A 54744-nucleotide genomic window follows, 5' to 3' on the forward strand; every position below is an offset into this window, starting at 1 on the left:
AGGAGAAACCGGTGAACGCCCCGGGACGTGGCCGCCCCACAGGCGCCACCCGCAAGGGGCTGGAAACCCGTGTCCGCATCATCAAGGGTGCCCGCGAAGCGCTGGAGGAAGGCGGCATGGAGGCGCTGACGACGCGCCGCATCGCCGCCTCCGCTGGCGTCAAGCTCGCGACACTGCACTATTATTTCGACAGCAAGGAAAGCCTCCTGCTTGCCGTGCTCGAAGACCTTATTGCAGAAATGGATGAGGCCTACCGGCAGGATGTCGCCTTGCCGAAAGACCCGGAGGACCGGGTGGAAGCCCTGATCCGGGCCAGCTGGCGCTACATCCAACGCACAAGGGGCAAGCAGATCGCCCAGACGGAGCTGACGCTCTACGCCCTTCGGACCAAGGGCTCTGAATGGCTCGCGGCCCGTCAGTACAACGCCTATATCGACTTTTACGGACACCTCGTCTTCGAGGACGACAGCGACGAGGAGCTCCGCCGCATTGGACGAGCCGTCGCCCGCCAGATGCTGATCGGCATCGACGGCATCATCCTGCAGAGCTACGCCCTCGAAGATCTCTCCGCCTCGAATGAGGACATCGAAGCCCTCATCATTGCCATGCGCGGCTATCTCCGCCGTCTCCTGGCAGAGCATGGCAAGGCGCGTTAGCCGAGCTGCCAGATCCCTCGGGCATTGCCAGAGAAGAGCTTTTCCTTCTCTTCAATCGTGCATCCATGCAGCAGCGCCTGCGTCGTCGCGACCCAGGTCGAGAGCCCGCCGCCCAGCGTGCAGACCGGCCAGTCCGAGCCCCAGATCGCGCGATCGAAACCAAAGGATGCGATCGTGTGCTCAAAATAGGGCTTGAGGTCTTCGAGCGTCCAGTTCTCCAGATCGCCATAGGCCGGGATGCCGGAGATCTTCACCCGCACGTTTTCGCGGCTGGCAATGTCGGTGATCCCGGTCTTCCACGTGTCATAGCCATGCCCCTTGATGTCGGGCACACCGCAATGATCGAGGATGAAGGTGACGTCGGGCGCAAGATCAAGCAGTGCCTTCGCCTTGTCGATCTGATGCGGCAGCATGCAGAGATCGAAGGTGAGACCCGTGCCTGAGAGCCGTTTCACATTTTCGCGAAACAGAGCGCCTTCCGACACATCATCCGGCACGACATGCAGCACGCGGCGAAAGCCTTTGACGAAGGGGGTGGCGCGCTGGGTCTCCAGATAGGAGGCAAAGCCAGGCTCTTCCGGCCGGCACGAGGCAATCACGCCTCGGATCAGGCTATCAGGCCTCCGCGACAGGTCCTGAACTATCGCGGTTTCCCGGGGAATATCCTCGGGCGCGACGTCTACCTCCATATGCAGCACCGAGGAGATCCCGAGCCGACGCGCCTCCCGCGAATAGGTCTCCCACGTGAAGTCGGCATCCAGCGCCGGCACATCCTTCAGCCAAGGATAGCTCAGCCGGTCGCGATAAATAAGATGGAGATGGGTATCTATAATCATGGCAGGCCCCTCCCAAGGCCGTTGAAACTCAATTCGTGTCGGCCATCTCAGCGCCGAGACCGGCACCCGCAAGCTCCGAGATCCGCCGCGCCGTCTCCGTCAGCGCCTCGATCGTGCGAGTGATATCGGGCGCCTCGGGCGCGTTGATGATGGTGATGTAAGGCACAGTGAGCGCGCCCAAGGCCTCGCCATCGGCACTGACGATCGGCGCCGAGAGGTTGACGACCCCAGCCGTCTGGGCGCTCGGCATCATCTCGTAGCCGCGAGCCCGAATCTGGTCGAGCCTGCTGATGAAGGCCTCCGTCATCCGCCCTTCGGGACCACCGCTCGCCACATGCTCGGCGACCATCATCGCCCGCACCTCCGGACTGCGGAAGGCGAGAAGGATATGGCCGGAACCGGTGTCGAACAGCCCCATGCGCGAGCCGACGCGGATCGAGATCCCCCAATAGCCCGGCGCCTCCAGCTGCGCGATGACGACGGGATGGCCACGGTCATAGACGACGATGTGGTTTTCCTGCCGGGTGATCTCAGCCAGTTCCCGCATCAACGGCATGGCAAGCGAGGCCAGCCGCCGCGTCGGCGCGTGCAGTTGTGCGAGACCAAAGAGCTTCAGCGTCAGCACGTACCGGTCACCGTCGAGCCGCGCGACATAGCCGCGCTTCACCAGTCGATCGAGCATACGGTAGAATTCATTCGGGCTGCGGTCGAGTTTCTTGGCGATCTCCGCCTGGCTCAAGCCCCCATCGACGCCCGCCAGAAGCTCCAGAATGTCGAGCCCCTTGTCGAGCGCCGGCGCCCGGTAGCGGTCCTGATCGAGGTCATTCACGTTTTTCTCTCCCTGAAGTCCAATGACTGACCTTGACGTTCATGAATAAATGTTTTGCATATGAATGATGCTCGCATCGACCGTGGGAATATGCAAGGGTCGACTGACGAGGGATCGGCTGGAGGAGCCAAGAAGATGAACCTTGAAAAGAAGCATGCGCTGGTAACCGCAGCCGGCCAGGGCATCGGCCGCGCCAGCGCCATCGCCTTCGCCCGCGCAGGCGCCACCGTTGTCGCGACCGACATCAACACCGAAGCGCTGGCAAGCCTGGAGGGCGAGACAGGCATCACCACGCGCCAGCTCGACGTCTTGAACGACGATGCAGTCAAGGCCGTGGTCGCCGAGACCGGACCCTTCGATGTTCTGTTCAATTGCGCCGGTGTCGTGCATGGCGGAACGGTCCTGGACATGAACGACAAGGATCTGGACTTTGCCCTCGACCTCAATGTCCGCGCCATGATCCGCACCATCCGCGCAGTTCTGCCGGCCATGCTGGAACGCGGCGACGGCTCGATCATCAACATGGCCTCGGTCGCGAGCGCCATCAAAGGCGTACCGAACCGCTTCGCCTACACGGTCACCAAGGCAGCCGTGATCGGCCTCACCAAGTCGGTCGCCGCCGACTATGTCACGCAGGGCATCCGCTGCAATGCCATCTGCCCGGGCACTGTCGAAAGCCCCTCGCTGCAGGACCGCATGCGCGCTCAAGGGGACTACGACGCCGCCCGCGCCGCCTTCATCGCCCGCCAGCCCATGGGGCGCCTGGGTACCCCGGAAGAAATCGCCGACCTTGCCGTCTATCTCGCCGGCGCCACCTACACTTCGGGCCAAGCCTATGCCATCGACGGCGGCTGGACGATCTAATATTCAGGAAGGAACAAGACCATGAAACTCATGCGCGTCGGCCCGCTCGGCCAGGAAAAGCCTGCGATCCTCGACAAGGATGGCAAGGTTCGTGACCTTTCCGCCCACGTGACCGATATCGGCGGCGCCGCCATCTCGCCGGAGGGCCTGGCGAAGATCACGGCTCTCGACCTCTCCTCGCTGCCGGAAATTGCTGCCGACCGCATCGGCGCCTGCGTCTCCGGCACCGGCAAGTTCATCTGCATCGGCCTCAACTATTCCGACCACGCCGCCGAAACCGGCGCGGCCGTCCCGCCGGAGCCGGTCATCTTCATGAAAGCGACCTCGGCCATCTGCGGCCCCAACGACGACGTCCTGATCCCGCGCACTTCGGAAAAGACCGACTGGGAAGTCGAACTCGGCGTCGTCATCGGCAAGACAGCGAAATATGTCTCGGAAGCCGACGCCATGGATTACGTCGCCGGCTACTGCGTCTCCCACGACGTCTCCGAACGCGCCTTCCAGACGGAGCGCGCTGGCCAGTGGACCAAGGGCAAGTCCTGCGACACCTTCGGCCCGATCGGCCCCTGGCTCGTCACCAAGGACGAGATTTCCGATCCGCAGAACCTCAAGATGTGGCTTTCGGTCAACGGCAAGATGATGCAGGACGGCTCGTCCAAGACCATGGTCTACGGCGTCGCCCACCTCGTCTCCTACCTCTCGCAGTTCATGAGCCTGCATCCCGGCGACGTCATCTCCACCGGTACGCCTCCAGGCGTCGGCCTCGGCATGAAGCCGCCGCAGTTCCTCAAGGCCGGCGATGTGGTCGAGCTCGGCATCGAGGGCCTCGGCACGCAGAAGCAGACGTTCAAGGCGGATGTCTGAGTTGAACTTTTAGTACCGCATTGGACCCCGCCCTCGTGGCGGGGTTTTCAATTGCGCCCAGAAGCGGTCAAGAATTCAGCCAGTCTCGATGAACGCGCTAAGCTACGTCCTTCACACGGATCTCGATCTCGAGCCGCTGATGCGATGTTAAACAGTGCATCAAGTGAAAATTTCGAGAGCTTCCCGCGCAAGAGATCATTGGTACGCGGACGGGTCAGCCCGAGTCGCCTGGCTGCCTCATCCTGCGAGAGACCCCATCCGAAAACAGCATTGCGGATTTCGAAAAGCAGAGCTGAACGCGCCTTGAGATTGGCCGCTTCCTGCTCGGTGTCAGAGAGGGCGTCCCAGACGCTAATATCAATCTCTTCGCTCATATTTCCTGCTTCCATCGCTTCAGCCTCTGAATGGCAAGATCGATATCTTTCTTAGGTGTAGCCTGTGTCTTCTTCTGGAAGGCATGCAACACCAGAACCCTGTCCTCCAATGTCGCCAGGTAGACGATCCGGAAAGCCCCGAAAGCTTCACGGATTCTGATTTCCCGGACCACCGGCTCCGATTGTCGGCATCGGTTTCCAGTCATCTGGATCCAATCCTCGCTGAACGAGTTCCAGTTGCCAGCCGGCATCGATCCGGGCGTCCTCGGGAAACGCACGAACATCCGCTTTGCTACTTCCAAGCCACTGGATCAGCTTCATGCAGCTAATGTATCAAAACGGGTACAGTGCTACCAACAAAAAACCGGGCGTCGCCACCCGGCTTCTACTTTAGATCGCTGCCTGACAACCCTGGTCGTTCAGATCAGAAACTGTAATTCACGCCAACCCGGAACAGGTGGCTTGAAGGGTCGGACTTGTAGCTGTCAGTCGGGCTGACCGTCCCGACCGGCGAGGTGCGCGACTTGTAATCGGTGTAGAGATACTCAGCCTTGAAGCTCAGCGCTTCGGTCATGGCATATTCTGCACCGACACCAGCGACGTAGCCGAAATATGTCTGCTGGTCTTCGCCCACAATCGCACCAAGGACCGGGTCAACACCACCCTTGCCACCGGCGACCGCCAGACCACCGGTCACGTAGAGCAGCGTCCGGTCGAAAGCGACGCCGACGCGAGCGCGCGCCGTGCCCTGCCAGCCGAGTTCGAAACTGCAGTTCTGCGAGGGAAAGCCCGCGCAGGCCTTGTCGCCCTTGATCTTCGCCCAGGAAACGTCGGCTTCGACGCCATAGACCATGTTGCCGTTCTGGATGTTATAGCCCGCCGTCACACCGGCGAGGCCACCGCGCAAGGGCGTTTCGGAAAACAGCGTGCCCGAGCCGGTCTGCGTTTCCACTTCGCCGACGGCACCACCGCCGACAACACCGACATAGCCGCCGCCCCAGTCGTGAATGATATCAGCGACAGCGCCCTGCGGCGGCAGCGGTAGTGGTGCATCGGATGAATTAAGGTCGGCTGCCGTCGCTGCCGTTGCGATAAGCCCGGCGGAAATGCCGGCAAGAAACACCCTGATGCTCACGAAAACTCCTGCGGTCACACTGGCCACCATCTAAGTGGCTTATGGTTAACGTCCGGTTTTCATGGCAACCCATGGAAGAAAAAAGCCGGGCGTCACCACCCGGCTTTAAAGATTTGGTCTGATCCGAAGCTTACTTGATCAACGGCAAAATACTGTCGATCGACTTCTTCGCATCACCGTAGAACATCCGCGTATTCTCCTTGTAGAACAGCGGGTTCTCGATGCCGGAATAACCTGTGCCTTGGCCGCGCTTGGAGACGAAGACCTGCTTCGCCTTCCACACTTCCAGAACAGGCATGCCGGCGATCGGCGAGTTCGGGTCTTCCTGGGCGGCCGGGTTGACGATGTCGTTCGAGCCGATCACGATGACGACATCCGTCTCGGGGAAGTCCTCGTTGATCTCGTCCATTTCCAGAACGATATCGTAGGGCACCTTGGCTTCGGCAAGCAGCACGTTCATGTGGCCTGGCAGACGACCGGCGACCGGATGGATCGCGAAGCGCACCGTCTTGCCGGCAGCACGCAGCTTGCGGGTCAGCTCCGACACCGACTGCTGCGCCTGGGCAACCGCCATGCCGTAGCCTGGAACGATGATGACGCTGTCTGCATCGTTCAGCGCATTGGCAACACCGTCGCCGTCGATCGCGATCTGCTCGCCCACGACTTCCATCTGCGGTCCGGTCGTGCCGCCGAAGCCGCCAAGGATGACCGAGACGAAGCTACGGTTCATCGCCTTGCACATGATGTAGGAGAGGATCGCACCGGACGAACCGACCAGCGCGCCGACGACGATCAGCAGATCGTTCGACAGCGAGAAGCCGATGGCCGCAGCTGCCCAACCGGAATAGCTGTTGAGCATTGAGACGACGACCGGCATGTCGGCACCGCCGATGCCCATGATCAGATGGTAACCGATGAAGAGCGCCAGAAGCGTCATCAGGATCAGCGTCCAGCTACCGGCGCCGTTGAAATAGAGCACCAGCAGGATCAGCGAGCCGAGGGCAGCACCGGCATTCAGCATATGGCCGCCCGGCAGTTTCTTCGCCTTGCCATCAACCTTGCCCGCCAGCTTGCCATAGGCGACAACCGAGCCGGTGAAGGTCACCGCGCCGATGAAGACGCCGAGGAAGACCTCGATCTTCAACACGGCGATTTCGGCTCCAGTCTTTTGAGCGATCTTGAGCGCGAAGCCGGCAAAGTCGGCAAACAGGTTCGCCTGACCGGCCTGAGCCGCGCACGCCACGGCGCTTAGCGGATCGCAAGTGTTGAGGCCGGCGTCGGCAAGCGTGCTGGCGATGCGCCACATCTCGATTTCGGCATTGAAGCCGATGAAGACGGCAGCCAGACCAACCAGCGAATGCATGGCGGCCACAAGCTGTGGCATTTCCGTCATCTGCACGCGCTGGGCAACGACCCAGCCGATACCGCCACCGATGGCGATCATGACGACCGAGACGAACCAGTTACCGGCACCAGGGCCGTAAAGCGTCGCGACCACCGCGAGCCCCATGCCGACGATGCCATACCAGACGGCGCGCTTGGCGCTTTCCTGGCCGGAGAGCCCGCCGAGCGACAGGATGAAGAGAACGGCGGCGACAACATAGGCCGCTGTGGTGAATCCGTATTCCATGAGTGTGTCCCCTCCCCTAACTCAAGACTTCTGGAACATGGCGAGCATGCGCCGTGTCACCATGAAGCCACCGAAGATGTTGATGCCGGCCATCAGGACCGACAGCGCACCGAGGATGATCACCAGGAAGTTGCCTGATCCGATCTGCATCAGGGCACCCAGAATGATGATCGAGGAGATGGCATTGGTGATCGCCATCAGCGGCGTGTGCAGCGAATGGCTGACATTCCAGATGACCTGGAAGCCGACGAAGCAGGCGAGCACGAAGACGATGAAATGGCTCATAAAGCTGGCCGGCGCGTAAAGACCGGCGAGCAGGATGAGCGCGCCGCCACCGGCAAGCATGCCCACCTGGTTGCGGGTCTGGGTCTTGAAGGCGGCGATTTCCTGGGCCCGCTTTTCTTCGGGCGTCAGCTCCTTCACCTTTTCCTTCGGCTTGGCAGCAGCGATCGCCTGGATCTTCGGCGGCGGTGGGGGATAAGTAATCTCGCCGTCCTTGGTGACGGTGGCACCCCGGATGACATCGTCTTCCATATTGTGCACGACCACGCCATCCTTGGCCGGCGTCAGGTCCGTCATCATGTGGCGGATGTTGGTCGAATAGAGCGTCGACGACTGCGCGGCCATGCGGCTCGGGAAGTCGGTATAGCCGACGATGGTGACGCCGTTCTCGGAGACGATCTTCTGGTCCGCGACGGTCAGGTCGCAGTTGCCGCCACGCTCGGCAGCGAGGTCGACGACAACGGAACCGGGCTTCATCGCGGCCACCATGTCGGCAAGCCATAGCTTCGGCGCATCCCGGCCCGGGATCAGCGCCGTGGTGATGACGATGTCGATCTCCGGTGCCAGTTCGCGGAACTTGGCGAGCTGCTTTTCGCGGAATTCCGGCGACGACGGGGCAGCATAGCCGCCGGTTGCCGCACCATCCTGCGTCGCTTCAAATTCGAGATAGACGAACTGCGCGCCCATGCTCTCGATCTGCTCGGCCACCTCAGGACGAACGTCGAAGGCGTAGGTGATTGCGCCGAGCGAGGTAGCCGTCCCGATAGCGGCGAGACCGGCAACGCCAGCACCGATGACCAGTACCTTGGCCGGCGGCACCTTGCCGGCAGCCGTCACCTGACCGGTGAAGAATCGACCGAAATTGTTGCCGGCCTCGATCACGGCGCGATAGCCGGCGATGTTGGCCATCGACGACAGCGCATCCATCTTCTGGGCGCGCGAAATGCGCGGCACCATATCCATGGCAACGACGGTCGCGCCCTTGGCCTTGGCCTGCTCCAATAGGGCCGAGTTCTGGGCCGGATAGAAGAAGGAGATCAGCGTCTTGCCGGGGCCGAGACGATCGACTTCGGATGTCTCCGGCGGCCGCACCTTGGCAATGATGTCGGCCGTCTCGAAGAGCGCGGCAGCCGTCTCGACGACGGTCACGCCAGCGGCGCGATAGGCGTCGTCCGACAAGCCTGCGGCCTTGCCCGCGCCGCTTTCGATGACACACTCATAGCCGAGTTTCTGCAGTTGCGCGGCGCTGTCCGGCGTCATCGCAACGCGGGCCTCGCCGGCGTAAATCTCCCTTGGCGATCCGATCTTCAATCCCATCTCCCTAACTCCGTTCGAACGGGGCAAACCTCAGTCCCTCGCCTAAAGTCGAAGGACACTCCAATGGCGGACACGAGCAGAAGCGAGGTCGCCTGTCTAGTCCAGCTTTCAGGACAAGTGACGGTTTTAGGCAATGGCGCGTCGGCTTAAACCGATTTTTGTTGCACCGCACAAAACAAGACCTTTGTCCCCGGGAGGGAACAATTGCGGCAAGTCACTGTTTCCCCATGGAACATTGCAAGGGAGACACGCATGCTACAATGGATCCTCATCCTTCTTCTCATCGCCGCCGTGGCGAGCCTTCTCGGTTTTCGCGGCGTGGCCGGCGCCTCTGCCGGCATCGCCAAGATCCTGATCTTCATCGTCCTGATCGTCATGATCATTGCGCTCTTCACAGGCGTCCTGATCGTCGCCTGACATCCGCGAGACCAGACGAAAAAGCCCGCCGCGAAGTGTTCACGGCGGGCTATTCTTTTGTCTGGCAGCCCCTAGCCGGGCGGCAAATGCTAGATAAATGGCCGGATCCGCGGCTCTCCGGGAGTCCAGCCGGCGATGTCCTCAAGCCCGCGCGCATCGAGGATCTCGCACCCGCGGTCACGCCACAGGATCAGGCCTCGATCGGAGAGCTTCTTCAGGGTCTTGTTCGTGTGCACGATCGAGAGGCCCAGCGTATCGGCAAGGTGCGTCTGCGTGATCGGCACATGCCGCTGCCTCTCGTCCACAACGCCGGCCACGCGCCCACGCTCGAAGAGGAAAGCCAATAGATAGGAAGCACGCTCCAGCGCCGAACGTCGGCCGACACTCAGCAGGTGTTCATCAAGGATCGTCTCTTCCCGCGCGGCGAGCCAGGTCAGATCGAAGCCGAGGCCGGGATGGCGCTCGAAGAGAGAAAACAGCCGGCTACGTTCGAAGACGCAAAGCGTCATCGGCGTCAGGGCTTCGACCGAATGCTGCATTTCCGCCATCACGGCGCCCTGCAGCCCGATCATGTCTCCTGGCACCACATAGTTGAGGATCTGCCTGCGACCGTCTTCGAGGATCTTGTAGCGGAAGCCCCAGCCACCAAGAACGGTGTAGAGATGAGCGCTCTGCGCACCCTCCACCAACACTGTCGTGCCGGGATCGGCCTGCAACTCGCCCCGCTTGAAGTTGGAGACGAACTCCAACTCTGCTTCCGTGAAGGGCCGAAACTGCTTCATCCGCCGAAGCGGACATTCGTAGCAACTGACGCGAACTGGATTGTGGCGCGGCTCCGGTGCCATGCGATCACCTCGTTTGGCTGCCATCATGTTCCCGCGTGGAACAACCATGGCATCGACATGTCTTATTTAAATGACGGCCATCTGGGGTGGACCCATAAAGCGCGCCTGACAGAAGGAAGTCCCATGAACACATCGCCGCCGCGCGTCCTCATCGCTGAAAACCAATATTTGATCGCGATGGAGGTGGAGCGGATCCTGCAGGAGAGCCTGGTTTGCGATGTAAAAATCACGCCAGTTTCCGGGCTTGCGAACGAACTCTCTGCCGGAGAGTTCGATATCGTCATCATCGACGCTGCGTCTTCCGAACCACTCAATGTGGAGCGGGCGACACTTGTGCTGTCGGCCGGTGCCCTGCCGGTCTTCCTGTCGTCCTATGATCATTTCCCCGATGCCGGCACGATCGTTTCGTCCTACCCCATCCTATCGAAACCGCCGCAGGCAGACGAGCTGGCCGCGGCGGTCATCGACGCAATGCGTCGCAAGTGGTTAAACAGCGAAGGCCTTCTTGATGACCGCTGAGCTGTGCGCGTCCGGGCCGTAGTCACCTTCGCCACTTACACCGAGGATTTCCTGCAGCTTGTTGCGCGCGCGGTTGATGCGGCTCTTAATCGTGCCCACAGCGCAGCCGCAGATCTCGGCAGCCTCTTCATAGGCAAAGCCCGACGCGCCAACGAGAATGATCGCTTCGCGCTGGTCACTCGGCAACTGGTCGAGTGCGCGCTTGAAATCCTGCAGGTCAAGTGAACCATATTGCTGCGGATGCGTTGACAACTGCGACGTGAAGATGCCGTCCGTATCGGACACTTCACGGCCGCGTTTGCGCATCTGCGAATAGAACTCGTTACGCAGGATGGTGAAAAGCCAGGCCTTCATATTGGTGCCGGGTTCGAAATGATCCTGCTTGGCCCAAGCCTTCATGATCGTGTCCTGAACCAGATCGTCCGCTACATGGTGGCGACCTGTGAGCGACACGGCAAAGGCGCGCAGGTTTGGGAGCGCGGCCAGAAGATCGCGCTTGAATGCTCCGTCGATCGACTTGTCGGCAACGGTCATCGAGCAGTGTCCTTCATGCGAGTGTCATCGCCGGCCTGGCGCTCTGCCATATCCAGCCGTTCGAGAAGCTGGAGAAACCGTTCCGGTATCCCCTCTTCCTGCACCGACTGATAATATTCCCGCAGTTGCGCCGAGACGCCAGGATGAAAGGCGCCCGTTCCAGGCAGCCCGTTCGAAACCGGCGCTTTCTTTGAATGTTCTGTCATTGGGTCCAACGGGTTTGAAAGAGTGTCGCCTGACAACGCCGCAATCCCGATAAGGTTCCACGCGCCAGAGCATTTTTTAGCTTGCTTTTCGACGGCTGTCGAAGGTGCTCTCGAAGCCGTGATCGGCATGGAACAAAGTCACGAAATCGACGTTTTCCAGCCATCGAAACTCGGAGAACCAACATGCTTTATTACGCTCTCGTCTTCCTCGTCGTCGCCCTGATCGCTGGCGTTCTCGGCTTCGGCGGCATCGCTGGCGCCTCTGCCGGCATTGCCAAGATCCTGTTCGCAATCTTCATCATTCTCTTCATCATCTCCCTCGCGATGCGTCTGTTCCGTCGGGCGTAACGGGAGACCGGAAGCGGATACAAAAAAGGCTGCGCTGAGAGGCGCAGCCTTTTTTCGTTTGGAATAGTCGGACAAAGAAATGTCAGAGAATGATCCAGACCATGACCGCGATCAGCAGGCCCAGCATGATCAAGAGAGTGGTGACCGTGAAGGAACCATAGCGTGGAGGGACCTGCGATTCGAGATCCTGATCGAGGCCAGCTTCTTGTGCCACATGCCGGTTCTGCGCATCGATTTCGGAAGACGGTTGGCGGTCGTGAGTGGACGGGCTCATTCGACTGCTCCGTAGCGATCAGCAGGGACCGGTGCGATCAGCGCCTGCGCCTCAGCCGGACCGGCAGTGACGACCGGGGCGTCGAGAGCAGCAAGCTTGCCGGGGTCGATCGTCTGGCGAATATCACGACCTGCAACCAAATCCGCACTGACGGGGAAGCAATCACCATAAATGATGTCCGCCATCGCCCGGGCGCGACGCAGTTCTTCCGGCAAAGCCTGATAGCAAGCCTGATCCGTTTCGTAAGAAATCACGGCGACCGGATCCTGAAGACAGGTGGTGTCTTGGGGATGGCAGGCCACGATGACCAATAAGGCAGCCATACTGTTCATGATCAGTCTCCGTGTTACTGGAAGGTTAACGCGGAGACTTGATCGATGTTCCGGGAATTCGGCGCCTGCTAGGCGGAGCGCAAGATCAGGAGCGTATCAGCTCATGAATATAGTGAAGTTTGGCAATGACGGGCTCTGACAGGACGAAGGGGTAAAGGTCCTGCTGCCCCATGCTGCGGTTAATGCTGTTGATGGCAAGCGTCAGCGGAACCCAGGCACGGATAAGCGCCCCTGCGCTGCCGGCAGTGTAACTGTCGAAGGTCCGCTTCAACTCGATCGCAGGCACATCGGCCTCGACATCAGGGCTCGTTCTGAGGCCGAAGGCATCGGCAGTATCAAGCGCATCCACCATATGGAAGTAATGCGCAAACGTTTCTGCGAAGTCTTCCCAAGGGTGACTGGCGGCATAGGCGGAAATGAAAGTATTCTCCCAGCCGGGAACAGGACCTTCGGCGTAATGCCGCTTGAGAGCTTCGGAATAGTCAATCCGCTCGTCACCGAAGACGGCACGGAATTCCTCGAAAGCACCTCGGTCACGTACCAGGACGTTCCAGTAATAATGGGCAACCTCGTGGCGGAAATGGCCAAGCAAAGTGCGGAAGGGCTCGCCCAGCGCCACACGACGGGCCTCCCGCTCTGCGTCGGAGCCCTCGGCGATGTTGAGCGTGATCAGGCCCTCGGCATGGCCGGTCAGCACCGGTGCCTCCCCATCGGGAGCAGCTGGGTCGTCAGCCAGAAATTCAAAACCAAGCCCCCGTTCCGGATCTGCAGTGCGGCTGACGAGCGGCAGACGGAACCTCAGCAGCGAATAGAAAAGGCCGCGCTTGGCAAGCTCGATCCGCTGCCAGTTGTGCAGGTTTTCCGGCACGGAGAGATCGGGGATAGTTACATTATGCCGGCACGCAACACAGAAGCCGCTGTCGTCGCCATCATCGGCAAGCCAGTTGCAGCCGCCCATTGCCGCGTTGGCACACGGGTTGACCGGGACCGGTTCCGTCTGGCCATGATCGAGAATATGGGTGCCCGAAGCATCGAGCGCGACCATGTCGAGGCTGGTTGCCCGGAACGCCAGCCGCGCGCCGCAAGTGACGCAGCCGTCGTTTTCGAAATGCACGACATTCGTACAGTTGCTGCAACTGAACAGGCGCATGATCTCGTCTTTCTATGGGGGCGACACCGGAGTGTCGGAGGGGTCAGTCGAAGATCTCGAGCGGGAACCGAAGCATGTAGCGCACTTGCCCATTCTCGAGTTTGTGGGTGGCCTCGCCGTTGACCGAAGAGGGAACGACACGCTCAAGCACGGTGCTGCCGAAACGGGCCGCTTTCGTTTCCTCGCCAACCTGCGCAGTGAATGGCTCGTTCCAGCCAATCTCGACAACGGGACCATCCGGTGTATCGATCTTGCGGCATGAGACCTCGATCGGCAGACGCCGCTGCAAGAAATCGCCGTGGCTGACGGCATTCACGACCAGTTCGTGCAATGCCAGGCCAATATGCAGCGAAGCGTTCGGTGTCAAAAGCACATCGTCGCCGGAGACGTGAACCAGATCGGCATTCTCCTGCACATAGCGATCGACCTGCTGTTTCAAGAGGTCGCGGAAATAAGCGCCGCGCCAGCTCGAGTCGGTGATCAGGTCTTGCGACTGCGACAGCGCATGAAGCCGGCCTCGGAATTTTCCGAGGAACATGTCCAGCGTGCCGGAGTAACGCGCAGTCTGGGAAGCAATGCTTTGGATGATCGCAAGCAGGTTCTTCGAGCGGTGGCTCACTTCGCGCAGCAGCGCCCTCAACAGACGCTCACGCCGGCGATCCTCGGTCCGGTCGATCACCACGGTGATCATGTGCAGATCATTATCTGCCATTTCCACCATGCGGCATCGGAATTCGAAGAAGGTATCGTCGCCCGCCTCGATCTCCAGCTCTACCCGATCACCGGCATCTACGAGACCCGACTTCAGCTCCGCCAGCTTCTGTCCGATCTCTGGCCCGAAAATCGTATCGTCGGACGGCTTGCTACCTGCCGGCAGACGCCACCGCGCCGGAAGCGAGGTGATGCAGACATAGGTACCATCCTTGTCCTGAAGAATCAGGCTGGCGCCCATGTCAATGAGCGCGGTTATGAAGAACTCCCGCAGCTGCTCATCGCCGCGCTGAGGTTCAAACCATGTCAACCGATGTACCAATTGTCCTGCTCCGCCGTTGATCGGCACCCCGGACCGGCACTCGCGGCCGGCCCCATTTCTCACTTTAACCTATGCCCATCTGAGCGGGATTAGACTTGCTCTGCCACGCGCTCGTTGAAGAAGAGCGCCTGGCTGATCAGAGCCTTGACCATGTCGGGGTTGAACGGCTTGGTCACCAGGAAGGCCGGCTCCGGACGTTCGCCGGTCAGCAGACGTTCCGGGAAGGCAGTGATGAAGATAACCGGGATGGTATCCACCTTCAGAATGTCGTTCACCGCGTCGATGCCCGAGCTGCCATCCGCAAGCTGGATGTCGGCCAGAACCATCTTCGGGCTCGTGCGCTTGTAGAGATCAACGGCTTCGGCATGCGTGCGCGCAATACCGGTAACGCGGTGCCCCAGATCTTCGACCATCTGTTCGATGTCGAGCGCGATCAGCGGCTCGTCCTCGATGATCATGATGTCCGTTGCCACCTGGCGGGAGATCTCCATCGAGGCTTCATTGAAGAGCGCGTTGAATTCTGCCTCGCTGACGCTGAGCACGTTGGCGGCCTCTGCCGTGGTGAAGCCTTCAACGGTGATCAGGAGGAAAGCATGGCGGGCGCGTGTCGGAACGGCTGCGAGATTGGCGGCAGCACGCTTTTCCCAGGCGAAGGGCGAGGTGATCTGCGGCAGCTCCACCTTGGTGGAATCATAAATGACGACAAACAGCTTGTAGAGCGCGACGCGATCATCGCCGGTGGCCGGAAAAATCGAGATATCGGCGATCAGAGCCTCAAGGACCGCAGCGACATAGGCATCTCCTGATGTCTGCGAACCAGTGACGGCGCGTGCATATCGCCTCAGATAAGGAAGATGGACGGCAACGCGGGCAGTAAGGGACATGCAGTTCTCCAATCAGTATGGAATTCGGTGCGGACTCGGCTGAGAACGCGGGGCTTACAAAAAAGTTCCATCTCCCCAGGAACTTTTTTGCATCCGAAATCTTATAGGAGTAATTCTCATTTCGCCTAGGGAAACGATGGAACTGGAACAAAATGGCTGAAGGCCCCGCGGACAAACCGGCTAAACCGAAAAAGCTCCCCGCAGCGCGACGCCAGAACGACAATGCGCTGATCGCCACCAAACTCCGTGGCTACTACGACAGCATTATCGAAGAAGGCACCCCTCCTCATTTTCTGGACCTCCTCGAGCGGCTGCAAGACGCAGAAACCAAAGCGAAGAAATAGGCGCGCTTTCGCTGAAGGCCAGAGCACGAGGCACTGGATTTCGACATTCGCGTGATATCAATCGTCCCGTCCATCCCGCCCGACGCCCTGCATCTTCGCAACACCGAAGACGAGCGCGGCGATTGCGGCAGTGGCAAGCAAGGATCGCCCCTTCATCAGCGCGGGAACACCGGCCAGCAATTGCAGGGTCATGGGATCCGGCAACTGCGACCTCGCCGCACGACGTCGTGCCTCCATGCGCCGCTCGGTCGCCTTGTTCATCGACTGGACGACGAGAATGACGATGAGTCCGCAGAGGGCGGTGACGCCCGCGACGATGAGGGCGGCATAGATCGCGCCGAACTCGCTGGACAGATAGAAGCCCAATGCCAGAAGCAATGCCACATAGGCCGTAACCGCCAGAACACCGACAATCGCGCCCCCGATGAGGGAGCGCGTGATGCGAGTGGCGGTCGGCTGCACTCGACCGAAGGCGAGAATGCCAAGTTGTCTAAAGAGCGGCAGCATGATCAACGCCGCGTAAGCAGTGCGAGCACGTAACCGACGCCAGCTGCGATGGCGAGCGACTGGAACGGCCGCTGATGAACATAGGCCTCCAGCTCGTCTTCGACATTCGCAATGCTTTCACGCGCGCTGTCGACGTACTGTTGCGAAGTCTCGCCTGCTTGGCGGATCTTGCTACTGCCGAACGACGCAACCGTCTGCGTCAGTGCCGCGATATCCCTGCGAAGCGCTTCGAGATCGGCCTGCACGTCGCTTCCGGTGGCACCACCGACAGAATCGGTCTTCGCCTCGATCCGGTCGGCAAGCTCGTTCGCCTTGTCCTCGATGTCATTCTTGGAGGCGCTCGGTACCTGGGCCATGGGGATCTCCTTCACTCGTTCTTCGATTGCGTTTCGCCTAGAGAACGTCGGGCAAGACCGAGTGTTCCACCGGTCCCGATATATTCTCAACCGCCGCCGCTACGGCCCTACCAGGCCATTGCCGTCAAACAACGAGGACGGAACTTCTGCGACAAAACGGCGTTTTCGGATCCGAGGACACGGAGCCTCGACCAACACCAGACACGGGAGAACACCGATGAATTGGAATCAGATCGAAGGCAACTGGGAACAGTTCAAGGGCAAGGCCCAGACCCAGTGGGGCAAGCTGACCGGTGACGATCTCGACGTCATCGCCGGCAAGCGCAAGGAACTCTCCGGCAAGATCCAGGCAGCCTATGGCAAGACCCAGGAAGAAGCCGATCGCGAGATCGACGACTGGATGACCCGAGGCTAAGACCGTCAGGTCTAGAAGCTACCCAAACCCGGAAGCACCCGCTTCCGGGTTTTCTTTTGCCTGAAGTCAGGCAGCCGTCGTCGTCGCGCCGTAGATCACGCCCTTTTCCTTGAGCCACCGACGATAAGCTATCGACGAGGCATCCGCCCGCGTCGGGACTTCCTTGCGGGGCTCAAGCGGCAGGAGCACTGGCCGCTGGTTTTCGAGGATGATCCGGTCCTGCAGGAAAATCATCTGCTGGAAATGAATGAGCTCCGTCGTCGTCGAGACATCGTCGATCAGATACATGATCGGATGCGCCCGGCAGCGGCCCGGATCGAGCGGCTGGACGAAGAGGCCGATGACATCCCAGCGATTGGTGGCGTTGGGACATGTCTTATAGAGGATCGTCGTGAACGGCGTCATCACCCGGTACATGTATTGCGTGGTGATACCGTCAGACGCAGACAGAGCGGCCTGCGGCTGGAAGAATGTGCAGTTCGTCGCCCAGACCTCGTCTTCCTCGCGCCTGATCTCGACATCGTAACTCTGCACTTCCGTATGCGGCTCGGCACCCAGAACATCGGTATGGACAAAGGGAAAATGTGCCATGTCGAGGAAATTCTCGACGATGCGAAGCCCTGACGCCTTCACGGTGACGACACCGCAGGGCACATAGCGCCGGTCCCGCTCATCGGCTTCCGGCAGCGGAAAGATCTCGCGCTGGGGCTCACCCGGCGTCGCCCAAAGAAACCCGAAGCGATGGCGCAGCGGCAGCGGCTCGACGCGTCCTTCGGCAAAGACCTCGATCGCCCCATCCGTCTGCTTGACGACGGTGAGATCCGTCCCGAGCAGCCGGTTCTGCGATCTTCCGACGGGGATCACAGCCTCGGTATCGAGCACATACCACTGATCAAGCGACGCCTTGTCGATACCGTTCTGCATAATCCGTCTTTCCTCTGGAGCACGGGAGAAACCACTTGAACCCCCATCTCGTCGCCCGCTAGATTGCCCAAAAATTAGAGCGCGCACAATTGCAAGGCAACACTGATCCCCATCCGATGACGGCAAAGGCCGACCATAGGACCGTCGGCTTCACCTTTTCCGGAAGGCTGGAGCCGCAGGGCTTCATTGCGTTTGCCGAACATCGTGCAGCGCGCCTGTCGCTCGGCCTGAACATTGCTTCCTGTGACAGCGACCGCTGTCGCTTGACGCTGTCGGGCCCGGAGGCCCTGATCGACGCCTTCGAGATGGCGGTCAGCCTCGGCCCCTATGACAGCATCGTGCTCGACGTGACGAGATTTCAAACCGACGAAGACCTGCCCTTAAAGGCCGCATCATGACATCAGCCTCCCCCTGGATCCCCGTTGCCCTTTCCGCCGACATCGAAGCCGGCACCTCCGCCGGAACGCTCGTCAATGGCGAGGAGCGCGTCGTCTGGCGTGACGACAAGGGTGAAATCCATGTCTGGGAGGATCGCTGTCCGCATCGCGGCATGCGCATGAGCTTCGGCTTCGTGCGCGGCGACCACATCGCCTGCCTCTATCACGGCTGGCGCTACGACACCGGTGGCCAGTGTCGCTACATTCCGGCCCATCCGGATCTTGAGGTACCCCAGACCATCAAGGTCCCGACCTTTGCCGCAACCGAACGCGCAGGCATCGTCTGGATGGCACCGGAAGGGGCGGATGCAGCGGACCTCTGGACACTTCCCGAGACGGCCGAACCTGTTCGCAGCCTGTTTCTCGACCTGTCGACGAATGCGGCTCTGCTGGCGGTGACGGCAGCTCCACCCGAGGGGTATCGTCCGGTCGAGAGTGAGACTGGCGTGGTTACCTTCCAAGGTAGCGACGTGGCCGTCCTGATCGCAGCCCAACCCCGCGAGGCCGGCCGGACGGCCTTGCACATCACGGTGACCGGAAACACCTACGCAGCCATCCGCCACAGCCTCGCGCTCTGGGCCACCGACCTCCGCAATCGCCTCGAAGTCCGCTCGATGGAGGCCGCGTGATGATCAGGCTTTACGACTACCACCTCGACGAAAACGGCTTTCGCGTTCGCCTTCTCCTCTCCATGCTTAGCATCTCCTTCGAGACCATCGCTATCGACAAGGCACCCGGTCGCGAGCAGGAAAAGCCGCATATGCTGGCGCTCAATCCGACCGGCACGCTGCCGATCCTTGAAGACGGCGACGTTAGGCTCTTCGGCACCGCTGCGATCCTCGCTTATCTGGTCCGCGCCTATGCGCCTGACAGTGCCTGGCTGCCTGCCGATGCCGCAGACTTCGGGCGGGTTGAGCAATGGCTGGGCTTCTCCACCCGCGAGCTGAAATCCGCCGTAGACGCCCGCGAGGCAGCACTCTTCACCTCCGAGGGCGCCAGCGACAGCGATCTGAAGGCCGCCCGCAAAGCCTTCCGCATCATGAACGACCATATGACGCTGAGGCAGATCGAAGGCTTGGAGTGGTTCGTCGGCGCCAACCCGACGCTGGCCGATCTGGCACTCCTGCCGAGCTTCGCCCTGTCACGCGATTGCGGCATCGATCATGACGAATACCCGGCCCTTCGCCGCTGGCTGCGCCGTTTCCGGGCGCTTCCGGGCTTCATCACCATGCCCGGCGTACCGGATTACCACTGACCTGCCTTGCTGGCCGAAAGCCGCTCGGCTAGGTCGGAGGACAAGCAGGGAGGTCCGCCATGATCCGCATCGTCTTTCTCGACCGGGACACGCTGTCGCCGGAAACCGTGGTCCGCGCGCCCTCCGTGCCGCATGAGATGATGGTCCATGCCAGGTCCGCCCCGCATGAGGTCGCGGAGCGCATCCGCGACGCCGATGTGGTGATCACCAACAAGGCCCCTGTCCGCGCCGAGGCGCTCGCCGGCGCCACGAAGCTGAAGCTGATCGCCGTCTCTGCCACCGGCACCGATATCGTCGATCTCGCGGAAGCAAGGGCGCGCGGCATCGCCGTCTGCAATATCAGGAACTACGCCAAGCACACGGTGCCCGAACACACCTTCGCGCTGATGCTGGCGCTGCGCCGCTCGATGCTGCCCTATCGCCAGTCGGTGATCGAAGGACGCTGGCAGCAGGCGGCGCAATTCTGCTATTTCGATTATCCCATCGCCGATCTCGGCGGCTCGACGCTCGGCATCATCGGCCATGGCACGCTCGGCCAGTCCGTCGGGCGCATCGCCGAGGGCTTCGGCATGACGGTGCTCGCCGCCGGTCGTCGCGGCGCAACCGAGCTCAAGCCCGGCCAGACGGCCTTCAACGAGGTCCTCAAACGCTCTGACGTAATCACCCTGCACTGCCCGCTGACACCGGAAACGCGCGGCGTGATCGGCACCCGCGAATTCACTCTGATGGAACGCAAGCCCTTGCTCATCAACACCGGACGCGGCGGCCTCGTCGATGAACTGGCGTTGGAAAAAGCCCTTGATGCAGGCCAGATTTCAGGCGCCGGCTTCGATGTCACCGATGGCGAACCGCCCGCCGCAGACAGCCTGATGATGCGGATCGCGTCACGCGAAAATGTCATCCTCACCCCGCATGTCGCCTGGGCAAGCCGCGAGGCAATCCAGGCGCTGGCCGACCAGCTGATCGAGAACATCGAGCTGTTTTTGGCGGGTAAGCCCCGCAATCTCGTGACCTGATCCAACCATCGCAGCCCTTGCCCTTTAGCCGCGACGCATATCTAACTCTCTCAAAAGACAGGGAGGACGGCATGCGGTATCTTGAGGCGGACTATCAGGGCGGAGAAATCCTGACGGCGAAAAAGGGCGCAATCGGCCTGATCGCCCTCAATCGCCCCCGCGTGCTGAACAGCCTCTCCCACGACATGATCCTGGATTTCGGCAAGGCTCTCGATGCCTTCGAGGCCGATCCGCAAATCGCCGCCGTGCTCGTCACCGGCGAGGGCGAACGCGGGCTGTGCGCCGGCGGCGACATCAGGATGTTCTACGAAAGCGGGAAGGCCGGCGACGGCAAGGCATCCGCATTCCTCAAGGCCGAATACCGCCTGAATGCCCGCATCGCCGGCTTGAAGAAACCCTATGTCGTCGTGATGGACGGCATCACCATGGGCGGCGGCGTTGGAGTCTCCAGCCATGGCAGCCACCGCATCGTCACCGAAACCACGAAACTCGCCATGCCCGAAACCGGCATCGGCTTCTTCCCCGATATCGGCGCCACCTGGCTGCTCTCCCGCGCATCCGGCGAACTCGGCACCTGGATGGGGCTATCAGGCGAGGCGGTGAACGGCGCGGATGCCATCACCGCCGGCTTTGCCGACTGGTACGTTCCGCAGGACCGTGTAGCCGAACTCCTGGAGCGGATCGCCGCCCTCCCCGCCCCGGCGCTGGGCCAATCGATCGCCTCGACGATCCGCGATTACACGGTGGACGGCCCGAAGGGCATCTTCTCCGAAGGCCGAGACATGATCGACCGCTGCTTCGCCTTCGACACGGTGGAGGAGATCATCGCAGCCCTCGAAATGGAAAAGTGCGAACTCGCGACGCGCACCCTCACCGCCATGCGCGCCAAGTCTCCGACCAGCCTGAAGGTGACGCTCAGAATGCTGCGCGAGGCCCGCCGCTCCACGGACCTCGAAACCTGCCTCGAACGCGAATTTGCCGGCACCCTCCAGGTGGTGAAAGTCCCCGATTTCTACGAAGGCATCCGCGCGGCGATCATCGACAAGGACAGGAACCCGAAATGGTCCCCGGCGACGCTGGAGGGGGTGGCGCCGGAGAGTGTCGAGGCGTTCTTTGCGGCGCGGGATGAGCGGTTGTTCGACTGATCACTCGATCTCATACGGCATCGGGTTCCGCACCCGGTGATCCACCACCAGCTTGCGCTTCAGCGGCGGCACGGCGCGGCTGGTGCATTTGACGCGCTCGCAGATGCGGCAGGAAATGCCGATGGGGTCAAACGCGCCGCGGTTGGAGAGGTCGAGGTCGTCGGCATAGACGAAGGCGCCGGCATAGGAGATCTCGCAGCCGAGCGCCAAGGCATAGCGCGGGTTGGCGGCGCGGAAGCCGGCTGAGCCTTTTGACACTTGCGTCGCGATGCAGAGATAGCGCACGCCGTCGGGCGTCTCCGCCGTCTGACGGATGATCCGGCCCGGCGTCTCGAAGGCCTGATGGGCATTCCAGAGCGGACAGGCCGCTCCGAAACGGGCGAATTGCAGGCGGGCGGCACTGTGCCGCTTGGTGATATTGCCGGCCCGGTCGATGCGGGCAAAGAAGATCGGCACGCCCTTGAGACCCGGCCGCTGCAGCGTCGAGAGACGGTGGCAGACCTGTTCGAGCGAGGCCTCGAAACGGGCAGCGAGCAGCTCGATGTCGTGGCGCAGATCCCGCGCGGCGGTGAGGAAGCTGCGATAGGGCAGGATCAGCGCGCCGGCAAAGTAGTTGTAGAGCCCCATGCGACAGATCTCGACCGCCTCTTCGCTGCGGAAATTCGCCTGTTTCAGCACCTGGTCGATCTTGGTGGCAGCGGCCAGCTGGGCGATCTGGATGGCGATCTGGAAATCGCGGGTGGGGGCCGAGGCATAACGGCTGACGGTCAGGATCCGCCCCACCGGATCGAAGCGGCGGATCGCCTCGTCGCTCGCCTCGCCGCGTACCACACGCACGCCGTGGCGCGCTTCGAGATGGCTTGAAAGGGCTGCATAATTCTCCCCCTCCCCGAGCTTCAACTCCGTCGCCAGCTGCTCGGCGGCGAGGTCGAGATCGTGGATGTAATTGTCGACGAAATGGAAGAAGTCGCGCACCTCGTCGTAAGGCGTCACCTCCTGGCTGGGGGCGGCCCCCAGCCGGTCGTCGAGGCTCGCCAGCTGCTCGTTGCCGCGTCTGTAGGCCTGGTGGGCGGCAATCAGCGCATGGGCAAAGCCGGGCGCGTTCTGGGTAACAAGCTTCAGCTCCTGCAGGCTCGGCGAATAGGTCTCGAACAAGGGATCGGAGAGCGCCTCCGTCAGCGCCGACATCAGCCGGTCGTTCTGGCCAGAGGAGAGCTCGGTGATATCGATGCCGAATTTTTCGGCCAGTGACAGCAGCACCGAGGCCGAGACCGGGCGCTGGTTATTCTCAATCTGGTTCAGATAGCTGGTGGAAATGCCGACCATATCGGCAAACTGCGCCTGGGTGGCCCCATTCGCCTGGCGGATGTCGCGGACCTTGCGGCCGATGAAGAGTTTCCCGATGGCCATTTCGCAAATTCGCAATTTTCACTTTGCAAATTCATAAATCCACAGATGCACCTGTTCAACCGTTTTCTTCTGCGGCACTGTGGAATAGGTATCACACAAGGCTCAAAGCCAAACAGATCATTCCGGAGGAAGCATGTCGACGATCCTGGACCAGCTCGAAGCCCGTCGCGACGAGGCCCGCCTCGGCGGTGGCGAAAAGCGCATCGCCGCCCAGCATGGCAAGGGCAAGCTGACCGCCCGCGAGCGCATCGAAGTCCTGCTCGACGAAGGCTCCTTCGAAGAATACGACATGTATGTCACGCATCGGTGCACCGATTTCGGCATGGCCGAACAGAAGGTGCCGGGCGATGGCGTGGTCACCGGCTGGGGCACGATCAACGGCCGCCAGGTCTATGTCTTCTCCCAGGATTTCACCGTGCTCGGCGGCTCGCTGTCGGAAACCCATGCCCAGAAGATCTGCAAGATCATGGACATGGCGATGAAGGTCGGCGCGCCCGTGATCGGCCTGAATGATAGTGGCGGCGCCCGCATCCAGGAAGGTGTCGCCTCGCTTGCCGGTTATGCCGACGTCTTCAAGCGCAATGTCGATGCGTCAGGCGTCATCCCGCAGATCTCCGTGATCATGGGCCCCTGCGCCGGCGGTGCGGTCTATTCGCCCGCCATGACCGATTTCATCTTCATGGTGCGCGATAGCTCCTACATGTTCGTCACCGGCCCCGATGTGGTGAAAACCGTGACCAACGAGATCGTCACGGCGGAAGAACTGGGCGGCGCATCGACGCACACGAAAAAGTCCTCCGTCGCCGACGGCGCCTATGAGAACGACATCGAAGCGCTGGAACAGGTCCGTCTGCTCTTCGACTTCCTGCCCTTGAACAACCGCGAAAAGCCGCCGGTTCGCCCTTTCCATGACGATCCGGCCCGCATCGAGATGCGGCTGGACACGCTGATCCCGGACAGTTCCAACAAGCCCTATGACATGAAGGAACTGATCTACGCGCTCGCCGACGAGGGCGATTTCTTCGAAATCCAGGAAGCCTTTGCCAAGAACATCATCACCGGCTTTATCCGCATGGAGGGCCAGACGGTCGGCGTCGTCGCCAACCAGCCGATGGTGCTCGCCGGCTGCCTCGATATCGACAGCTCACGCAAGGCCGCCCGCTTCGTGCGCTTCTGCGATGCCTTCTCGATCCCGATCCTGACGCTGGTCGATGTGCCCGGCTTCCTGCCCGGCACCGCCCAGGAATATGGCGGCGTCATCAAGCATGGCGCAAAACTCCTCTTCGCCTACAGCCAGGCGACCGTGCCGATGGTCACGCTCATCACCCGCAAGGCCTATGGCGGCGCCTATGACGTCATGGCCTCCAAGCATATCGGCGCCGACGTCAACTTTGCCTGGCCGACCGCCGAAATCGCCGTGATGGGCGCCAAGGGCGCCACCGAAATCCTCTACCGCTCGGAACTCGGCGATGCCGAGAAGATCGCTGCGCGTACACGCGAATACGAAGTCAACTTCGCCAACCCCTTCAAGGCCGCCGAACGCGGCTTCATCGACGAGGTGATCATGCCGCATTCCTCCCGCCGCCGCATTGCTAAGGCTTTTGCGAGCCTCAGGAACAAGCAGGTCGGCACGCATTGGAAAAAGCACGACACGATCCCCTTGTGATCATGCATTGAGAGTGGGCAAGGACATCACGGAAGGCCTATATAACTCTCGGCGCGCCCGAGGCGCTTGACCGAGAAAGGATCCGATTTCATGAGCGACGAAAAATTCCCGCCCGAAAAGAACCTGCCCGCAGGCTATCAGCCACCCAAGGTCTGGACCTGGGAAGCCGGCAATGGCGGCCAGTTCGCCAGCATCAACCGTCCGACGGCTGGTGCGCAGACAGAGATCGAGCTTCAGGTGGGCAAACATCCGCTGCAGCTCTATTCGCTGGCAACGCCGAACGGCCAGAAGGTGACGATTCTTCTGGAAGAACTGCTCGCAGCCGGCCATTCTGGCGCTGAATACGATGCCTGGCTGATCAATATCGGCAAGGGCGACCAGTTCGGCTCCGGCTTTGTCGACATCAACCCGAATTCGAAGATCCCGGCGCTCGCTGACCACGCACCGAAAGACGGCGGCAAGCCGGTCCGCCTGTTCGAGTCGGCTTCGATCATGACTTATCTCGCGGAAAAGTTCGGCGCATTCCTGCCGTCGGAAACCCGCGCCCGCGCCGAAGCCCTGAACTGGCTGTTCTGGCAGATGGGCTCCGCCCCCTTCGTCGGCGGCGGTTTCGGGCACTTCTTCTCCTATGCGCCGATGAAGATCCAATACGCGATCGATCGTTACGCCATGGAGGCCAAGCGCCAGATGGACGTTCTCGACCGCCAGCTCGCCGACAATGAATTCGTGGCCGGCAGCGACTACACCATCGCCGACATGGCCATCTGGCCCTGGTATGGCCGCCTGGCGCTCGACCAGTCCTATCCGGACGCCGGCACCTTCCTGCAGACCCATGAATATGTCCACGTCCTGCGCTGGGCAAAGCAGCTTGCCGAACGCCCCGCCCTGCAGCGCGGCGTGATGGTCAACAAGACCAACGGCCCGCTCTCCGAACAGCTGCATGAACGTCACGATGCCTCCGACTTCTTGACGAAAACGCAGGACAAGATCGCTTCGGCGTAAGGAGAGACCATGCCAAGCCTCCCCGACATGACCAAACATCGCGGTTTCCCCGGCGGCATGCCGGGGACCGGTGTGCAATTCACCATCCGCCGCGCCAATCCGCGCGGCGTGACCCCCATCAAGGCCTTCCCGCGCAAGGCGCGCCCCGGCACAAAGGAACACCGCATCGACGCGGCCTTCCTGCACGCGCTCTGGCACCATTTCGGCGCGGAACCCTTCGAGCGTGGCAATCTCGATGCCGCGCGGTTGAGCCTTCTCTTCGGCCGCGAAGTGATAGCAGCCACCAAGGATTTCGATCCGCTCTCCTATGAAGCCATGCTCGTCATCGACGAGAAGGTGGCGCGCAAGAGCTTCCCCGAATCCTTCGAAGACGTGTTCGAGGTGTAACGCCATGGCAAAAGATCCGCTGATGCCGAAACATCAGGGCTTTCCGCTCGGATTGCCCGGAACCCAGTGGCAATTCACGATCCGCCGGCCGAACCCGAAGGTGACGCCGCTCACCAACTGGCCGCGCCACCGCACCATGGACCCGACCGTGGCGCTGGCCGACCTCGGCTTCATGCAGGCGCTCTGGCAGTTTTTCGGCACCGAAACCTTCGAGCGCGGCAATCTCGACGGCGAACGCCTCTGCCGCCTCTTCGGCCGCGAAGTCATCGCCGCAGAGCGCGGCTTTGATCCGCAATCCTACTTCGCCAAGCTGAAGATCAACGAGCCACTGGCCCGCAAGAACTTCCCGGAAGCCTTCGGCGACGTGAAGGACGAGCAGAGCGTGGCCAAGGGCTTGAAGAAGAAGGTGCGGGAATAGCGGGCGGCAATGAACGGATGGCTGGGGAGGTCACGGAAATGATCGTTTTACAAGTCGGGCTGTCGATGCCCAGGGAATTGGCTCGTCGATGAGTGCGGAAACCAGCAAATTCCTCAGCTATATCCTGCGTCATGCGCCAGAGAGCATCGGGCTTGAGCTGGACAGTGAAGGCTGGACAGATATCGATACCCTGATAGCCAAGGCGAACGCGGCTGGGCAAGCCATCGATCAGGAAATGCTCCTGCTCACTGTACGCGACAGCGAGAAGAAGCGTCTCACCCTGTCCGAGGACGGGGCTCGTATTCGCGCAGCCCAGGGACATTCGATCAAGGTCGATCTCGGTCATGCTCCGTCGCAACCACCAGCGCAACTGTTTCATGGCACGGCGACCCGCTTCCTGGAGGCGATTCTCGCCGAGGGCCTTCAACCCGGAAGCCGCCAACAGGTACATTTGTCTGCAGATCGGGAGACGGCGACACAGGTCGGCGCCCGCCACGGCAAACCCGTCGTGCTCTCCGTGAATGCCAGCCGAATGGCCGAGGGCGGGCACACCTTCTTCCAGGCAGACAACGGCGTGTGGCTGACCAACCACGTACCAGCCGTATATCTCACCATCATCGAAGCCCCGGCCGCGGGAGGCACTTGCCAATGATCCAGAAAATCCTCATTGCCAACCGGGGCGAAATCGCCTGCCGGGTCATCAAGACCGCGAAGAAGCTCGGCATCAAGACGGTCGCCGTCTATTCCGATGCCGACCGAAATGCGCTGCATGTCGAGATGGCCGATGAGGCGGTGCATATCGGCCCGGCGCCATCCAACCAGTCCTATATCGTCATCGACAAGATCCTCGACGCGATCAGGCAGACCGGCGCCGACGCGGTCCATCCCGGCTATGGCTTCCTCTCGGAAAACGCCGCCTTCGCCGAAGCGCTGGAAAAGGCGGGCGTCACCTTCATCGGCCCGCCGGTGAACGCGATCCAGGCCATGGGGGACAAGATCACCTCGAAGAAGCTCGCGGCTGAAGCCGGTGTCTCCACCGTGCCCGGCCATATGGGCCTGATCGCGGATGCCGACGAGGCGGTGAAGATCTCCGACCAGATCGGCTATCCCGTGATGATCAAGGCCTCGGCCGGCGGCGGCGGCAAGGGCATGCGCATTGCCTGGAATGCCGAGGAGGCCCGCGAGGGTTTCCAGTCTTCGAAGAACGAGGCGAAGAACTCGTTTGGCGACGACCGCATCTTCATCGAGAAATTCGTCACCGAACCGCGCCATATCGAAATCCAGGTGCTGGGCGACAAACACGGCACCGTGCTTTATCTCGGCGAGCGCGAATGCTCGATCCAGCGACGTAACCAGAAGGTCATCGAAGAGGCACCCTCGCCCTTCCTGGATGCCGCCACCCGCAAGGCCATGGGCGAACAGGCCGTGGCACTGGCAAAAGCCGTCGGTTATCACTCCGCCGGCACCGTCGAGTTCATCGTTGATGGCAAGCAGAACAAGTTCTACTTCCTCGAGATGAACACCCGCCTGCAGGTCGAACATCCCGTGACCGAGTTGGTGACCGGCCTTGACCTCGTCGAGCAGATGATCCGCGTCGCGGCAGGCGAAAAGCTTAGCCTTGCCCAGGACGACGTGAAGCTCAACGGCTGGGCCATCGAGAGCCGTCTCTACGCCGAAGACCCCTATCGCAACTTCCTGCCCTCGATCGGCCGCCTTACCCGCTACCGCCCGCCGGCAGAGGGCACGACGGCAGACGGCACGGTTGTTCGCAACGATACAGGCGTCTTCGAGGGCGGCGAGATCTCGATGTATTACGACCCGATGATCGCCAAGCTCTGCACCTGGGCGCCTGACCGCCTGACCGCCATAGACGCGATGAGTGCGGCGCTCGACAGCTTCGAGGTCGAAGGCATCGGCCACAACCTGCCCTTCCTCTCGGCCGTGATGAACCAGGATCGCTTCCGCTCCGGCAAGATCACCACGGCCTATATCGCCGAGGAGTTCAAGGACGGCTTCACCGGGGTGACACCGGATGCGGCCTCGGCCGAAAAGCTCGCCGCGATCGCCGCCATCATCAACCACCGTCTGCAGGCGCGCGCTATCCAGATCTCCGGCACAATCGGCAACCACCCGCGCAAGCTCGGCAAGGACTGGGTCGTCAATCTGGCCGGTAGCGACCATGCCCTGGCCGTCACCGAAGGCACGGGCAACACTCGCGTTGCATTCGACGGCGGCAACGAGCTTGTAATCGCCACCGACTGGAAGCCAGGTCAGACACTCGCCCATGTCGACATCGGCGGCGAAACGCTCGCGGTGAAGGTCGACCTCACGGGCCCCGCCATCCGCCTCCGCTGGCGCGGCATGGATGTGACCGCGCGCGTACGCTCGCCGCGTGTCGCAGCCCTCGCCAAACTCATGCCCGAAAAGCTGCCGCCGGATACCTCCAAGATGCTGCTCTGCCCGATGCCGGGCGTCATCACCGGGGTTGCGGTGAAGGAGGGTGAGACCGTCGAGGCTGGCCAGGCGCTGGCGACCGTTGAGGCGATGAAGATGGAGAACATCCTGAAAGCCGAACGCCGGGGCACCGTGAAGAAGATCGTCGTCAAGCCGGGCCAGAGCCTCGCGGTCGATGAGTTGATCATGGAGTTCGAGGGCTAGCGTTTTCCTTTGAAGGGAAAGCCCCTCATCCGCCTGCCGGCACCTTCTCCCCGTGAACGGGGAGAAGGCCGAGATGGCACCGCATGGCACCTCCCTCTCCCCGCCTGCGGGGAGAGGGCAGGGTGAGGGGCAAATCGCAAGACCAATTGTCGGCCCGCAGTCCATGCGGGGCAGGGAGAAGACCGGATGACCAAGAAAACCATCGCCGACTGGCAGTCGCTTGCCGAGAAGGAACTGAAGCGTCCGGCGGATAGCCTCGTCTGGGAGACCCCGGAGGGCATTCCGGTAAAGCCGCTCTATACGGCCAACGATATCGCTGGCATCGACCATCTCGATAGCCTGCCGGGCTTCGCCCCTTTCGTGCGCGGACCGCGTGCCACCATGTATGCCGGCCGGCCCTGGACGATCCGGCAATATGCCGGCTTCTCGACGGCGGAAGAGAGCAATGCCTTCTACCGCAAGGCGCTTCTGGCCGGCCAGCAGGGCGTCTCCGTCGCCTTCGACCTTGCAACCCACCGCGGCTATGACTCGGATCATCCCCGCGTCGAGGGCGATGTCGGCAAGGCGGGTGTGGCGATCGACAGCGTTGAGGATATGAAGATCCTGTTCGACGGCATTCCGTTGCAGGACATCTCGGTATCGATGACCATGAATGGCGCCGTCATCCCGATCCTGGCGAACTTTATTGTTACGGGTGAGGAGCAAGGCGTATCGCGCGAAAAACTGTCTGGGACCATCCAGAACGACATCCTCAAGGAGTTCATGGTCCGTAACACCTATATCTACCCGCCCGAACCCTCGATGCGGATCATCGCCGACATCATCGAATACACGGCGAAAGAGATGCCGAAGTTCAACTCGATCTCGATCTCCGGCTATCACATGCAGGAGGCGGGCGCGACGCTGGTGCAGGAGCTGGCATTCACGCTGGCCGATGGTCGCGAATATGTCCGTGCCGCCATCGCCAAGGGCCTGAACGTCGACGAGTTTGCCGGCCGCCTGTCCTTCTTCTTTGCGATCGGGATGAACTTCTTCATGGAGGCCGCGAAACTGCGCGCCGCCCGCCTGCTGTGGACCCGCATCATGCAGGAATTCGAGCCGAAGAAGGCGTCCTCCCTGATGCTGCGCACCCATTGCCAGACCTCGGGCGTGTCGCTGGCCGAACAGGACCCCTACAACAACATCGTCCGCACTGCGTTTGAGGCGATGTCGGCGGTGCTTGGCGGCACGCAGTCGCTGCACACCAATTCCTTCGACGAGGCAATTGCGCTGCCGACGGAATTTTCCGCCCGCATTGCCCGCAACACGCAGCTGATCCTGCAGCACGAAACCGGCGTGACCAAGGTCGTCGATCCGCTCGCCGGCTCCTATTATATCGAGAGCCTGACCAATGACATGGCAGAAAAGGCTTGGGCCCTGATCGAGGAGATCGAACGGCTGGGCGGCATGACCAAAGCGGTCGATGACGGCCTGCCGAAGCGCCTCATCGAGGAGGCCGCGACCCGTCGCCAGGCCGCCGTCGACCGCGCCGAGGAAGTGATCGTCGGCGTCAACAAGTACCGCCTCGAAAACGAGGAGCCGATCGACATCCTCCAGATCGACAACACAGCCGTCCGCCTGTCGCAGATCAAGCGTATCGAGCAGACGCGCCGCCTGCGCGACTCGAAGCGGGTCAGCGAAACGCTTGCGAGGCTGACCGAAGTCGCCAAGACAGGCCAAGGCAACATCCTCGAAGCCGCTGTCGATGCCGCCCGCGCCCGGGCCACAGTCGGCGAAATCTCGGATGCCATGCGCGCCGTCTTCGGCGATCATGTCGCTGTGCCCGAGGTCGTGCATGACATCTATGGCAAGGCCTATGAAGGCGATCCGGAAATGGAGACGCTTTCGACCCGCCTCAAGGACTACGGCAAGGCGGCGTCCAAGCCGCGCATCCTGATCGCCAAGCTCGGCCAGGATGGCCATGACCGTGGCGCCAAGGTGATTGCGTCGGCCTTTGGCGATATCGGCTTCGATGTCGTCGCCGGGCCCCTCTTCCAGACACCGGACGAGGCCGCGGATCTCGCCGTCATCAACAAGGTCCAGGTCGTCGGTTTGTCCTCGCTCGCCGCCGGCCACAAGACGCTCGCCCCGCAGCTGGTCGAAGCGCTGAAGGCCAAGGGCGCAAACGATGTGATCGTGGTCGTCGGCGGTGTCATCCCGCGCCAGGATTACGACTTCCTGCTCGAAAGCGGCGTCTCCGCCGTCTTCGGTCCGGGCACCAATGTCATGGATGCCGCCCGCTCCGTGCTTGACCTGCTTGAGGGTCGCCTGCGAAACAGTTGAGGCTGACGGCTCGGGGAGGAGCATGGAGACCTACGATTACATCGTCATCGGCGCCGGCACCGCCGGCTGCCTGCTGGCCAACCGGCTCTCCGCCGATCCGTCACGCCGTGTGCTGCTTCTGGAAGCCGGCGGCAGCGACAACTATCACTGGATCCATATCCCGGTCGGCTATCTCTACTGCATCAACAACCCGCGCACCGACTGGTGCTTCAAGACGGAAGCCGAGTCGGGCCTGAACGGCCGCGCGATCGGTTATCCGCGCGGCAAGGTGCTCGGCGGCTGCTCCTCGATCAACGGCATGATCTACATGCGCGGCCAGGCGCGTGACTACGACCAGTGGCGCCAGATGGGCTGCGAGGGCTGGGGCTGGGATGATGTGCTGCCCCTCTTCAAAAAGACGGAAGACTTCCACCGGGGAGCCGACGACAAGCATGGCGCCGGCGGCGAATGGCGGGTGGAAAAGGCGAGGCTTCGCTGGGACGTGCTGGAAGCCTTTCGCGAGGCGGCCAAACAGGCTGGCATTCCGGAAACCGACGACTTCAATCGCGGCGACAACGAAGGCTCCGGCTTCTTCGAGGTCAACCAGCGTTCCGGCATCCGCTGGAACACGGCGAAAGCCTTTCTGAAGCCGATCCGGCATCGCAAGAACCTGACCATCCTCACCCGCGCCCATGTGAAGCGGTTGACGATAGAGGGGGACCGCGTGACCGGCGCCGAGGTGCATCACGACGGCGAATTGAAGCGCTTTACCGCCCGCCGCGAGGTGGTGCTGTCTGCCGGGGCCATCGGCTCGCCGCAAATCCTTGAGCTCTCCGGCATCGGCCGCGGCGATGTCTTGCAAAATGCAGGGATTAAGACCGTCTGCGAGGTGCCCGCCGTCGGAGAAAACCTGCAGGATCACCTGCAGCTCCGCCTCATCTTCAAGGTCAAGGGCGTGCCGACCCTCAACGAGCGCGCGTCGAGCCTCCTCGGCAAGGCGATGATCGGGCTGGAATATGCTTGGCGCCGCTCGGGGCCGATGTCCATGGCGCCGAGCCAGCTCGGCATCTTCACCCGCTCCGGCCCGGACAAGGAAACCGCCGACCTCGAATATCATGTCCAGCCGGTCTCGCTCGACAAGTTCGGCGACCCCGTTCACCCCTTCCCGGCGATGACGGCGAGTGTCTGCAATCTGCGACCCGAAAGCCGGGGCTCGGTGCACATATCCGGACCGGACTTCGCCGCTCAGCCGAAGATCGCGCCGAACTATCTCTCGACGCCTGGCGACCGCGACGTTGCCGTCCGCTCGATCCGGCTGACCCGCCAGATTGCCGCGCAGCCTGCGTTTGCCCGCTATCAGCCGGAGGAGTATCGCCCCAGCTCAGCGCTCGAAAGCGATGCCGAATTGGAAAAGGCCGCCGGCGATATCGGCACGACGATCTTCCATCCCGTCGGCACCTGCCGCATGGGGGCGGATGCGGACAGCGTCGTTGATCCACGACTGAGGCTGCGGGTCTTAAAGGGCCTGCGTATCGCCGATGCCTCGGTGATGCCGACGATCACCTCGGGCAACACCAATTCCCCGACCCTGATGATTGCCGAAAAGGCGGCCGCGATGATCCTCGAAGATCACCGCTGACGCCATTCATCAGCTGCGGTCGTCGGCATTCGCCCCGAGCAGCTTCGGCAGATCGCCGAAGCGGGCAACGAGGCCAAAGATGATGGCCGCGATCGCCACGAACAGGATCGTCACAGAAGCCATGACCGGCGTATAGCCGTAGCGCAGCGCATTGAAGATCTTGATCGGCAGCGTCTCCATCACGAAACCGACCGTCATATAGGCGACGATGTATTCGTTGAGCGAGAGCACGAACGCGAAGGCATAGCCCGACACGAGATAGGGCGCGATCAGCGGCAGCACGACCGTGCGGAAGATCGTCCGGTCATCGGCCCCCATGGTGGCAGCCGCTTCGACCAGCGAACGGTCAATCGCCGAAAAACCGAGCGACAGCGTCACCAGCGGCAGCGTCACGAAGAAGATCGCGTGGCTGATGACCGCCGTCCATGGCTGACCATAGAAGCCGGTCGCTGCCCAGAAGGTGAGAAGTCCGAGCGCCGTAATGACGGGCGGCAGCGTGAACGGCGCAATGCCCAGCAACTGGAACACTTGCGCCCAGGGGGCAAGACGCCGCCAGAGGAACCAGGCAAGCGGCAGCGCGATGGCAACCGCAAGAGCAGCTGCACAGAGCGCGAGGATAACGGAGGCAAACAAGGCCGCACGCCAGCCGGGATCGGTGAAGATCGCGCCGTACCACGACAACGAAAAGCCCTGCGGCGGGAAGTTGAGGCTCTGCTTGGCGTTCACCGAGACGCCGGCGACCACGACGATGGGCGCGGAGAGAAAGATGCCGATGAGGGTGAAGTAGAGACGGGTCAGAGCCTTGTTCATGCCGTCTCTCCCTTACGACCGATCAGCAGCGTCAGCGCCACCATGCCGAGCGTGACCAGCACGAGGAACACGGCCATGGCGGCCGCGAACGGCATGTTGGACTGGTAGATCGCCTGGTCGGTAATCAGCACCGACAGCGTCCAGTGCGAGGGACGACCGAGGATCTGCGGCAGCAGATAAGAACCGAGCGCGAAGATGAAGACCATGATCAGCGTGGCGATCAGCGTGTTGCGCAGCGCCGGCACGACCACCGTGAAGAAAGCCTTGATCGGCGAGGCTCCGAGCGTGCGCGCGGCTTCCGTGAGAGTCGGGTCGAGCCTAACGAGAGCGGGATAGAGCACAAGCACGGTATAGGGCAGCGCCTGATAGGCCATGCCGGTCAGCACCGCGCCGAAATTAGGCATCAGCGCGACAGGCTTTTCCATCAAGCCGATCATCACAAGCAGGTTGGTGATGCCGGCGGTGCGCGAAAACAGCGTCGACCAGGCAAAGCCGATGATGACTTCCGAGAGCGACAGGATGGAGAGGAGCGCGACCAGCCACAGCACCTGCGCTTTGCGCGACATGCGCGCAAGCAGATAGGTGAAGGGCAGCGCCAGAGTCACGCAGACCACCGCGACTGCAATCGCCAGCATCAGAGAGAAGCCGAGCACGCCCCCGAAGAAGAACGAGAGGAAGCGGGCGTAATTTTCGAAGACGAAATCCGGCGAATAGAAGCCTGTCGGGTCGCGCTTGAAGAAGGAGACGGCGATCATCGTCGCAAAGGGCACGACGAAGAACAGGATCAGCATGCCCGCGGGAAAGGCAAGCGGCGCATAGTCGAGCGCCGTTTTCGGGGGCTCGCGTCTCATGCTGACAGCACCACGGCAGTGTCAGGATCGATGACGATACCGACATCCTGACCGACGGTGACGACAGGTCTCTCACGCGGCGTCGAGACGGCAACGACTTCGGTTCCGGCGACATCGAGGAAGGTCTCGATCGTACCGCCGAGATCGCGGATGAAGGTGACCTTGCCGGTAATGCGGCCTTCGCCGGGGGCCGCGAGCTTTAGGTCTTCGGGGCGTACAGACACGCTGGCCGTGGCCTGCCCAGACGGCGCTGAAATGCCGGCGACGGTCTGGCCGAGAACCAGCGTGGAACCGCCCTGCCCTGTCAGCGGCAGGAGGTTGGTCGATCCGATGAAGTCGGCAACAAAACGATCGGCCGGCTTGCGATAGATCTCGATCGGGCTCGCCGCCTGGCGGATCTTGCCGCCATTCATGACGACAACCGTATCGGCCATGGTCATCGCCTCGCGCTGGTCATGGGTTACGACGATGGTGGTGATGCCGAGCTGCTGCTGCAGCTTCCGCAGCTCCACCTGCATCGCCTCGCGCAGCTTGGCATCGAGCGCAGACAGCGGCTCGTCGAGCAGGAAAAGCTTCGGCGAGATGGCGAGCGCCCGGGCAATCGCCACACGCTGCCGCTGGCCGCCGGAGAGCTTATGCACCGGTCGGTCGGCGTAACCGTTGAGGTGGATCATCGCGAGCAGCTCGTCGACGCGCTTCACCTGCTCCTCGCGACCGATACCGCGGATACGCAAGGGATAGGCGATGTTTTCGCCGACAGTCAGATGGGGGAAAAGCGCCAGCGACTGGAAGACCATGCCGAGATCCCGCTTATGCGTCGGCACCTGGGTGATGTCCTTGTCATCCAGCACGATCGCGCCCCCGGTCGGGCTGTCGAGCCCGGCAATCATCCGAAGCAGCGTGGTCTTGCCGCAGCCGGAGGGACCGAGCAGGCAGACAAAGGTGCCGTGCGGCACGGAAAGCTCGACATTGTCGACCGCCGTGAACGGACCGAACTGCTTGGTGATGGAATTGAGGGCGAGGCCGGACATCATGTCTCCGAAATCAAATGGTGTAGGCTCAAAGCCCTTTGGCGCGGCAATAGCATCTCACGCCCGAATTGTCTTGCAAGCGCTGAGCAGCCCCATGAGGCGCGGCACGCGTTTGAGGTTGGGGCTTTGCCCCTCACCCTACCCTCTCCCCGCAAGCGAGGAGAGGAGAAGTTGGCACAGAGTTAGCCGCGTGTCTCCTTCTCCCCGCCTGCGGGGAAAAGGTGCCGGCAGGCGGATGAGGGGCAAGAAATGCCCAGTAAAATCAACCGACGATCAGCTCGGTCCACTTCTGGTTCAGCCAGTCCGACTTGGTCTGGTAGAGATCATAACGCGGCGTGATAGGCTCGATATCGGAGGAAACCGAGGCGAATTCGGCATCCGTCAGGTCGAGCAGTTCGCGCTTGACCGTCGGGGCCGTGCCGACCTTGCGCGACAGGGTCGCCTGGATCGACGGTTGGCACATGTAGTCGATGAAGACATGTGCTTCCTCGGTCTTAGCAGAAGCGCGTGACAGAGCCCAGCAACCCGAGTCCTGAATGCCGCCTTCCTTCGGGAAGGTCGAGCGAACCGGCTGGCCGTCGGCAGCGGCAAGGCCCGTGACGTCGTGGTAATACTGGCCCATCGGAATTTCGCCCGACTTCAGCGACTGCTCGAACTGGGCTTCGTCACGATACCAGAGGCGCACGTTCGGCTTCACTTCCGCAAGCTTCTCCAGTGCCTTCAGGATACCCTCTTCCGTATCGAGCGCATTGGTGCCCCCCATATAGGTCTTGGCAGTCACTTCCAGCAGGAAGGAATTGGACACGAGCGCGAGCAGGCCGAGCTTGTCGGCATTTGCCGGATCCCACAGCGCTTCCCAGGAGGTCGGAGCGTCCTTGTAGACATCGGTGTTGGTGACGAGCGTGATGTACCAGGCAACTGCACCGACGCCGGCGACGCGTCTGTCAGGATACTTGTTGACGAAGCGGTCGATCAGGCCCGAGGCGTTCGTGATCTTCGCCATGTCGATCGGCGCCCAGAGCTCGGTCGCCTGACCTTTAAGCATCGCGACCTGCGACATCATCGAAAGGTCAGCCGGTGCCTGGCCGGCCTTGGCGGCCTGTTCCAGCTGCACGAGCCAGGCTTCACCGGTCGGCTCGGCGATGGATTCGACGGCAATGCCGGTTGCCTTGGTGAACTCAGGGAAGATGTTCTTGTCGAACGAATCCTTGAAGTAGCCGCCATAGACGCCGATCTTGATCGACTTGTCCTGGGCGCGCAGGATCGACGGCATGGCAAGAGCGCCGGCAACGGCGGCCGAGCCGGCGAGCACGCCGCGGCGGCTGACGGAAGTGGAGAGAATGTCTTTCATGGTCCTGTTCCCTTGTTGTGGTTGAGGCGTTTTCGCCCGTTCGTCTGCATCGGTTGCCGGACGACATGGGCCGTCCGGGATATCAGCCCTCAGCGGGCCTTGATGGCCGGACTGTAGACCATCAGGCTAAGGATTTCGAAGAGGATTTGTGCGCCGACATGTGCGGTATTGTGGTTCGCGTCATATTGCGGCGCGACTTCGACCACATCGCCGCCGATCAGATTGATGCCCTTGAAGCCGCGGATCAGTTCCAGCGCCTCGCGCGACGTGAGACCACCCACCTCTGGTGTGCCGGTACCGGGCGCTACGCTCGGATCGAGACTGTCGATGTCGAAGGAGAGATAGGTCGGACCGTCACCGATCACGGCCTTGGCCTTTTCGATGATTGCCGCAATGCCGAGACCATTGATCTCCTCAGCGTGAATGACGGTCATGCCGGACTCGTATGAGAACTCCCAGAGATATTCGGCCGGCCCGCGAATGCCGATCTGGATCGTCCGGACCGGGTCGAGCACGCCGTCGAGTACGGCATTCCGGAACGGGCCGCCATGGTGGAACTTCGTCTGGTCGAAAGCGCCGCCGGTGTCGCAATGGGCGTCGATATGGATCATGCCGACAGGGCCATGCTTCTTGGCAATCGCCTTCATGATCGGATGGGTGATCGAATGGTCACCGCCAACGGAAAGCGGCAGAACGCCTTGAGCGACCAGCTTCGTATGATAGGCCTCGATGTCGTCATGGCTCATCTCCAGCCGGTAGCGGCTGGAAAACGGCACATCCCCGATATCGGCGACCTTGAGATCGAAGACCGGGGCGCATTCGAGAACATGGTTGTAAGGACCGATGCGATCGATCGCCCGCAAGGCGCGAGGCCCGAAGCGCGAGCCGGGGCGATTGGTGACGCCGAGATCCATGGGAACGCCGACAATCGCGACATCAAGATCGCTGACTTCAGGGTTGCGCTGATCAACCTGGCGATAGGGCGCGGACACGAAAGTCGGCACGCCAGCGTAGGGGGCAGCGCGCGTACCGTTCGAGAAGATCTTCTCGCCGACCTTGGCAAACTTCGGATCGAAGATCTCGCCGGCCTTGTCGGCTCCGTATTTCTCGCGCAGTGCCGCCAGACGCTTTTCGTCGAAGGTCATGTCTCGTTCCCTGTTTGTGAACGATGATCAAGCCATCGTCCATTTTTGCGGCACGATCCGTGCCTGCCTTTATTGTGAGCATTAACCCGCAACGGACTTGGAAAATCAATTCACGATGTTATAGCATTCGATGTGAGAAAAATTCACGGATCCTGAACCATCAATGGCAAGCCGCCTGCCCCCGCTCAACCCCCTTCGCGCCTTCGAGGCCGCCGCTCGCCGTGGATCGATCTCGGCTGCCGCGCGGGAATTGAGCGTGACCCATGGCGCGATATCGCATCAGATCCGCAGCCTTGAAGAAACGCTGAAGACGGCGCTTTTCGAGCGCGGGGGCAAGCGGCTGAAACTGACGCCGCAGGGCGCGCTTCTCCTGCCGGCCGTCACCCAGGCCTTTGATGGGATTGCTGCGGCAACCGCGCTGATGAACCGCCCTTCGACCAGCGGCAGCCTGCGCATCTCCTGCGTGCCAGCGCTACTCTCGCTTTGGCTCGTGCCCCGCCTCGGCTCCTTCGTCGATCGCTATCCCGAGATCTGCCTGACGTTGACCTCAAGCAACGATCCGAACCTCATCTACTCCCCCGACATCGACATTGCGATCCTCTATGGTGCGGGCGGCTGGAAGGATTGCTGGACACGGCTCTGGAGCACCTTCGACCTCTTCCCCGTTGTCAGCCCAACGCTGCTTAATACGCGCCCCCTGCGCTCGGTTCGCGATCTCCACGACCACGTGCTGCTGCATGGCGACGACGGCCGCGAATGGCGCAGCTGGCTTGCTGCAGCTGATCAGTTGGACATGCCGAAGGCGCGCGAACACTTCATGGGTGATGCCAGGCTCTCGACCGAAGCTGCCCGTTTCGGCCAGGGCGTGGCGCTCGGTGACAGCATCACGGCGTCCAGCCTGATTGCCGCCGGCGAACTCGTGATCCCCTTCGATCTCGCAGTGCCAGCACCTGACGCCTTTTATGTTGCCGCCCGTAACGACGTGCGCGCGGCCCCGATCGCTAAGGTCTTCATCGACTGGATCTTCGACATGATCGAAACCGAGCGCGCCGCCCAGCCGCGCCCGGCAAGCCGCCCTTCGGGACGAGGCCTGCCATCGACCCGCAAGCGCAATTCAAACACCGCTGCCCAGCTCTTGGAAGAGAGCTGACAACAGACCGAGGAACCTGCCATGCCCGCCGCCCCCTTCAATCCGCTCGTTGCAGATCTCTCGGCTCCACCCGTGCCTTCCGTCTTTGCCTGGGCGCGCGCCTATGACGGAGCGGCGGGCCCGATGATCGACTTGAGCCAGGCCGTGCCCGGCTATCCGCCGCATCCCGATCTCTTCGCCTGGCTGGCGGAAGCCGCTTCCGCTCGGGCGAATGCCGGCTACGGGCCGATCGAAGGCGAAGCACCGCTGCGCGAGGCCTATGCGGCGGAGGTTTCTGCCGTTTATGGCGCGCCGGTTACGGCCGAGAACATTCACATCACCGCCGGCTGTAATCAGGCCTTCATGGCAACAGTCTCAGCGATTGCGGGGAGCGGCGATGCGGTGGCGCTGACGGATCCCTTCTACTTCAACCAGGAAACCACGCTGGCGATGATGGGCATTCGCCGCGAGTTGATCCCGCTTGATCCGGCCACCGGATTTGTGCCCACTATCGAAGGCATCGAGGCGGCTCTGGCGAAGGGCGTCAAGGCCGTGGCGCTGGTCTCGCCCAACAACCCGACCGGCGCCATCTATCCGGCGGACCTGCTGCGCCAGGCCTTCGACGCCTGCCGCAAGGCCGGCGCTTTCCTTATCCTCGATGAAACCTATCGCGACTTTCTCTCCGGCGAAGGCCGCCCGCATGATCTGCTCTCAGTCGAAGGCTGGGAAGAGAACCTCATCCTGCTCTACTCCTTCTCCAAGTCGTTCTGCATCCCCGGCCATCGCCTCGGCGCAATCACGGCCGGCCCGCGCGCCGTCTCGGAAATCGCCAAGGTCATGGACAACCTGCAGATCTGCGCCCCCCGCGCACCGCAGGCAGCCGTCGCCAAGGCGATTCCGGCGCTGAAAGCGTGGCGCGAGGACAACCGCATCGAGATCTTGCACCGAGCCGAAACCCTGAAAGGCGTGATGGCCAAACTCCCCGCCTGGAAGATGGATTCGCTCGGCGCCTATTTCGCCTTCATCCGCCATCCCTTTGCAGGCCAGGACTCCGCCCATGTTGCAGAAAGACTGGCAAAGAAGGCGGGCGTGCTCTGCATTCCCGGCGCCTATTTCGGCGACGACTGCCAGAACTACCTGCGCTTCGCATTCGCCAATGCCTACAGCGCGACGATCGAAGGTCTGGTCGATCGTCTCTCGACCTTCAAGCTGGACTGATCACGGATGATGAAGAGCGTGGCGATCATCGGCGGCGGCCCGGCGGGCCTGATGGCGGCGGAACATCTCGCCGGCAAAGGCCATGCTGTGACCGTCTACGACGCCATGCCGACGGTGGGCCGCAAGTTCCTGCTCGCCGGGAAGTCCGGCCTCAACATCACCCATGCCGAGGACTATGCGCGCTTCGTCACCCGCTATGGCGCGGCGAACGACCGGTTGCGCCCCGTGCTTGACCTGACGACGCCGGAGGCCATACTGGTCTGGGCAGCCGGGCTCGGCACGGAAACCTTCGTCGGCTCTTCCGGCCGTGTCTTCCCAAAGGTGATGAAAGCGTCGCCGCTGCTGCGCGCCTGGCTGAAACGGCTGGAAGGCATGGGCGTGACCATCCTCACCCGCCATCGCTGGACGGGATTTGACGGAAAGACCCTGCTTTTCGAAACTCCGGAGGGTCAGAAGCACGTCACCGCCAACGCAACGCTCCTCGCACTCGGCGGCGCAAGCTGGCCGAAGCTCGGGTCAGATGCCGCTTGGGTGCCAGTGCTGGAAGCCGAAGGCGTCGATGTCACACCGCTCCGCCCGGCCAATTGCGGCTTTGATTGCGATTTTTCCGAAAGTTTCGACACCCGCTTCTCCGGTCAGCCGATCAAATCAGTGAAGGCCACCTCGGGAGCCGGCACCACTCAGGGTGAATTCGTCATCAGCAAGGGCGGCGTTGAAGGCAGTCTGATCTACGCGCACTCGGCAGCGCTTCGAGATGCGCTTAACCGGGATGGCCATGCAGCACTCACTCTGGATCTCACACCGGGCCGGACGGAGGAAAAGCTCGTCGCAGACCTCGCGCGTCAGGATCGCAAAGCAAGTTTTTCGACACGATTGAAAAAGGCCGCCAATCTCGACGGCGCGAAGATTGCTCTCCTGCGGGAAGTGAACCCCGATGCCAACCAGCTTAATGCAGTCGGGCTGGCAAGCCTGATCAAGGCCCTGCCCCTCCTCGTTCGGAGGGCCCGTCCCATCGCCGAGGCGATCTCGACGGCAGGCGGCGTGGCACTCGACGCGATTGACGAGAGATTCATGCTGACATCGCGCCCGGGCACCTTCGTGGCAGGCGAAATGCTCGATTGGGAAGCGCCAACGGGCGGCTATCTGCTGACCGCCTGCTTTGCGACCGGCATCGCCGCCGCCAGCGGCATCGACCGCTGGCTGGAGACACCAAGGGCGTGAGCCTTAGCGGCTCGCCGTTTTGTGCGAATAGCCCGGCTTGCGGAACTCGACGGTGGTCTTGGCAACCGGGATGCCGAACTTGGTGACAAGAGCCGTATTCAGCACCGTCCCATCTTCACGCAGCACCATCTTGTCCCAGAAGCGGACCTTGTTGCCCTGCGTTTCCGGGCTGAGATAGACGAGATAGTTGAAGCGGGCGACGGCACCATTCAGCCGCACGGTCGTTTCGCCGATCACATCCTCGCGGGTACCGCTATAGGTGGTCGGCCCCGTCTTGGTGAAGCGCCAGGTCTTGCGATCCTTGGTGCCGTCGTCGAAGACAAAGTCCTCCCGCAGCGTCAGCGTCTTACCATCCCAGTTTCCGGTCAGATCGACCGTAAAGGTCCGCTTCACGCCGTTAATGGCACTGAACGAGCCGACCGCTTCCGTGCGACCGTTGAAATAGTCTTCGAACGTGAACTTGTCCGCCGCCTGACCGGCGGTCGGCAGCAGGCTCATGGCGAGCCCGACAAGGGCGAAAGTGAGCTTCGGCATGATTGGCGTCTCCATCATTGGCATTGTGCAAACCACTACGCACCGGATGGACGGCCGGATTTTTCCCGGCCTGGCAAACATATTCGTGAAGGCGGCGCAAGTACCGCCTCAAGCAAACTCAGCCGTTGTCGCGCTGATAGATCCAGTCGTGATCCGGATGGTTCTGGAAGCGCCATTTGCGCAAGGGGCCAGCCATCACGTTGAGATAATACATCTCGTAGCCATGCGGCACGCCGCAGGGGTGATGCCCCTTCGGTACCAGCACCACGTCGCCATCCGACACTGCCATGGTCTCGTCGAGCGAGCCGTCTTCGGTGAAAACACGCTGGAAGCCGAAGCCCTGGGCCGGATTGAGGCGGTGGTAATAGGTCTCCTCTAGATAGGTCATCTCGGGGAAATTGTCCTCGTCATGCCGGTGCGGCGGATAGGACGACCAGTTGCCCGAAGGCGTGAAGACTTCCGTCACCAGCAAGCTGTCGGCGACATCCCGGTCTTCCATGGCGATCGGATAGATGTGCCGTGTATTGGCGCGCTTGCCGCGCTCGACAAGCGAAATGCCCTCCGGCCCGATCTGCTGTGCCTCGCGACCCGGCATCGCGGGTGCGGTGCAGATGGCGAGCACGCAGTCAGTCGTGGCGACCGCTGACCAGTCGGCGCCCGCCGGCACATAGACGCAATGCGGCGGCGTTTTCTCGAACACGGACATCCGGTCGCCGAGTTCGCCAAACTCCTTGCCACCACCGGAGATATCGGCCTTGCCCTCGACGAGAACGAGAATGACCTCCGTCTCACCCGTTGGCTCTGCGGCGCTCTCGCCGGCCTTCAGGCGGTAAAGCCCAAAACCGACATAACCCCAGCCGGCGCTGGCGGGGGTAATGTCGTGCACCTTGCCGGATGTGCCCGTAGGCTTGCGCAACAGATCGGCCATTCCTCGTCTCCCGTGTTTGTATGCTCAGTCGGCGTCGGAGCGTTCGGCCTCTGCCGCAATCCTCGCCCGCTCGGCCTCAGCCTTGGCTTCGGCCTTTTTCATCGTGTGGTCGTACATGAACAGCAGCTCGTAGCCCGCATAGAGACCGGAGACGATGAAGACCATCGCCCAGCCGGTGGCGCCGTTCCCATACTCCACCCCCGCCCAGGCCAGCGGCAGCACCACACAGAGAATGCGGCGCCACAGCGGTTTGAAGAAGGGATGGGTCGGATCAAGGATCTGGAACTTCAAGGCTTTGCTCCCGGGAGTCTTGTGAATGGGTCGCCTGCAATAGAGCCCAAATCCGTGTGCTGTCAAAACACGGGGCGGAGATTAAGCCCCCGCCCCGGCTTCAATATCAGATAAGGCCGGCTTCCTTGGCAAAACCCTTGAGCGATTTCAGGCCGAGGCTCTGATACTCGAAGGGATTGCGCACGTCCGGATCCTGCTCGGCTTCGATGACGATCCAGCCCTCATAACCATGCTCGGCCGCGATCTTCAGCACCGGCGTAAAATTCACGCCGCCTTCGGCATCACCGGGTACGGTGAACACGCCACGACGCACGCCTTCGAGGAAGGAAAGCTTTTGCATGCGCACCTGATCAGCGATCACGGGACGAACATTCTTTGCGTGGATATGGCCGACGCGCGCCATGTATTTCTTCGCGACCGCTTCCGGATTGCCGCCGCCGAAATAGCAATGGCCGGTATCGAGCAGCAACTTGGCATGCGGGCCGGTATGCTCCATCAGCTTGTCGATCTCGGCTTCGGTTTCGACAACCGTGCCCATGTGATGGTGGTAGACGAGCGAGATGCCCTGCGAAGCGGAGAATTCGGCCAGCGCCTCAACGCCGGCGCCGAACTTTGCCCAATCGGCATCGGACAGAACCGGACGATCGGCAAGTGCCGTGTCATCGGCGCCATGGATGGCGTTCGAGGTTTCGCAGACGATGATGACCTTGCAGTCCATGGCTTTGAGCACATCGAGGAAGGGCTGCATGGCGGCCTTTTCTTCCTCGATCGAGTTGGTGAGCAGGTTGAGCGAATGCCAGCCGGACACGAATTTCAGGCCGCGCGGCTCCAGCACCGACTTCAATCCGGCCGGATCGGTCGGCAGCTTGTGGCCCTTCTCGATGCCGTCGAAACCGATCTTGGCGGTCTCGTCCAGGCACTGTTCGAGGCTGATATGGGCGCCGAGGCGGCGGTCGTCATCGTTCGACCAGGCGATCGGGTTGGTTCCGAAAAGGATCATGATCAGGTTCTTTCCTTCAGAGCCGCTTCATAGGCAACGCGGGCTTGATTGACTTCGGCGCGGGCCGAGACTTCCGGCACCGCGACATCCCACCAGTAGCCGCCGGCCCCGGTGGTCGGATAAGGATCGGTATCGATGACGATGACAGTCGTTTCGGTCGCCTCCCGGGCGGCGTCGAGCGCTGTTTCCAGCTCTGCAATGGACGATACCTTGTGCGACCGCGCACCCATCGACGCCGCATGTGCCGCGAAATCGATCGCCATCGGGCTGACATTCGTATGGGCATAGAGATTGTTGAACTGCGCCCCGCCGGTGCCCATCTGCAGCCGGTTGATGCAGCCGTAACCGCGGTTATCGGTGATCACGAGCGTGATCTTCACGCCCATGCCGACAGCCGTTGCAAGCTCCGAATTCATCATCATGTAGGAGCCGTCGCCGACCATAACGATAACGTCACGATCCGGTTCGGCCATCTTGATGCCGAGACCGCCGGCGATCTCATAACCCATGCAGGAGAAGCCGTATTCCATGTGATAGGAGAGCGGCAGCTTCGACTTCCAAAGCTGATGCAGCTCGCCCGGCATGGTGCCGGCGGCGCACATGACGACGGTATTGTCGCGCGAGGCGCGCTGCACAGCGCCAATCACCTGCATGTCCGTCGGCAGCGCATTGCTGTCGACAGGCGCTGCCGTGACGGCATCCGCCTTGGCGAACCACGAGGCCTTGAGGCCGCCATCCGGTGCGGCGAACTTGTGATCGCCCAGCGCCGCCGAGAGCTTTTCAAGGCCGATCTTGGCATCCGCCACCAGCGGGATCGCATCATGCTTGGCGCTGTCGTATGGCTGGACGTTCAGCGCCAGGATCTTCCGGTTCGGATTCTTGAACAGCGCCCAGGAGCCAGTCGTGAAATCCTGGAAACGCGTGCCGACGCCGATCACGAGATCGGCCTTTTCCGAAACGACATTGGCGCTTTCGGCACCGGTGACGCCGACAGGGCCGAAATTCAGGCCATGGTCCCAAGCCAGTGCCGACTTGCCGGCCTGCGTCTCGACGACGGGGATCTGGTGTTTCTCGACGAAGGCCTTCAGCGTGTCCGTGGCACCGGAGAAATGCACGCCACCACCGGCGACGATCACAGGGTGTTTCGCAGCCTTGAGTGCCGCGACCGCCGCTTCGAATTCCACGACATCGGGCTCCGGACGACGGAAGCGCCATGTCTTTTTGGCAAAGAAGCTCTCCGGATAGTCATAGGCCTCGGCCTGGACATCCTGGCAAAAGGCAAGCGTGACGGGGCCGCAATCGGCGGGATCGGTCAGCGTGCGCATGGCGCGCGGCAAAGCGGTCAGAAGCTGCTCCGGCCGCATGATGCGGTCGAAATAGCGCGAGACAGGGCGGAAGCACTCATTCGCCGACATCGTGCCGTCGCCGAAATCCTCGATCTGCTGCAGGACCGGATCCGGTCCGCGATTGGCAAAAACATCGCCGGGCACGAAGAGCACCGGCAGACGATTGACATGCGCGAGGGCCGCAGCCGTCACCATGTTGAGCGCGCCGGGGCCGATGGACGAGGTCACCGCCATGGCGCGGCGACGACCGAGCTGCTTGGCATAGGCGATCGCGGCATGCGCCATCGACTGCTCGTTCTGGCCACGATAGGTCGGCAGTTCCTCGCGGATGCCGTAGAGCGCCTCGCCGATGCCGGCGACATTGCCGTGACCGAAGATCGCCCAAACGCCTGCGATATAGGGAACGCCATCCTCGTTAAGCTGGTTGGCGAGGTAACGCACCATCGCTTGGGCAGCGGTCAGCCGGATCGTCTTCATGCTTTTCCTCCCTTGGCGGAAACCGCCTTTTGGCGTGCCTCATCCCAGATCGCGCAGAGGCTCTGGTAACGGGCCGCCATGTCCTCCACGGCCTGGGCGTCATTGATGCTGCCGGCGAGCCACTTGCGGGCCGCGTCCCCAAAGATGGTGCGGCCGACGGCGAAACCTTTGACCAGATCGAAGCCGGCAGCAAGCTGGAAGCTCTCCTCAAGCTCCGCCTGCGGCGCATCCAGGCCGAGGACCACGATGCCGCGCGTGTTCGGGTCGTTGCGCTCGATCGCATTGCAGGCATTGGCCCAGGACGCCGTGGTCTTCATCGGCTCCAGTTTCCACCAGTCGGGATAGACGCCGATTTCGTAGAAGCGCTCGATGATCTTGGCGGTCGTCTCGTCATCGCAGGCGCCGACCTTGGAGGGGATGACCTCCAGCAGGAATTCCAGCCGGTTGCGGCGGGCCGAATGGAAGAGCCGCTGCACGGTCTTTTCCTGCTCGGCCTTCATCTCTGCGCTATCATCGGGGTGATAGAAGCAGAGCACCTTGACCACATGCTCAACCGGCCATTCGACGAGGCCCCCGAAATCGGGGCCGATTTCCGGCTCCAGCGTCAGCGGGCGTGAGCCCGGCCATTCAACCGGGCGACCGATCCAGAGCCCGGTGCCGGCAGCGCGATAGAGCGCCTCGCGACCAAGACGGCTGTCGCAGAGCAGGCCGTACCCGGCATTGCCGCCGGAAACCTTCAGCGCCGCATCAAGGCAGAGGTTCTTGAAGGCACCGATCTTGTCGTCCGCAACACCGGCATCCTTGGCCATGGCTTCAAGCTGCATGCGATGGTCGAAGGCAAAGACCCGCATGGTCGACCAGTCATTCTTGCGGTTGGTCGACCAGTGGACCTGCTCCAGCGCTTCATCCTTGCGCAGCGCCTTGTTCTTGATGCCGGTCTTGAAGAAATACTGCAGCTCTTCCCAGCTCGGATAGGCCGGCGTGCAGCCGTGGCGGGAGACGGCGAAGGCGCCGCAGGCATTGGCGAACTTCAGGCTGGTCGGCCAATCCTGGCCGGTGAGCCAGCCTTTGAGCAGCCCCGACATGAAGCCGTCGCCAGCGCCGAGCACGTTGAACACTTCGATCGGAAAACCCTGGCCGGTCTGGCCGGCATCGAGACTGTCGGGGATCGCACCGTCAAAGACGACGGCGCCCATGGGCCCGCGCTTGCAGACCAGCGTCGCGGACGAGAGCTTGCGAACCGCCTTCAGCGCCTCGATCGTATCGGTCGAGCCGCCCGCAATGTGGAATTCCTCTTCCGTGCCGACGATCAGGTTGAAGAGATGCAGCGTCGACTGCAGCTTTTCAGTCACCTTCGCCGACTCCACGAAGCGGCTTTCGCCGTCGCCGTGACCGGCAAGACCCCAGAGGTTCGGGCGATAGTCGATGTCGAGCGCCGTGAGGCCGCCCTTCTCACGGGCGATCTTCAGCCCCTTCAAGACGGCAGCTTCCGTGCGCGGATGCGACAGATGCGTGCCCGTGGCGCAGACGCAGCGTGCCTGGGCAATGAAATCGGGATCGATATCTTCTTCCGACAGCGCCATGTCGGCGCAGTTCTCGCGGTAGAAGATCAGTGGAAACTGGTGTTCGTCGCGAATGCCAAGCAGCACGAGCGCCGTCAGCCGCTCCTTGTCCGTCTTGACGCCACGGACATCGACGCCCTCGCGGACCAGCTGCTCACGAATGAAGCGACCCATGTGCTCGTCACCAACGCGGGTGATCAGCGCCGACTTGAGACCGAGCCGCGCAGTGCCCGCCGCGATATTGGTCGGCGAACCACCGATATATTTGTTGAAGGAGGCCATATCCTCCAGCCGACCGCCAACCTGGGCCCCGTAAAGGTCCACGGACGAGCGACCGATCGTGATCAGATCGAGCAAAGCCAAGCGATGTCCTCCCTTTGATGCGGGATCTTTCGCCCCGCCTCGAAACCATTCCACGATTTGGAACGGCGCTATCTAGAAATGGACTATAAATTCTATTTTTCAGAATTTCAACACGGACGTTCAGCCATCCTGTCGCGCCGTCCCGACGGCAACGGAGAGCGTGATGGCGAGACAGAGCGTGGCAGATAGCGAGCGGAATGCACCGAAATCGACCTCGGAGACCGACAGAAGCGTAGCACCCATCCGCCGCAGCGGACTGACGACGGTATCGGTGACGGCCACGACCGGAACGCCCCGCGCCCGCACTTGCTCGACCAGATCAAGTGTCTCGGCGGAATAGGGCGAGAATGTCACGGCAAGCAGAGCATCACCGACCTGGATCGCATGGTGATTATCGAGCCGCCCGACGACGCTGTGCAGCATGGCCGGCACACCCATCTTCTCGAAGGCATAGGCCATATAACTTGCGACAGGAAAGGAGCGGCGCAGGCCAATGATGTGGATCATGCGCGCCTCGGAAAGCTGCTTGACTGCCACTTCCATGGCCTGAGGATCAACGGTTTTCACCAGGTTTTCGAGCGAAAGCCGCCCGGCCTCGACAAATTCCGCAAGAAGCGCCGAGGGCGATCCTTCAGCCTTTTCTCTTAGGTGCTGCAGACGCGTGGAATAGTCCGGCCAGCCGCCGACGAAGCTCTCACGAAACAGCTTCTGCATCTCCGAAAAGCCGGAAAAACCCATGATCTGGCAAAAGCGCATGAAAGCCGATGGCTGCACGCCCGCACCTTCCGCCATCTCGGCGACGGTAGAGACTGCAATGCGATCCTTGTTGGCGGCAACATAGTCCGCGCATTGCTTCAGCCGCTTGGGCAGGCTGCCAGAGACTTCCAGCAACCGGTCCTCGAACTCCTTGATCGTCTGCGGTCCGCCGTTCTCGCTCATGCCGTCCCCTACCCTCATCCGGACACATCGTCACGCTTGACAGAAACCGTGTCACGATCTAGCAAAATAGAACATATATTCCAAAACATGGCATTTGCCAGTGTGAAATGGAACATCCATCCGGCGCCTCCATCAGGAGCGCCCAACGACATCACAATCGCCTCCTCTTGACGAGAGACCAAGGCGCGACAGGGAGGAAATGAACATGGTCACGAGACTGGCACTTCTGGGCGCCGGCCGCATCGGCAAGGTCCACGCGAAAGCCATTGCCGAAGACAAGCGCGCGAAGCTCGTCGCAGTCGCCGATGCCTTTGCGGACGCCGCAAACGCCATCGCCGCCCAGACCGGCTGCGCGGTGAAGACGATCGAGGAGATCGAGGCCGACAAGGACATCGACGCCGTCATCATCTGCACGCCGACCAACACCCATGCCGACCTGATCGAGCGCTTCGCCAAGGCCGGCAAGGCAATCTTCTGCGAAAAGCCGATTGATCTGGATGTCGCACGCGCCAAAGCCTGCCTTGAGACGGTGCGCGCCGTCGGCGGCAAGGTCATGCTCGGCTTCAACCGCCGCTTCGACCCGCATTTCCAGGCCGTGCGCAAGGAGATCGACAAGGGCTCGATCGGCAAGGTCGAGATGGTGACGATCACCAGCCGCGATCCGGGCGCACCGCCGGCCGAATACATCAAGGTCTCCGGCGGCATCTTCCGCGACATGACCATCCACGACTTCGACATGGCCCGCTTCCTGCTCGGCGAAGAGATCGAAACAGTGCAGGCCTCGGCCTCCGTTCTCGTCGATCCCAAGATAGGCGAACTCGGCGACTACGACAGCGCGTCCTTGATCCTGACGACGAAGAGCGGCCGCCAGGCGATCATCTCCAACTCGCGCCGCGCATCCTACGGCTACGACCAGCGCATCGAAGTCCACGGCTCGCTCGGCTCGGTCTCGGCTGAAAACCAGCGCCCTGTCTCGATCGAAGTCGCCAACAAGGACGGCTATACCCGCCCGCCGCTGCACGACTTCTTCATGACCCGTTACACGGCAGCCTATGCCGCTGAAATCTCTGCTTTCATCGACGCGCTCGACAACGGCACGCCGATGGCGCCGTCCGCCGAAGACGGCCTGATCGCGCTTGCGCTCGCAGATGCCGCGGTCAAGTCGGCCAAGGACAAGTCTGCTGTCACCGTCACCTACTGACGATCAACTGCTCCCGCGTGGCCGCAAGGTCACGCAGAATGGAAGCGCCGCCCGAACCTCCTCGGGCGGCGCTTTCGTTTGTGGGCAGACAAGGATCAGACGACGAGTTCGCGCCGCTCGACTTCCGTCAGCATGGCAAGATCGAGAATCTTCTGCAGGTTCGCAGCATGCCGGAAGCTCGGCTCCTGCATGTAGCCGGAGCGGATCGCGGTAATGAACTTCTGATAGTTCGTCTCAACCGGCTCGACCTCGATTTCCCGCCAAACGGCCTTCTCGACATCCTCCTGCAGGCAGGCCCGGAGGCTGGAACCATCCAGGCCGTGGATGACTTCGAGCGCGCCCTTGTCGCCATGCACCCTGAGCCGCAGCTCATTCAAGTGACCGGTCGCCCAACGACTCGCATGGATGACGCCCATGGCCCCGTTGGTGAATTCGGCCGTCATGGTGAAGCTGTCATTGGCATCGAGGTCGTATTCGCCGATCTTGTTGCCCGGCGCCTTTTCGAAGGCCTTCATCCTGGCAAAGACGTGATCGATCTCGGTTACCGCGCCGTATCCGACGAAGTCGAGGATATGGATGCCGACATCGCCCAGCACACCGTTCGAGCCGTGTTTGGTCGACAGCCGCCAGAGCCACTGGCTCTCGGTCGACCAGTCACCCCAGGCCTTGGAAACGAGCCAGCTCTGAAGGTAGGAGGCCTCGATATGGCGCACCTTGCCGATCTCGCCGCCCAGCACCATCTGCCGCGCCTTCTGCACCTGCGCGACATTGCGATAGGTGAGGTTGACCATGTTGACGAGGCCGGCCATTTCCGCCGCCGTCGCCATCTCGTCGGCCTTGGCATAGTTTTCGGCCAGAGGCTTCTCGCACATCACATGCTTGCCGGCAGCAAGCAGCTTCAGCGTCGTCGGATAATGCACCTTGTCCGGCGTGACATTGGTGACGGCATCGAATTCACCCCAGGCGATCGCCTCATCCAAGGAAGTGAAGGTATTGGGAATGTTGTGCCGGGCAGCAAAGGCGCGCACGGTGGCCATATCGAGATCGACGGCAGCAACAAGCTGTACGTCAGATATCGTCGAGAAATTCATCGCATGGGTATTGGCCATGCCGCCGGTGCCGAGCACCAGAAGACGAATGGGGGCAGTGCTCATTTGTAGCCTTCCTCACCGGCCTGGTGGAGACGTGGACCGCGCTCGGTGATCGGCTCCAGAGCCTCTTCGACCGGGACATTCGGCGCATCATGGACAGCAGCGTAACGCGGTATCGGATTATAGGCCCACTTCACCCCGTTGCGGATGACCTGCTGGACATTGGCATCGTGGTAGGTCGGATAGGTCTCGTGGCCAGGGCGGAAATAGAAGATATTGCCCGCTCCACGGCGCCAGGTCAGCCCTGAGCGAAATACCTCGCCACCGGCAAACCACGAGATGAACACGGTCTCCAGCGGCTCCGGCACGGAGAAGAACTCGCCATACATTTCTTCGTTTTCCAGCACGAAATTCTCAGGGATACCGGCAGCGATCGGATGGCCGGGATTGACCGTCCAGATCCGCTCGCGCTCGCCCGCCTCACGCCACTTCAAGGCACAGGGCGTGCCCATAAGCCGCTTGAAGGGCTTCGCGAAATGGCCGGAATGCAGGACGAGCAGCCCCATGCCTTCCCAGACCCGCTTCGCAACCCGCTCGACGATCTCGTCGGAGACCTCGCCATGCGCCTTGTGTCCCCACCAGACGAGCACGTCGGTCTCCGCCAACCGATCGACGGGAAGGCCGTGCTCCGGCTCCTGCAGCGTCGCAGTCGTGGCTTCGATCTCGGGATCCTTGTTCAAGGCGCTGGCGATCGTCGCATGCATACCGTCAGGATAGATGTCCCGGACAATCGCGTTTTCGCGTTCGTGGATGTTCTCACCCCAGACAACCGTTCTGATCGTCATCTGAATTCTCCTTGGTTAGCGCCAGTCAACCGGCGATAAGAAAAGCCTCGACGAGGCCCATCGTTCCGTCAGACATAGGAATGAATAGGAACGAAACTAGGGCATGAAAAGAAAAATTTGAAAGCGGTTTGGCCGACACTTTTGCAGCTACCCAGCGGAGGGTCAAACAGATTTCTCAGAGATTGCCAGTCGCCTTTCAGAGCGAATGGCGAGAGACGAGATTTCGTTTCGCGAACGGGTTGGAAGCGCTTTGACATTGCCTCCCAACAATTGCCAGAATGCGCTATGGCATGACATAAGCCGACAAAAGCGGAGATGTTCCCGCCGGGGTTCGACGACAGGAATGAAGCTCAAGGAATTCGCCCAGCATATCGGACTGTCACCGACAACGGTGAGCCGCGCGCTCAGCGGTTATCCCGAGGTGAACGAGGCGACGCGTGCGCGCGTGATGGAAGAGGCCGCCCGCCTCGGCTACCGGCCCAATATCAATGCAGTGCGTCTTGCGACCGGACGGGCGGGCGCAATCGGCGTGGTGATGACCAGGGCCAGCGACTACCAGTTCTCCGAATTCATGAGCGGCATGGCAGAGCGCCTGAGCGGCGAGGATATCGACATCCTGATCACGCCGATGACCGAACACGACACATCAGATGAACTCCAGCTCTACCGGCGCCTGGCGGAGAGCCGTCGGGTCGACGCCGTTGTCATCCATTCGCCGCGACCCAGAGATCCGCGCATCGCCCTTCTCCACCATCTGAAACTGCCCTTCATCGTGCATGGTCGCTCGGAAACCGATGTGCCGCATGCCTGGCTGGACATCGACAACGAAGGCGCGATCCGCCGCAGCACAGAGCATTTGTTGGATCTCGGCCACCGGCGCATCGCGCTGCTGAATGGCCGGGAGGGCCTGACCTTCACGCTGCATCGGCTTGCTGGCTACAAGGCGGCGCTCGCATCTTCCGGATTGGACTTCGACCCCAAGCTTGTGACCCATGGCGACTTCACCGACGAGATCGGCTTCCGCTTCGCCTGCTCCATGCTGGACGAGCGTCCGCGGCCTACGGCTTTTGTTGCGGGTTCGATGATGACGGCGCTCGGTGTCTACCGTGCTGCCCGTTCGAGAAACCTGGTCATCGGCCAGGACATCTCGGTGATCGCCCATGACGATGTCTTCCCCTATCTCACAGCCGAGAACATGGTGCCCGCTCTGTCGACCACCCGTTCCTCGATCCGCGCTGCCGGCACCCGCATTGCCGACCTGGCGCTGGAAATGCTTGCAGGCCGCGAGCCTTCAGACATCAGGGAGCTCTGGCCGATCGAACTGATCCTGCGCGAGACCAGCCGACCGGCACCAAAGGAAAAAGCCGAATGACCAAGTCCGGCAACAAGCGGGTCGTCGTCATCGGCCACATCAATCACGACCGCATCTGGCGCCTGACCGAGCCACTTCGTGCCGGAGGACGTATCGCCTGGTCGTCGCGGGAAACCCGCCTCGGCGGCGGCGGATATTTTACCGCCAGGCGCCTTCTCGACCTTGGCCACGATGTGGCCCTGCTTTCGAACCTGATGAGCGATGCCCATGGCGAGGCAGCGCTCGCCGACCTCGACGCTGCAGGCTTCGACACGCGCCTGATTGCCCGCCGTGACGGCGAGACCGAGTTCGCCGACATCCTGCTTGACCCCACAGGCGAGCGCACGATCCTGTCGAGTGAACGGCGTCTGTCGCGCACCTTTCTGCTCGACGAGCCTGTCCATGCCGACGCCTTCTATGTGAATGCACCGAAGCTGCCGCAAACGATCCTTGCCTCGCTCGAAAGCGCACCACTCGTCGTGTCGCAATTTCCGCTGCGTGAAGGCGAACTCCGCGCCGCCGACATCATGGTCGGCTCCAAAGCGGACTTACCCGGTGTCTCAATGGCCGATGCGTGGCGCCGGGCACAACGGCTCGCGTCAGAACGCCTCACCCACCTCGTGATGACCGATGGCCCGGCCGCCATCTCGATCTTCGACGGGCGCATCGAGCACACCGTAACCCTCGACCGCACCGTCTCTGTTCCCGACACCATCGGCGCTGGCGACAGCTTCAGCGGCGCCTTGATCAACGCCCTGCTCAGCGGGGCCGACGTCGTCGCAGCGAGCCGGATCGCAGGGAATGACACGACAGTCTGGCTGGAGCGCCGCGAGGCGGAAAACCGAACCGAA

At 61.8% G+C, this 54744-nt stretch carries 59 protein-coding genes and 1 pseudogene (2 of these 60 cut by a window edge); 27 read left to right on the forward strand and 33 right to left on the reverse strand.

Annotated features, from left to right (window positions below; all coding sequences use genetic code 11):
* A protein-coding gene (locus C0V73_RS03215; protein ID WP_102018524.1) for a TetR/AcrR family transcriptional regulator crosses the window boundary here: on the forward strand, positions 1–656 show its 3' portion. The gene continues 25 nt to the left of window position 1, outside the view; the window shows 656 of its 681 coding nt (coding positions 26–681); its start codon lies beyond the left edge, outside the window; it ends in the stop codon at positions 654–656.
* Here the strand turns inward: C0V73_RS03215 and C0V73_RS03220 are convergent.
* On the reverse strand, positions 653–1492 hold the full coding sequence (locus C0V73_RS03220) for an amidohydrolase (protein ID WP_102018525.1): 840 nt from the start codon (positions 1490–1492) through the stop codon (positions 653–655). The two genes, C0V73_RS03215 and C0V73_RS03220, sit on opposite strands and share 4 nt — an antisense overlap.
* Positions 1493–1520: 28 nt before the next feature.
* A complete protein-coding gene (locus tag C0V73_RS03225; RefSeq protein WP_102018526.1) occupies positions 1521–2321 on the reverse strand; it encodes an IclR family transcriptional regulator in 801 nt (266 codons plus the stop codon).
* A 135-nt stretch (positions 2322–2456) separates the two neighbouring features.
* On the opposite strand from C0V73_RS03225, the gene C0V73_RS03230 reads away from it, so the two are divergent.
* Positions 2457–3185, forward strand: coding sequence for an SDR family oxidoreductase (locus tag C0V73_RS03230; protein ID WP_102018527.1), 729 nt, complete (start codon positions 2457–2459; stop codon positions 3183–3185).
* Between the two features lie 21 nt (positions 3186–3206).
* A complete protein-coding gene (locus C0V73_RS03235) occupies positions 3207–4049 on the forward strand; it encodes a fumarylacetoacetate hydrolase family protein (RefSeq protein ID WP_102018528.1) in 843 nt (280 codons plus the stop codon).
* A gap of 47 nt (positions 4050–4096) precedes the next feature.
* Here the strand turns inward: C0V73_RS03235 and C0V73_RS03240 are convergent, their stop codons facing one another.
* The 5 genes and pseudogenes from C0V73_RS03240 to C0V73_RS03260 all read right to left on the reverse strand — a co-directional run bounded on the left by C0V73_RS03240 (position 4097) and on the right by C0V73_RS03260 (position 8781).
* Positions 4097–4423 (reverse strand): XRE family transcriptional regulator, encoded by a 327-nt coding sequence (locus tag C0V73_RS03240; RefSeq protein WP_102018529.1) that lies wholly within the window; start codon positions 4421–4423, stop codon positions 4097–4099.
* A pseudogene (locus tag C0V73_RS03245) lies at positions 4420–4744 on the reverse strand (type II toxin-antitoxin system RelE/ParE family toxin). The gene C0V73_RS03240 and the pseudogene C0V73_RS03245 overlap by 4 nt, the downstream one beginning before the upstream one ends.
* A gap of 103 nt (positions 4745–4847) precedes the next feature.
* Positions 4848–5558, reverse strand: a complete 711-nt coding sequence (locus C0V73_RS03250; protein WP_172449989.1) for an outer membrane protein — start codon at positions 5556–5558, stop codon at positions 4848–4850.
* A gap of 130 nt (positions 5559–5688) precedes the next feature.
* Positions 5689–7188 carry an NAD(P)(+) transhydrogenase (Re/Si-specific) subunit beta gene (locus tag C0V73_RS03255; protein WP_102018531.1) on the reverse strand — a complete coding sequence of 500 codons (1500 nt, stop codon included), beginning with the start codon at positions 7186–7188 and terminating at the stop codon, positions 5689–5691.
* 21 nt (positions 7189–7209) lie between these two features.
* Complete coding sequence (locus C0V73_RS03260; RefSeq protein WP_102018532.1) at positions 7210–8781, reverse strand: Re/Si-specific NAD(P)(+) transhydrogenase subunit alpha; 1572 nt, start codon at positions 8779–8781, stop codon at positions 7210–7212.
* 258 nt (positions 8782–9039) lie between these two features.
* Here C0V73_RS03260 and C0V73_RS03265 point away from each other — a divergent pair, with 258 nt between their 5' ends.
* The gene (locus C0V73_RS03265; protein WP_102018533.1) at positions 9040–9204 is read left to right on the forward strand and encodes a DUF1328 domain-containing protein; all 165 of its coding nucleotides are present in this window, start codon (positions 9040–9042) and stop codon (positions 9202–9204) included.
* Positions 9205–9293: 89 nt separating this feature from the next.
* Here the strand turns inward: C0V73_RS03265 and C0V73_RS03270 are convergent, their stop codons facing one another.
* Positions 9294–10049 carry a Crp/Fnr family transcriptional regulator gene (locus C0V73_RS03270; protein ID WP_102018534.1) on the reverse strand — a complete coding sequence of 252 codons (756 nt, stop codon included), beginning with the start codon at positions 10047–10049 and terminating at the stop codon, positions 9294–9296.
* 57 nt (positions 10050–10106) lie between these two features.
* Here C0V73_RS03270 and C0V73_RS03275 point away from each other — a divergent pair, with 57 nt between their 5' ends.
* A complete protein-coding gene (locus tag C0V73_RS03275; RefSeq protein ID WP_143708301.1) occupies positions 10107–10568 on the forward strand; it encodes a hypothetical protein in 462 nt (153 codons plus the stop codon).
* On the opposite strand, the gene C0V73_RS03280 is transcribed toward C0V73_RS03275, so the two are convergent.
* Both C0V73_RS03280 and C0V73_RS23430 read right to left on the reverse strand, forming a co-directional pair.
* Positions 10536–11102, reverse strand: coding sequence for an RNA polymerase sigma factor (locus C0V73_RS03280; RefSeq protein ID WP_102018536.1), 567 nt, complete (start codon positions 11100–11102; stop codon positions 10536–10538). The genes C0V73_RS03275 and C0V73_RS03280 overlap by 33 nt on opposite strands.
* Positions 11099–11437 carry a NepR family anti-sigma factor gene (locus C0V73_RS23430; protein WP_245407887.1) on the reverse strand — a complete coding sequence of 113 codons (339 nt, stop codon included), beginning with the start codon at positions 11435–11437 and terminating at the stop codon, positions 11099–11101. Before C0V73_RS23430 ends, C0V73_RS03280 begins: the two co-directional genes overlap by 4 nt.
* 54 nt (positions 11438–11491) lie before the next feature.
* Between C0V73_RS23430 and C0V73_RS03290 the strand changes: the two genes are divergently transcribed.
* Positions 11492–11656 carry a DUF1328 domain-containing protein gene (locus C0V73_RS03290; protein WP_102018537.1) on the forward strand — a complete coding sequence of 55 codons (165 nt, stop codon included), beginning with the start codon at positions 11492–11494 and terminating at the stop codon, positions 11654–11656.
* Positions 11657–11738: 82 nt separating this feature from the next.
* On the opposite strand, the gene C0V73_RS03295 is transcribed toward C0V73_RS03290, so the two are convergent.
* From C0V73_RS03295 to C0V73_RS03315, 5 genes are all read right to left on the reverse strand, one after another.
* Positions 11739–11930: a hypothetical protein gene (locus C0V73_RS03295; protein WP_102018538.1), complete on the reverse strand. Its 192-nt coding sequence runs from the start codon at positions 11928–11930 to the stop codon at positions 11739–11741.
* Positions 11927–12262, reverse strand: coding sequence for a hypothetical protein (locus C0V73_RS03300; protein WP_245407857.1), 336 nt, complete (start codon positions 12260–12262; stop codon positions 11927–11929). The genes C0V73_RS03295 and C0V73_RS03300 overlap by 4 nt, the downstream gene beginning before the upstream one ends.
* An 85-nt stretch (positions 12263–12347) precedes the next feature.
* The gene (locus C0V73_RS03305) at positions 12348–13412 is read right to left on the reverse strand and encodes a putative zinc-binding metallopeptidase (protein ID WP_102018540.1); all 1065 of its coding nucleotides are present in this window, start codon (positions 13410–13412) and stop codon (positions 12348–12350) included.
* Between the two features lie 43 nt (positions 13413–13455).
* Positions 13456–14433: a sensor histidine kinase gene (locus C0V73_RS03310; RefSeq protein ID WP_102018541.1), complete on the reverse strand. Its 978-nt coding sequence runs from the start codon at positions 14431–14433 to the stop codon at positions 13456–13458.
* A 101-nt stretch (positions 14434–14534) separates the two neighbouring features.
* Complete coding sequence (locus tag C0V73_RS03315; protein WP_102018542.1) at positions 14535–15329, reverse strand: response regulator; 795 nt, start codon at positions 15327–15329, stop codon at positions 14535–14537.
* Positions 15330–15481: 152 nt separating this feature from the next.
* On the opposite strand from C0V73_RS03315, the gene C0V73_RS03320 reads away from it, so the two are divergent.
* Positions 15482–15673, forward strand: coding sequence for a NepR family anti-sigma factor (locus C0V73_RS03320; RefSeq protein ID WP_102018543.1), 192 nt, complete (start codon positions 15482–15484; stop codon positions 15671–15673).
* 57 nt (positions 15674–15730) lie between these two features.
* On the opposite strand, the gene C0V73_RS03325 is transcribed toward C0V73_RS03320, so the two are convergent.
* Both C0V73_RS03325 and C0V73_RS03330 read right to left on the reverse strand, forming a co-directional pair.
* Positions 15731–16180: a hypothetical protein gene (locus C0V73_RS03325; protein ID WP_102018544.1), complete on the reverse strand. Its 450-nt coding sequence runs from the start codon at positions 16178–16180 to the stop codon at positions 15731–15733.
* 2 nt (positions 16181–16182) lie between these two features.
* Positions 16183–16536 carry a DUF883 family protein gene (locus C0V73_RS03330; RefSeq protein ID WP_102018545.1) on the reverse strand — a complete coding sequence of 118 codons (354 nt, stop codon included), beginning with the start codon at positions 16534–16536 and terminating at the stop codon, positions 16183–16185.
* A 217-nt stretch (positions 16537–16753) separates the two neighbouring features.
* On the opposite strand from C0V73_RS03330, the gene C0V73_RS03335 reads away from it, so the two are divergent.
* Entirely contained in the window at positions 16754–16951 is a 198-nt protein-coding gene (locus C0V73_RS03335) for a CsbD family protein (RefSeq protein ID WP_076393716.1), read from the forward strand.
* Positions 16952–17017: 66 nt separating this feature from the next.
* On the opposite strand, the gene C0V73_RS03340 is transcribed toward C0V73_RS03335, so the two are convergent.
* The gene (locus C0V73_RS03340; protein WP_102018546.1) at positions 17018–17875 is read right to left on the reverse strand and encodes an aromatic ring-hydroxylating dioxygenase subunit alpha; all 858 of its coding nucleotides are present in this window, start codon (positions 17873–17875) and stop codon (positions 17018–17020) included.
* Between the two features lie 89 nt (positions 17876–17964).
* On the opposite strand from C0V73_RS03340, the gene C0V73_RS03345 reads away from it, so the two are divergent.
* The 5 genes from C0V73_RS03345 (at position 17965) to C0V73_RS03365 (ending at position 21728) form a co-directional block, all read left to right on the forward strand.
* Entirely contained in the window at positions 17965–18273 is a 309-nt protein-coding gene (locus C0V73_RS03345) for a hypothetical protein (RefSeq protein WP_245407858.1), read from the forward strand.
* Positions 18270–18941: a Rieske (2Fe-2S) protein gene (locus C0V73_RS03350; RefSeq protein WP_102018547.1), complete on the forward strand. Its 672-nt coding sequence runs from the start codon at positions 18270–18272 to the stop codon at positions 18939–18941. The genes C0V73_RS03345 and C0V73_RS03350 overlap by 4 nt, the downstream gene beginning before the upstream one ends.
* Positions 18941–19567 (forward strand): glutathione S-transferase family protein, encoded by a 627-nt coding sequence (locus C0V73_RS03355; protein WP_102018548.1) that lies wholly within the window; start codon positions 18941–18943, stop codon positions 19565–19567. Before C0V73_RS03350 ends, C0V73_RS03355 begins: the two co-directional genes overlap by 1 nt.
* Positions 19568–19626: 59 nt before the next feature.
* On the forward strand, positions 19627–20583 hold the full coding sequence (locus tag C0V73_RS03360; RefSeq protein ID WP_102018549.1) for a D-2-hydroxyacid dehydrogenase: 957 nt from the start codon (positions 19627–19629) through the stop codon (positions 20581–20583).
* 71 nt (positions 20584–20654) lie between these two features.
* Positions 20655–21728 (forward strand): enoyl-CoA hydratase/isomerase family protein, encoded by a 1074-nt coding sequence (locus tag C0V73_RS03365; protein ID WP_102018550.1) that lies wholly within the window; start codon positions 20655–20657, stop codon positions 21726–21728.
* Here C0V73_RS03365 and C0V73_RS03370 read toward each other — a convergent pair whose 3' ends face one another.
* Positions 21729–23138, reverse strand: a complete 1410-nt coding sequence (locus C0V73_RS03370) for a helix-turn-helix transcriptional regulator (protein ID WP_102018551.1) — start codon at positions 23136–23138, stop codon at positions 21729–21731. It abuts the gene before it with no gap.
* Positions 23139–23271: 133 nt separating this feature from the next.
* Here C0V73_RS03370 and C0V73_RS03375 point away from each other — a divergent pair, with 133 nt between their 5' ends.
* From C0V73_RS03375 to C0V73_RS03410, 8 genes are all read left to right on the forward strand, one after another.
* Positions 23272–24804 (forward strand): acyl-CoA carboxylase subunit beta, encoded by a 1533-nt coding sequence (locus C0V73_RS03375; protein WP_102018552.1) that lies wholly within the window; start codon positions 23272–23274, stop codon positions 24802–24804.
* 90 nt (positions 24805–24894) lie between these two features.
* Positions 24895–25806: a glutathione-dependent disulfide-bond oxidoreductase gene (gene yghU / locus C0V73_RS03380; RefSeq protein ID WP_102018925.1), complete on the forward strand. Its 912-nt coding sequence runs from the start codon at positions 24895–24897 to the stop codon at positions 25804–25806.
* Positions 25807–25815: 9 nt separating this feature from the next.
* Positions 25816–26193: a hypothetical protein gene (locus tag C0V73_RS03385; RefSeq protein WP_102018553.1), complete on the forward strand. Its 378-nt coding sequence runs from the start codon at positions 25816–25818 to the stop codon at positions 26191–26193.
* Between the two features lie 4 nt (positions 26194–26197).
* The gene (locus C0V73_RS03390) at positions 26198–26611 is read left to right on the forward strand and encodes a hypothetical protein (protein ID WP_102018554.1); all 414 of its coding nucleotides are present in this window, start codon (positions 26198–26200) and stop codon (positions 26609–26611) included.
* An 88-nt stretch (positions 26612–26699) separates the two neighbouring features.
* Positions 26700–27263 (forward strand): RNA 2'-phosphotransferase, encoded by a 564-nt coding sequence (locus tag C0V73_RS03395; protein WP_102018555.1) that lies wholly within the window; start codon positions 26700–26702, stop codon positions 27261–27263.
* Positions 27260–29269, forward strand: a complete 2010-nt coding sequence (locus C0V73_RS03400) for an acetyl/propionyl/methylcrotonyl-CoA carboxylase subunit alpha (protein WP_102018556.1) — start codon at positions 27260–27262, stop codon at positions 29267–29269. The genes C0V73_RS03395 and C0V73_RS03400 overlap by 4 nt, the downstream gene beginning before the upstream one ends.
* Positions 29270–29455: 186 nt before the next feature.
* Positions 29456–31591 carry a methylmalonyl-CoA mutase gene (gene scpA, locus C0V73_RS03405; RefSeq protein ID WP_102018557.1) on the forward strand — a complete coding sequence of 712 codons (2136 nt, stop codon included), beginning with the start codon at positions 29456–29458 and terminating at the stop codon, positions 31589–31591.
* Between the two features lie 22 nt (positions 31592–31613).
* Positions 31614–33209, forward strand: a complete 1596-nt coding sequence (locus C0V73_RS03410; RefSeq protein ID WP_102018558.1) for a GMC family oxidoreductase — start codon at positions 31614–31616, stop codon at positions 33207–33209.
* A 9-nt stretch (positions 33210–33218) separates the two neighbouring features.
* Here C0V73_RS03410 and C0V73_RS03415 read toward each other — a convergent pair whose 3' ends face one another.
* From C0V73_RS03415 to speB, 5 genes are all read right to left on the reverse strand, one after another.
* Positions 33219–34019, reverse strand: coding sequence for an ABC transporter permease (locus C0V73_RS03415; protein ID WP_102018559.1), 801 nt, complete (start codon positions 34017–34019; stop codon positions 33219–33221).
* Complete coding sequence (locus C0V73_RS03420; RefSeq protein WP_102018560.1) at positions 34016–34870, reverse strand: ABC transporter permease; 855 nt, start codon at positions 34868–34870, stop codon at positions 34016–34018. Before C0V73_RS03420 ends, C0V73_RS03415 begins: the two co-directional genes overlap by 4 nt.
* Positions 34867–35901 carry an ABC transporter ATP-binding protein gene (locus C0V73_RS03425; protein WP_102018561.1) on the reverse strand — a complete coding sequence of 345 codons (1035 nt, stop codon included), beginning with the start codon at positions 35899–35901 and terminating at the stop codon, positions 34867–34869. Before C0V73_RS03425 ends, C0V73_RS03420 begins: the two co-directional genes overlap by 4 nt.
* A gap of 262 nt (positions 35902–36163) precedes the next feature.
* The gene (locus tag C0V73_RS03430) at positions 36164–37174 is read right to left on the reverse strand and encodes an ABC transporter substrate-binding protein (RefSeq protein WP_245407880.1); all 1011 of its coding nucleotides are present in this window, start codon (positions 37172–37174) and stop codon (positions 36164–36166) included.
* Between the two features lie 167 nt (positions 37175–37341).
* Positions 37342–38397, reverse strand: a complete 1056-nt coding sequence (gene speB / locus C0V73_RS03435) for an agmatinase (RefSeq protein WP_102018563.1) — start codon at positions 38395–38397, stop codon at positions 37342–37344.
* Positions 38398–38560: 163 nt separating this feature from the next.
* On the opposite strand from speB, the gene C0V73_RS03440 reads away from it, so the two are divergent.
* The 3 genes from C0V73_RS03440 to C0V73_RS03450 are packed head-to-tail and all read left to right on the forward strand — an operon-like array spanning position 38561 to position 41965.
* The gene (locus C0V73_RS03440; RefSeq protein ID WP_102018564.1) at positions 38561–39547 is read left to right on the forward strand and encodes a LysR substrate-binding domain-containing protein; all 987 of its coding nucleotides are present in this window, start codon (positions 38561–38563) and stop codon (positions 39545–39547) included.
* A 21-nt stretch (positions 39548–39568) separates the two neighbouring features.
* Positions 39569–40744, forward strand: coding sequence for an aminotransferase (locus C0V73_RS03445; RefSeq protein WP_102018565.1), 1176 nt, complete (start codon positions 39569–39571; stop codon positions 40742–40744).
* A 6-nt stretch (positions 40745–40750) separates the two neighbouring features.
* Positions 40751–41965, forward strand: a complete 1215-nt coding sequence (locus tag C0V73_RS03450; protein ID WP_102018566.1) for a TIGR03862 family flavoprotein — start codon at positions 40751–40753, stop codon at positions 41963–41965.
* A gap of 3 nt (positions 41966–41968) precedes the next feature.
* On the opposite strand, the gene C0V73_RS03455 is transcribed toward C0V73_RS03450, so the two are convergent.
* From C0V73_RS03455 to C0V73_RS03485, 7 genes are all read right to left on the reverse strand, one after another.
* Positions 41969–42499, reverse strand: coding sequence for a DUF3833 family protein (locus tag C0V73_RS03455; RefSeq protein ID WP_172449993.1), 531 nt, complete (start codon positions 42497–42499; stop codon positions 41969–41971).
* A 118-nt stretch (positions 42500–42617) separates the two neighbouring features.
* Entirely contained in the window at positions 42618–43427 is an 810-nt protein-coding gene (gene iolB / locus C0V73_RS03460) for a 5-deoxy-glucuronate isomerase (RefSeq protein ID WP_102018568.1), read from the reverse strand.
* 24 nt (positions 43428–43451) lie between these two features.
* Entirely contained in the window at positions 43452–43718 is a 267-nt protein-coding gene (locus C0V73_RS03465) for a hypothetical protein (protein WP_102018569.1), read from the reverse strand.
* Positions 43719–43824: 106 nt separating this feature from the next.
* Positions 43825–44718 (reverse strand): myo-inosose-2 dehydratase, encoded by an 894-nt coding sequence (gene iolE, locus C0V73_RS03470; RefSeq protein WP_102018570.1) that lies wholly within the window; start codon positions 44716–44718, stop codon positions 43825–43827.
* 2 nt (positions 44719–44720) lie between these two features.
* Positions 44721–46541, reverse strand: coding sequence for a 3D-(3,5/4)-trihydroxycyclohexane-1,2-dione acylhydrolase (decyclizing) (iolD, locus tag C0V73_RS03475; protein WP_102018571.1), 1821 nt, complete (start codon positions 46539–46541; stop codon positions 44721–44723).
* Positions 46538–48466 carry a 5-dehydro-2-deoxygluconokinase gene (gene iolC, locus C0V73_RS03480; protein WP_102018572.1) on the reverse strand — a complete coding sequence of 643 codons (1929 nt, stop codon included), beginning with the start codon at positions 48464–48466 and terminating at the stop codon, positions 46538–46540. The genes iolD and iolC overlap by 4 nt, the downstream gene beginning before the upstream one ends.
* Before the next feature lie 120 nt (positions 48467–48586).
* Entirely contained in the window at positions 48587–49405 is an 819-nt protein-coding gene (locus C0V73_RS03485; protein ID WP_102018573.1) for a MurR/RpiR family transcriptional regulator, read from the reverse strand.
* A 205-nt stretch (positions 49406–49610) separates the two neighbouring features.
* Between C0V73_RS03485 and iolG the strand changes: the two genes are divergently transcribed.
* Positions 49611–50606 (forward strand): inositol 2-dehydrogenase, encoded by a 996-nt coding sequence (gene iolG / locus C0V73_RS03490; RefSeq protein ID WP_102018574.1) that lies wholly within the window; start codon positions 49611–49613, stop codon positions 50604–50606.
* 95 nt (positions 50607–50701) lie between these two features.
* On the opposite strand, the gene C0V73_RS03495 is transcribed toward iolG, so the two are convergent.
* Both C0V73_RS03495 and C0V73_RS03500 read right to left on the reverse strand, forming a co-directional pair.
* Positions 50702–51760, reverse strand: coding sequence for a Gfo/Idh/MocA family oxidoreductase (locus tag C0V73_RS03495; protein WP_172449995.1), 1059 nt, complete (start codon positions 51758–51760; stop codon positions 50702–50704).
* On the reverse strand, positions 51757–52542 hold the full coding sequence (locus C0V73_RS03500; RefSeq protein WP_102018575.1) for a ThuA domain-containing protein: 786 nt from the start codon (positions 52540–52542) through the stop codon (positions 51757–51759). Before C0V73_RS03500 ends, C0V73_RS03495 begins: the two co-directional genes overlap by 4 nt.
* A 343-nt stretch (positions 52543–52885) precedes the next feature.
* Here C0V73_RS03500 and C0V73_RS03505 point away from each other — a divergent pair, with 343 nt between their 5' ends.
* Together C0V73_RS03505 and C0V73_RS03510 are read left to right on the forward strand one after the other, a co-directional pair.
* Positions 52886–53914 carry a substrate-binding domain-containing protein gene (locus C0V73_RS03505; RefSeq protein ID WP_102018576.1) on the forward strand — a complete coding sequence of 343 codons (1029 nt, stop codon included), beginning with the start codon at positions 52886–52888 and terminating at the stop codon, positions 53912–53914.
* Positions 53911–54744, forward strand: the 5' portion of a protein-coding gene (locus C0V73_RS03510) for a PfkB family carbohydrate kinase (RefSeq protein ID WP_102018577.1). The gene runs 21 nt beyond the window's last position; the window shows 834 of its 855 coding nt (coding positions 1–834); it begins with the start codon at positions 53911–53913; the stop codon falls past the right edge of the window. Before C0V73_RS03505 ends, C0V73_RS03510 begins: the two co-directional genes overlap by 4 nt.

Source organism: Rhizobium sp. TH135 (assembly GCF_002855515.1).
In the GTDB taxonomy this organism is placed as follows: domain Bacteria; phylum Pseudomonadota; class Alphaproteobacteria; order Rhizobiales; family Rhizobiaceae; genus Allorhizobium.

What these genes read in the sequence shown, in the direction of transcription:
- C0V73_RS03360 (WP_102018549.1), top strand. Translation starts at nt 19,627, where the DNA reads ATGATCCGCATCGTCTTTCTCGACCGGGACACGCTGTCGCCGGAAACC.
- C0V73_RS03315 (WP_102018542.1), bottom strand. Translation starts at nt 15,329, where the DNA reads ATGTCCCTTACTGCCCGCGTTGCCGTCCATCTTCCTTATCTGAGGCGA.
- C0V73_RS03410 (WP_102018558.1), top strand. Translation starts at nt 31,614, where the DNA reads ATGGAGACCTACGATTACATCGTCATCGGCGCCGGCACCGCCGGCTGC.
- C0V73_RS03295 (WP_102018538.1), bottom strand. Translation starts at nt 11,930, where the DNA reads ATGAGCCCGTCCACTCACGACCGCCAACCGTCTTCCGAAATCGATGCG.
- C0V73_RS03350 (WP_102018547.1), top strand. Translation starts at nt 18,270, where the DNA reads ATGACATCAGCCTCCCCCTGGATCCCCGTTGCCCTTTCCGCCGACATC.
- C0V73_RS03485 (WP_102018573.1), bottom strand. Translation starts at nt 49,405, where the DNA reads ATGAGCGAGAACGGCGGACCGCAGACGATCAAGGAGTTCGAGGACCGG.
- C0V73_RS03445 (WP_102018565.1), top strand. Translation starts at nt 39,569, where the DNA reads ATGCCCGCCGCCCCCTTCAATCCGCTCGTTGCAGATCTCTCGGCTCCA.
- C0V73_RS03230 (WP_102018527.1), top strand. Translation starts at nt 2,457, where the DNA reads ATGAACCTTGAAAAGAAGCATGCGCTGGTAACCGCAGCCGGCCAGGGC.
- iolG (WP_102018574.1), top strand. Translation starts at nt 49,611, where the DNA reads ATGGTCACGAGACTGGCACTTCTGGGCGCCGGCCGCATCGGCAAGGTC.
- scpA (WP_102018557.1), top strand. Translation starts at nt 29,456, where the DNA reads ATGACCAAGAAAACCATCGCCGACTGGCAGTCGCTTGCCGAGAAGGAA.
- C0V73_RS03455 (WP_172449993.1), bottom strand. Translation starts at nt 42,499, where the DNA reads ATGCCGAAGCTCACTTTCGCCCTTGTCGGGCTCGCCATGAGCCTGCTG.
- C0V73_RS03220 (WP_102018525.1), bottom strand. Translation starts at nt 1,492, where the DNA reads ATGATTATAGATACCCATCTCCATCTTATTTATCGCGACCGGCTGAGC.
- C0V73_RS03370 (WP_102018551.1), bottom strand. Translation starts at nt 23,138, where the DNA reads ATGGCCATCGGGAAACTCTTCATCGGCCGCAAGGTCCGCGACATCCGC.
- C0V73_RS03235 (WP_102018528.1), top strand. Translation starts at nt 3,207, where the DNA reads ATGAAACTCATGCGCGTCGGCCCGCTCGGCCAGGAAAAGCCTGCGATC.
- C0V73_RS03430 (WP_245407880.1), bottom strand. Translation starts at nt 37,174, where the DNA reads ATGCCGTCGATCCTGCGCGCCCAGGACAAGTCGATCAAGATCGGCGTC.
- C0V73_RS03325 (WP_102018544.1), bottom strand. Translation starts at nt 16,180, where the DNA reads ATGCTGCCGCTCTTTAGACAACTTGGCATTCTCGCCTTCGGTCGAGTG.
- C0V73_RS03390 (WP_102018554.1), top strand. Translation starts at nt 26,198, where the DNA reads ATGGCAAAAGATCCGCTGATGCCGAAACATCAGGGCTTTCCGCTCGGA.
- C0V73_RS03420 (WP_102018560.1), bottom strand. Translation starts at nt 34,870, where the DNA reads ATGAGACGCGAGCCCCCGAAAACGGCGCTCGACTATGCGCCGCTTGCC.
- C0V73_RS03320 (WP_102018543.1), top strand. Translation starts at nt 15,482, where the DNA reads ATGGCTGAAGGCCCCGCGGACAAACCGGCTAAACCGAAAAAGCTCCCC.
- C0V73_RS03275 (WP_143708301.1), top strand. Translation starts at nt 10,107, where the DNA reads ATGTCTTATTTAAATGACGGCCATCTGGGGTGGACCCATAAAGCGCGC.
- C0V73_RS03270 (WP_102018534.1), bottom strand. Translation starts at nt 10,049, where the DNA reads ATGGCACCGGAGCCGCGCCACAATCCAGTTCGCGTCAGTTGCTACGAA.
- C0V73_RS03500 (WP_102018575.1), bottom strand. Translation starts at nt 52,542, where the DNA reads ATGACGATCAGAACGGTTGTCTGGGGTGAGAACATCCACGAACGCGAA.
- C0V73_RS03450 (WP_102018566.1), top strand. Translation starts at nt 40,751, where the DNA reads ATGATGAAGAGCGTGGCGATCATCGGCGGCGGCCCGGCGGGCCTGATG.
- C0V73_RS03290 (WP_102018537.1), top strand. Translation starts at nt 11,492, where the DNA reads ATGCTTTATTACGCTCTCGTCTTCCTCGTCGTCGCCCTGATCGCTGGC.
- iolE (WP_102018570.1), bottom strand. Translation starts at nt 44,718, where the DNA reads ATGATCCTTTTCGGAACCAACCCGATCGCCTGGTCGAACGATGACGAC.
- C0V73_RS03365 (WP_102018550.1), top strand. Translation starts at nt 20,655, where the DNA reads ATGCGGTATCTTGAGGCGGACTATCAGGGCGGAGAAATCCTGACGGCG.
- iolB (WP_102018568.1), bottom strand. Translation starts at nt 43,427, where the DNA reads ATGGCCGATCTGTTGCGCAAGCCTACGGGCACATCCGGCAAGGTGCAC.
- C0V73_RS03255 (WP_102018531.1), bottom strand. Translation starts at nt 7,188, where the DNA reads ATGGAATACGGATTCACCACAGCGGCCTATGTTGTCGCCGCCGTTCTC.
- C0V73_RS03355 (WP_102018548.1), top strand. Translation starts at nt 18,941, where the DNA reads ATGATCAGGCTTTACGACTACCACCTCGACGAAAACGGCTTTCGCGTT.
- iolD (WP_102018571.1), bottom strand. Translation starts at nt 46,541, where the DNA reads ATGAAGACGATCCGGCTGACCGCTGCCCAAGCGATGGTGCGTTACCTC.
- C0V73_RS03425 (WP_102018561.1), bottom strand. Translation starts at nt 35,901, where the DNA reads ATGTCCGGCCTCGCCCTCAATTCCATCACCAAGCAGTTCGGTCCGTTC.
- C0V73_RS03330 (WP_102018545.1), bottom strand. Translation starts at nt 16,536, where the DNA reads ATGGCCCAGGTACCGAGCGCCTCCAAGAATGACATCGAGGACAAGGCG.
- C0V73_RS03415 (WP_102018559.1), bottom strand. Translation starts at nt 34,019, where the DNA reads ATGAACAAGGCTCTGACCCGTCTCTACTTCACCCTCATCGGCATCTTT.
- C0V73_RS03280 (WP_102018536.1), bottom strand. Translation starts at nt 11,102, where the DNA reads ATGACCGTTGCCGACAAGTCGATCGACGGAGCATTCAAGCGCGATCTT.
- C0V73_RS03300 (WP_245407857.1), bottom strand. Translation starts at nt 12,262, where the DNA reads ATGAACAGTATGGCTGCCTTATTGGTCATCGTGGCCTGCCATCCCCAA.
- C0V73_RS03495 (WP_172449995.1), bottom strand. Translation starts at nt 51,760, where the DNA reads ATGAGCACTGCCCCCATTCGTCTTCTGGTGCTCGGCACCGGCGGCATG.
- C0V73_RS03335 (WP_076393716.1), top strand. Translation starts at nt 16,754, where the DNA reads ATGAATTGGAATCAGATCGAAGGCAACTGGGAACAGTTCAAGGGCAAG.
- C0V73_RS03385 (WP_102018553.1), top strand. Translation starts at nt 25,816, where the DNA reads ATGCCAAGCCTCCCCGACATGACCAAACATCGCGGTTTCCCCGGCGGC.
- C0V73_RS03240 (WP_102018529.1), bottom strand. Translation starts at nt 4,423, where the DNA reads ATGAGCGAAGAGATTGATATTAGCGTCTGGGACGCCCTCTCTGACACC.
- C0V73_RS03440 (WP_102018564.1), top strand. Translation starts at nt 38,561, where the DNA reads ATGGCAAGCCGCCTGCCCCCGCTCAACCCCCTTCGCGCCTTCGAGGCC.
- C0V73_RS03375 (WP_102018552.1), top strand. Translation starts at nt 23,272, where the DNA reads ATGTCGACGATCCTGGACCAGCTCGAAGCCCGTCGCGACGAGGCCCGC.
- C0V73_RS03395 (WP_102018555.1), top strand. Translation starts at nt 26,700, where the DNA reads ATGAGTGCGGAAACCAGCAAATTCCTCAGCTATATCCTGCGTCATGCG.
- C0V73_RS03505 (WP_102018576.1), top strand. Translation starts at nt 52,886, where the DNA reads ATGAAGCTCAAGGAATTCGCCCAGCATATCGGACTGTCACCGACAACG.
- C0V73_RS23430 (WP_245407887.1), bottom strand. Translation starts at nt 11,437, where the DNA reads ATGCCGATCACGGCTTCGAGAGCACCTTCGACAGCCGTCGAAAAGCAA.
- C0V73_RS03400 (WP_102018556.1), top strand. Translation starts at nt 27,260, where the DNA reads ATGATCCAGAAAATCCTCATTGCCAACCGGGGCGAAATCGCCTGCCGG.
- speB (WP_102018563.1), bottom strand. Translation starts at nt 38,397, where the DNA reads ATGACCTTCGACGAAAAGCGTCTGGCGGCACTGCGCGAGAAATACGGA.
- C0V73_RS03265 (WP_102018533.1), top strand. Translation starts at nt 9,040, where the DNA reads ATGCTACAATGGATCCTCATCCTTCTTCTCATCGCCGCCGTGGCGAGC.
- yghU (WP_102018925.1), top strand. Translation starts at nt 24,895, where the DNA reads ATGAGCGACGAAAAATTCCCGCCCGAAAAGAACCTGCCCGCAGGCTAT.
- C0V73_RS03340 (WP_102018546.1), bottom strand. Translation starts at nt 17,875, where the DNA reads ATGCAGAACGGTATCGACAAGGCGTCGCTTGATCAGTGGTATGTGCTC.
- C0V73_RS03305 (WP_102018540.1), bottom strand. Translation starts at nt 13,412, where the DNA reads ATGCGCCTGTTCAGTTGCAGCAACTGTACGAATGTCGTGCATTTCGAA.